Origin of the sequence: Robertmurraya siralis (genome assembly GCF_005502275.1) — a bacterium.
Lineage (GTDB): Bacteria > Bacillota > Bacilli > Bacillales > Cytobacillaceae > Robertmurraya > Robertmurraya siralis.
Genome location: NZ_SWLZ01000017.1, coordinates 57,672 through 106,853, shown reverse-complemented (window position 1 = coordinate 106,853; position 49,182 = coordinate 57,672). Strand labels below are relative to the sequence as shown.

The window sequence follows — 49,182 nt, the reverse complement described above, 5'->3', positions numbered from 1 at the left end:
GATAGGCTCATTCCCATATACATACCGTAAAACTATTTTTATTCTTTCTTCTGCAGTAAATTTGGACATAAAAAAACCCCCGTAAACGTCAGATTGTGTCTAACATTTACGGGGCAGTTCAAGATAGCTTCACTTGCTTTTTAGTTTGGAGCGTGTAATTGTTTTTTTATTTTCCTCGTACAAACAATAGATAAGCTCCGAAGCCAATGAATAGGATTGGCCAATAATTTAGTACAGATGTGATGCCATTTTCAAAAAAACCTAGCCAGTCGATAATTTTCTCATAAAAAAGGAGCATGATTGCCAATACTAGGAATAATAGACCTTGGAATAGACCGGATCCGACTTTTTGATAACGGAGGAGAAAGCCGAGAGCAATAATTAAGATAAAGGCCCCGGTTGAGTTCGGCCAAATCGTAAGATGTTTAATAACATGGAAATGCAGACCGAATCCAGCGAGGATGACCCCTGGCAAAATTGCATCATAATCCTTTGCTAAGTAGCCTTGAAATAGGAAAGCTAGGCCTACAATGATTAAGAGAGTCGGCCATGTGTGAAGGCCGTCGAAAAGGGTAATATTTGCTTGTTCTAAAAAGAAGTATCCCCCAAATCCTAAAAGAATGATTCCAGGGAAAATTCGTTGATTTTTCATTTTTACACTTCCAACGTAAATTTGTTCAATTTCTATTTAATCATATCTTGATTTGATGAAAAGAAGAAGTGTTATTTTAAAAATTATTTATCGTAAACCATATTAATATGAGAAAAAACTGGCCCTTTTCTCTGTCTATAGATTTATTCACGAAATTGTTGATTTTGGCAAATACAATGTGAATCGACTCACTTGAATAGTCCTATCTTTTTTGTTAAGGTACTAGAGGAAGAACTTTGTCGGAATAAGAAGAAACAGGCTCTATCAACATATTTCAACTTTTATAAATTATCCATTTTCATGATATGTTCACATTTCTTTAGTTATTAGAAATCTTATCATGTTATAATAATTATTAAGTGGAACGATTTCTCTTCGTTTAAAATTGGTTCACGCATTTACGAACATTTTTGGGGGTACGAAACAATCATGCATATTCTAACTGTTGGTCTAAATTATAAAACAGCCCCAGTTGAAATTCGAGAGCGTTTAACGTTTGACCCTTCTCAGTTAGGGGAAGCAATGAGTAGGCTGAGCGGGAAAAAGAGTATCCTTGAGAACGTTATTCTATCAACATGCAATCGCACAGAAATATATGCCGTCGTAGATCAGATTCATACCGGACGTTATTATATCAAGGAATTTTTATCAGAATGGTTTAACATTCCACAGCAAGAGTTTTCACCATTCTTATTTGTGTATGAACAGGATGGCGCGATTGATCACTTGTTTAATGTTGCTTGCGGTTTGAATTCTATGGTTTTGGGGGAAACGCAAATCCTTGGACAGGTGCGCTCTAGTTTTAAGGAGGCGCAAGCAAAGGAAACAACTGGTACGGTTTTTAACCAGTTATTTAAACAGGCGATTACATTGGCAAAACGGGCTCACTCTGAAACAGATATTGGTGCTAATGCAGTCTCTGTTAGCTATGCCGCGGTTGAATTAGCGAAAAAAATATTCGGTTCATTAAACGGAAAGCATGTCCTTATTTTAGGGGCGGGTAAGATGGGCGAGCTAGCGATTCAAAACCTTCATGGCAATGGTGTGAGCCAAGTGACGGTTATTAATCGAACATTTGAAAAGGCAAAAAACCTTGCTGAGCGTTTTTCAGGTCAAGCAAAATCATTAAACGAACTTCAATGTGCATTAATGGAAGCCGATATCCTGATTAGTTCCACTGGAGCAAAGGATTTTGTCATCACGAAGGATATGATGGAATGCGTAGAAAGATTGCGAAAAGGGAAGCCGTTATTTATGGTTGATATCGCAGTGCCGCGTGACTTAGATCCAAAGCTTACGGAATTGGATAACGTTTTCTTATATGATATTGATGATTTAGAAGGAATTGTTGAGGCAAACTTACAAGAGCGTCAAAAAGCAGCGGCAAAAATTTCGCTCATGATTGAAGCTGAAATCGTTGAGTTCAAGCAATGGTTAAATATGCTGGGAGTTGTACCTGTTATTTCAGCGCTGCGTGTTAAAGCGTTGAAAATTCAGGCTGAGACGATGGACAGTATCGAAAGAAAACTGCCACATCTTTCTGACCGGGAAATAAAGGTGCTGAATAAGCATACGAAAAGTATTATTAACCAAATGTTAAAGGATCCGATTTTACAGGCGAAAGAACTTGCCGGCCAAAATAATGCTGACGAAGCATTGGAATTATTTATGAAAATATTCAATATTGAAGATCTTGTAAAAGAACAGCAAGATTCGAAAGTTGCCGATTTAAAGAGAGCTGTTGTTGCAACACCACAAGCTTCCTTTCAATCATAAAAGGGGTTCTAACTATGATTGAGGTTTACATGACTCGGCTACATGAATTCACAATCATTCTTTATGCCTTGAGTATTTTATTATATTTTATTGATTTTCTTTACAGTAGCCGGAAAGCAAACCAAGTTGCCTTCTGGTTACTTGCGTTTGTATGGCTTTTGCAATCGGCTTTTTTGTGTATTTACATGGTGAATACAGGCAGATTTCCAGTGCTGACAATCTTTGAAGGTCTTTATTTTTATGTCTGGGTTTTAATTACTTTGTCGCTTGGGATTAATCGGTTATTAAAAGTTGATTTCATCGTTTTTTTTACGAATGTCATTGGATTTGCGATCATGGTCATTCACACATTTGCTCCGATTCAATATGAATCTGAAATTATGGTTCAACAACTTTCATCTGAATTACTTTTTATACATATAACAATGGCTATTCTTTCATACGGAGCATTTTCGATTTCAGCAGTTTTTTCCCTCCTTTATTTATTGCAATACAATCTTTTGAAACGCAAAAAATGGGGAGCACGTCTTATTCGAATATCCGATTTGTCGAAGCTTGAGCATATGTCCCATATTTTAAATGTCATTGGCGTTCCTATGCTTTTACTATCCCTTATATTAGGACTGCAATGGGCTTATATTAAATTGCCGGAGATGATTTGGTACGATGCGAAAGTAATCGGTTCCTTTATTGTTCTTGTCGTGTATGGTATTTCTTTATACCTACGAGTCGGAAAGGAATTTCAAGGAAAGAGCTTAGCACTGTGGAATTTGGCTTCTTTTTTAATTATATTAATCAATTTTTTTCTGTTTGGTCAGTTATCCTCTTTCCATCTATGGTACACATAGAAGATATACCCCATCCAGAGAAAATTTGCCTTTCCGAATGATTAGCCATTTCTAATCGCATGGCTAGTTCCGTATCATGAAAATATAGAAAATCGTTCTAACATTAACAAATAATCCTTTCAGGAGGCAATCATGAGAAAATTTATTGTTGGTTCAAGACGAAGTAAACTGGCTTTAACACAAACAAATTGGGTCATCGAGCAGTTAAAAAAAATTGACCCTAATTACGATTTTGAAGTGAAAGAAATCGTCACAAAGGGAGATAAAATTTTGGATGTAACCCTTTCTAAAGTCGGGGGGAAAGGGCTATTTGTGAAGGAGATTGAACAGGCAATGCTCAATGGCGAAATTGATCTTGCCATTCACAGCATGAAAGATATGCCGGCTGTTCTTCCTGATGGTTTAGTCATTGGTTGTATTCCTGAAAGAGAAGATCACCGTGATGCACTAATCTCTAAAGGGCATATTCCGTTAAAAGATTTGCAGCCTGGCTCTGTTATTGGAACAAGCAGCTTACGACGAGGAGCGCAATTATTAGCGGCACGGCCAGATCTTGAGATTAAATGGATTAGAGGAAATATTGATACGCGTCTTGCGAAGCTTGAAACGGAAGAGTACGATGCGATCATTTTAGCAGCTGCTGGACTTTCACGCATGGGCTGGGCTTCTGATGTTGTAACGGAATTTCTTGAGCCGGAAATATGTCTTCCGGCCGTTGGGCAAGGTGCCTTATCGATTGAATGTAGAAGTGACGACACGGAGCTTCTAGAGCTTTTAAGCAAATTCACTTGTCAGGAAACGGATATCACCGTTAGATCTGAGCGTGCATTCCTTCATAAGATGGAGGGAGGATGTCAAGTTCCGGTGGCAGGATATGCCTATATGAATGAAGATGGTAAAATCGTATTGACGGCTCTTGTCGCTTCGCCTGATGGGAAAACAATTTATAAAGAAATGTTGCAAGGAACAGATCCTGAACAACTGGGTGTCGCTGCTGCTGATTACTTGATAGACAGGGGAGCAAAGACTTTAATTGAGGCAGTGAAAAAGGAGTTAGAAGGAGAATGAATTCCCGAGCATTGGCAGGGAAAAGAGTACTTGTTCCCCGCGGAAAAAAAAATGCTTCAGCTTTTTCTGCTATCGTAGAGGAATTTGGAGGGATTCCAGTAGAGGTCCCTCTTCTTGAATTTCGTCCAGTTGAAAATAGGAGCGATATTGATCCAATTTTAACTTCCTTGTATACATATGATTGGCTCATTTTTACGAGTGATGTAACTGTTGAGACTTTTTTTGCCATGGTGGATATGAATTTGGACAAGTCTCGTGCGAAGATCGCTGTGATAGGTGAAAAAACGGAAGAAGCTTTATTAAAGAGGGGAATTTCCGTTGACTTCAAGCCTGAACATTATGTTGCGGAGAGCTTTGTGAAGGAGTTTTCTCCTTATGTAAATGAAGGAGAAAGACTGTTAATTCCGAAGGGCAACTTGGCGCGGGATTATATTGCTCAGTTTTTCAAAGAAAAGGGACACGTTGTTGATGAAATTATCATTTATGAAACGTATTTTCCTGAAGACAGTAGGAAAAAGCTCCTATATTTATTGCGAAATCGCAAGCTGGATATACTCCCTTTTACAAGCCCTTCAACAATTGAACATTTTATGTCAATCGTTACCACTTATGATCTATTTGAACAAATAAAAGAATGTATTGTGGCGACGATCGGTCCAGTGTCAAAGCGAAAGTGTGAACAATTGGGATTAACGGTGCACGTCTGCCCTAAAATATATACATCTTATGAAATGATGAGCGCAATTGCACAATACATGATGAAAAAGGAAAAAATAGGAGGATAAAAAATGAATTTTAATCGCCACCGCCGTTTGAGACAATCTGCAGCTATGCGTTCAATGGTTCGAGAAAATCAGCTCCATGTTGAGGATCTCGTATATCCGCTGTTTGTAGCTGAAGGAGAGAATATTCGGAAAGAAATCTCCTCCATGCCGAATGTTTACCAACTATCCCTTGATCTATTAATGGAGGAAATTGATGAGGTTGTATCTTTAGGAATTAAATCTGTTCTTTTATTTGGAATCCCACTTGAGAAAGATGAGTGTGGGCAAGGTGCATTCCATGATCATGGGATTGTGCAGGAAGCAACTCGTTTAATTAAGCAGCATTATCCAGAATTAATTGTTATTGCTGATACATGTTTATGTGAATATACAAGCCATGGGCATTGTGGAATCGTTGAGAATGGAAAAGTCTTAAATGATCCGTCATTGAAATTGTTGGTTGATACGGCTGTTAGCCAAGCAAAAGCCGGTGCTGATATTATCGCTCCGTCAAATATGATGGATGGCTTTGTTACTGCTATCCGTGCAGGCCTAGATGAAGCAGGTTTTGAAGATACACCAATCATGTCTTATGCAGTTAAGTATTCCTCTGCCTTTTACGGACCGTTTAGAGATGCAGCGGAAAGTACTCCGCAATTTGGTGATCGCAAAACCTATCAAATGGATCCGGCAAATCGCTTGGAGGCTTTTCGAGAAGCGGAATCCGATGTCGCAGAAGGAGCCGATTTTCTTATCGTTAAGCCGGGAATGCCTTATTTAGACATCGTTCGTGACGTGAAAAATAATTTCACTTTGCCGGTTGTCATTTACAATGTGAGTGGAGAATATTCAATGGTGAAAGCAGCCGCTCAAAACGGTTGGATCGACGAAAAATCCGTTGTCATGGAAATGCTTGTTGGGATGAAGCGTGCTGGAGCTGATATCATTATTACTTACCATGCCAAAGATGCGGCAAAATGGCTGAAAGAAAATTAAAAATGAACCATTTAAATATGTGAGAAATGAGGGAAGAAGATGCGTTCTTATGATAAATCAATTGCTGCCTTTCAAGAAGCAAAGGAATTAATGCCTGGAGGGGTGAACAGTCCTGTCCGTGCTTTTAAATCGGTCAATATGGATCCGATTTTTATGGAAAGGGGAAAAGGCTCTAAAATCTATGATATTGATGGGAATGAATACATTGATTATGTATTGTCATGGGGTCCGTTAATTCTTGGTCATACAAATGACCGTGTCGTTGAAGCATTGAAAAAGGTGGCGGAATTGGGTACAAGTTTTGGTGCCCCAACAATAATGGAAAATGAATTAGCCAAGCTTGTGATAGAACGTGTCCCTTCTATTGAGGTTGTCCGGATGGTATCCTCTGGTACTGAAGCAACGATGAGTGCTCTCCGCCTTGCCCGCGGATATACAGGGCGAAATAAAATATTGAAGTTTGAAGGCTGCTACCACGGACATGGGGATTCTCTCTTGATCAAAGCAGGATCGGGTGTTGCCACGTTAGGCTTGCCAGACAGCCCAGGTGTCCCAGAAGGGATTGCCAAAAATACCATAACCGTTCCATATAACGATCTTGACAGTGTAAAGTTTGCTTTCGAACAATTTGGAGATGATTTGGCTGGGGTTATTGTGGAGCCTGTTGCAGGAAATATGGGGGTTGTTCCACCACAGCCTGGTTTTTTAGAAGGGCTTCGTGAAATTACGAAGGAAAATGGCACCCTGCTTATTTTTGATGAAGTGATGACTGGCTTCCGTGTCGGCTATAATTGTGCACAGGGCTACTTTAATGTGACACCAGATTTAACTTGTTTAGGTAAAGTAATTGGTGGAGGACTACCAGTTGGTGCGTATGGTGGACGCGCTGATATTATGGAGCAAATTGCTCCAAGTGGGCCGATCTATCAAGCTGGAACGCTATCAGGAAATCCTCTGGCGATGACAGCAGGGTTTGAAACATTAAGTCAGTTAACGCCGGAAAGCTACCGAGAGTTTGAACATAAAGCAGATATTCTTGAAGCGGGATTAAAGGCAGCAGCTGATAAATACGGGGTTCCAATTACAGTTAATCGAGCAGGTTCGATGATTGGTTTCTTTTTTACAAAAGAAGCTGTCATCAACTATGAAACAGCCAAAACGTCTAATTTGGATTTTTTTGCTTCTTATTATCAAGAAATGGCTAATCAAGGAGTTTTCTTGCCTCCTTCCCAGTTTGAAGGTCTCTTCCTTTCAACTGCACATAGTGACGAAGACATTGCTAAAACGATTGCCGCTGCAGAAGTAGCGTTTTCCAAACTTAAATAAGTTCCCGAAAGGTCTGTATTCTAGCTTTTTTCTGCTAGAGTTCAGGCTTTTTTTTCATTATTCTTCCATAAAGGTTTTCAGTAAATGACTCTCTACATCTTCTCTAAGTCCTTCTTAGTTTTCCTATCTCGAAATAGCTTGGATGGTGATGAACACAAAAGAAGATCCTAGCAGGAACGATAATGGCTTCGAATGCGCCTTGCGCTTTTGTTCTTTTCTCTGGATTTTTATCATAAAAAGATTTCCTGCCTCATAAATTGTTAATGACATGGTGATTGATGAGAGGAAATGAAAGGAGGAGTCGCTTTGTCTGAAGGAAATGAATCTTTCTTACGGTTTTCCTTGGAAGAATCTGTTTGGTTTCAAAAAGGACAGGAAGTAGCGGAGCTTATCACGATTTCGCTTGATCCAAATATAACCATTCATGAAAATGACGATTATGTAACCATTGAAGGGGAATTACAACTTAGCGGGGAATATAAACGGAAAGAAACAGAATCTGAAGTGGAGGAAGAGATACCATTATCACCTAAATTCGTCCAAGAAGTTGAGAACAGAGACGAAGGAATTACTCAGTTTTCTCACCGCTTCCCAGTTGATATTACCATTCCTGTTCACCGTATTGCTAGTATTAACGATCTGGATGTGGAAATTGAATCCTTTGATTATCTTTTCCCTGAACAAAGCTGTATGAAATTAACAGCAGACTTAACGATAACAGGGTTAAAAAGCGATGAACCAGGGGTTCAACCGGAATCTCCAGAGCTTGAGCTTGCATACCGAGATGAAGAGCCGCCGATACAGGAAGTGAAACTTGAGGAAGTCGAAGAAGCGGAAGTAGCGGAAGAGACTGTTCCTCCTGCAAATGAACTGTTTGCGCCATTTGTAGCAGAAGCGCGAAAAACTCCTGAGGACGATACGATTGAAACAGAGCCAGCTCCTTCATCATTAGAACTTGATAAGGCGCCAACTCTGGAAGTGTATGAACAAGAATCTGAGGCAATCAGTACTATTCCAGACGTTTCATTTGCCCCACAAAGACATGAATTTACTCCAAATGAGCCAGCAACAGATCAATTAAAAGCAGTGGAACAGGCAGAGCATGAGTATGAGAGTTCAAATGATGAAGAATCCTCTTCTTCATCATCTGAAGAAGTTGCTAAAAAGAATAAGAAGAAATCAAAGAAACAAGGCATTTCGATTACCGAATTTTTAGCAAGAAAAGAAGATGAAGAAGCCATTGCCCGCTTGAAAGTATGCATTGTTCAAAGTGGAGATACGCTCGATGTCATCGCAGAACGTTATGAAATTTCGATACAGCAGCTTTTAAAGTTCAATCATCTAGAAGTGAATCAAGATGTGTTCGAGGGGCAGGTTCTTTACATCCCTGCTACTGTCACGCATAATTAATTATTTTATCAAACAAAAACAGGCTGGGTGGGTTGGTCGGTGGAAACCTGCTCGTCCTGTTTTATCTATGTTGAAAGAGAAAATGTTTCGGATATGAAAGCAAAAACACGCTAACATAAACGACACTGCTTCAAGAAAGTTTTATTGCACTGGCTTAGTTATTAGCCTATGGAAAGAAGTGAGTTCGTATGAGTGAAACGAATCATTTGCAGGAAGTTGAACCGATTTTAAGCCATTATGGAATACAGCCCCATTTTGTAGAAGGCTTTCAAAAGGTAAAAAGAATTTATTCAAATAAAGGGATATTTGCTTTAAAAAAAATAACTCCTCAACAAGGAACCGATTTTATTAAGCATATTCAATTTCTCTATCAAAAAGGCTTCAATCGCATTATTCCTATTTATCCGACTCTTGATGGAAGATATGCGGTGATTCATGGGAAAAACTTGTACTATTTAATGCCTTGGCTTCCCAATGAAATAAAAGAGGATCGCAATGAGCTCCATCAGCAAATGTTTCGAGAGCTTGCGCGGCTTCATACATTATCAGTTCGCGAGGTCACGATTGATAAAGAAGAGAAAAACGTGCATTATGAGAATACGGTTCGTGAGTGGGATAAAGAGAATGAATTTCTTGACGGGTTTTTAGCGCAATGTGAGGGAAAGTGGTATATGTCGCCGTTTGAGCTCCTGTTTTGTCTCTATTATCATGATATCAGTCAAGCATTGCGCTTTTCCACAAATAAATTTAAGGAATGGTATGAAAAAACAAAAGATGACAATAAGGCAAGAGTTGTTTTAGCGCATGGCAAGCTTTCAACTGAGCATTTCCTTTATGACGACAAAGGCTATGGTTATTTTACAAACTTTGAAAACAGCAAGCAAAGTTCACCGATGCATGACCTTTTGCCATTTTTATCAAGAACGTTAAAAACGTACCCGAAGTCACATGAAGATTGTGTTGATTGGATTTACACTTATTTCAAATATTTTCCTTTAAGGGATGACGAATTAAATCTCTTTTTAAGTTATTTTTCCCATCCCCATGGATTTTTAGCTGTTGTGGAAGAATATTATAAATCGCGAAATAGGGATGAGCGAAAATATGTTCAAAAATTACAAAGACATTATTGGCATCTTAAAAACACAGAATATATCGTTATGCGTATTGATGAGATTGAAAGACAAAAACGGCTTGAAAAGGAAGCTCAAGCCGAAGCGCAATCTCAAGGTAATACTTAAAGACTATAGTATTTTCGCACTCTTATAAATCGCTCCGAGGAACAATCTTTATGAAAGGTTGTTCCGCTGTTATAATAACTCAATTTTAAGGGCTACTGTTATTAGGACAAGAGCAATTAAAAACAGTACATCGAAAGCAGTTGGAAATAAAATCGTACGTATCCCTTGAAATATGCAAAATGGAATGGCAAATTGATGCAGGACGTCTCGAGATTTTTTCAACCACGGTGGAAGCGCATATGGATTATATTTTCTCCTCACAATCTCTTCCCCCTTTTCCCCAATGGGTATTTTCCTTATTACTTAATCTATGTCCCTTGCTTTGGGATTGTGCGAAAAACGTTGTTGAGGCTCTGTTAGTCCGATAGGAGTCGAGTTCCGGAATTATTGGTGGAATTTCCGGAATTACGTCATGAATTTCCGGAATTACCCCAAAAAATTCCGGAAATTCATCTGACATAGTCGATTTTTCACGTACAATTCCTCTCAATGAAGTTTCATTTTCTGAAAAACTGTATATACTAAAAAAAAATCAGTTATCCTTATTGACGTCAGTCTTTGTTTTTATGTAGTATATTGATTATACAAATAGAGTTATATTGCTATGATAGGGAAGAGTACGGTGGTTCCTTGCTTTAAGAGAGGAAAACCATGAGCTGAAAGGTTTTCTAAGCAACACCAGTGGAAGTCGCCCTTGAGCATCTTTTGCGAACGAACGACTTTCAAGTAGTAAAAGACGGGGAATCCGTTATCTAGTTAAGTGCCAATCGATATGGGAAATATGGATTGGAAAAAAGGTGGTACCGCGAAGCAAACTCCATTCGTCCTTTTGATGACGAATGGAGTTTTTTCATTAGGAAATTAAAGTTTTCGCAATGGTAGATAACTTTTATATTAAGTGTATCTACGACTAGCTCCAGCGCTTATCGCTTAGCAAACTTCAGTCGATAAGTCAATTGAAGGTGCTTGCGCCGCAAATTTGTTATGCACGGCGAAGAGCAAGGCGCCCCGCGCTTTTGATTTTGGAATGAAAGAGGAAGAAGAAAGGAAGAGTGAAATGGAAACAAATGAGCTATCGATGCCAACGAAATATGATCCGAATACAATTGAAAAGGGTCGTTATGATTGGTGGGTGAAAGGAAAGTTTTTTGAAGCACAAAATGATGAGAAAAAAGAACCGTATACAATCGTTATTCCTCCACCAAATGTTACAGGAAAGCTTCATTTAGGACATGCATGGGATACGACATTGCAAGATATATTAACGCGTATGAAAAGAATGCAAGGCTATGACGTATTGTGGCTGCCAGGAATGGACCATGCGGGAATAGCGACACAAGCAAAGGTTGAGGAGAAGCTCCGTCAAGAAGGAGTAAGCCGGTATGATTTAGGCAGAGATAAATTTGTTGAAGAAACATGGAAGTGGAAGGAAGAGTATGCAGCTCATATTCGAGCACAATGGGCGAAGCTAGGGCTCGGTTTAGACTATAGCCGAGAGCGTTTTACTCTTGATGAAGGGCTGTCGAAAGCGGTCCGCGAAGTGTTTGTCTCCTTATATAAAAAGGGACTTATTTATCGCGGTGAATACATTATTAACTGGGACCCGTCCACCAAAACAGCATTATCTGATATCGAGGTTATTTATAAGGATGTTCAAGGTGCTTTTTATCATATGAACTATCCTCTTGCAGATGGCTCAGGTTCGATTGAAGTAGCGACTACTCGTCCCGAAACAATGCTTGGTGATACGGCGGTTGCTGTTCATCCAGAAGATGAGCGCTACAAGCATTTAATCGGCAAAAAAGTGATTCTTCCAATTGTTGGCCGTGAAATTCCAATTGTAGCTGATGACTATGTAGATATGGAGTTTGGTTCAGGCGCAGTAAAAATAACACCAGCCCATGATCCGAATGACTTTGAATTAGGAAATCGCCATAATCTTGAACGGGTTCTTGTGATGAATGAAGACGGTACAATGAATGAAAAAGCAGGGAAGTATAAAGGGATGGATCGCTTTGAGTGCCGCAAGCAAATTGTGAAAGATTTGCAAGAACAAGGAGTTCTTTTCAAAATTGAGGAGCATATGCACTCTGTTGGCCATTCAGAACGTAGTGGCGCTGTTGTCGAGCCATATTTATCAACGCAATGGTTTGTCAAAATGCAGCCGCTCGCTGATGAGGCGATTGCCCTTCAACAGAAGGAAGAAAAAGTGCATTTTGTTCCAGACCGTTTTGAAAAGACATATTTGCACTGGATGGAAAATATTCGCGATTGGTGTATTTCTCGCCAGCTTTGGTGGGGGCATCGCATTCCTGCCTGGTATCACAAGGAAACGGGTGAGGTTTATGTCGAGCATGAACCACCTGCTGATATTGAAAACTGGGAGCAGGATAACGACGTTTTAGACACGTGGTTCAGTTCCGCATTATGGCCGTTTTCGACGATGGGCTGGCCGGATACAGAATCTGCTGATTATAAGCGTTACTATTCAACGGCAGCACTTGTAACAGGTTATGATATCATTTTCTTCTGGGTATCAAGAATGATTTTCCAAGGACTCGAATTTACAGGAGAACGTCCATTCAAAGATGTTCTTATACATGGTTTGGTTCGGGATGCACAAGGTCGAAAAATGAGCAAATCATTAGGCAATGGTGTCGATCCAATGGATGTTATTGCACAATATGGCGCTGACTCTTTACGCTACTTCCTTTCAACTGGAAGTTCACCTGGTCAAGATTTACGTTTTAGCATGGAAAAGGTCGAAGCGACTTGGAATTTTGCTAATAAAATTTGGAACGCATCACACTTCGCTTTAATGAATATGAATGGATTGAAGTATGATGAAATTGATCTAAGCGGTGAGAAGTCGGTAGCAGACAAATGGATTCTCACCCGTTTAAATGAGACCATTGATACAGTAACAAGACTATCTGAACGTTATGAATTTGGTGAGGTTGGCCGAATTCTTTATAATTTCATTTGGGATGATTTTTGTGATTGGTATATTGAAATGGCAAAGTTGCCGTTATACGGGGATGATGAAGCTGCGAAAAAGACGACGCGCTCAATTTTAGCATATGTGCTGGATAATACAATGCGTCTGCTTCATCCGTTCATGCCGTTCATTACTGAAGAAATTTGGCAAAATCTCCCGCATGAAGGTGAGTCGATTACAACTGCGAAATGGCCTGAAGTGAACGAAGAACTTTCTGACAGTGAAGCATCTGCGGAAATGAAATTGTTGGTGGAAATCATTCGTTCAGTCCGAAATATTCGTGCTGAAGTAAACACACCGATGAGCAAGAAAATCAACATCCTTGTCAAAGTAAAGGATGACCATATTCTGCAAGTATTGGATAAAAATCGTTCCTATTTAGAACGGTTCTGTAATCCAGAGGAGCTTGAAATTGGCAAGAATATTCTGATTCCTGATAAAGCGATGACGGCAGTGGTTACTGGGGCAGAAATTATTTTACCACTTGAAGGTTTAATTAACATAGCTGAAGAAATTGCTCGTCTTGAAAAAGAGCTTGATAAATGGAATAAAGAAGTGGAAAGAGTTCAAAAGAAACTAAGGAATGAAGGCTTTGTGAAGAAAGCTCCAGAAAAAGTGATTGCCGAGGAAAGAGTGAAGGAAGCGGATTACCTAGAGAAAAGAGCAGCTGTGGAGCTCCGTATTAAAGAGTTAAAGGGTCAATGAGCAGTTGTGAAGACGAATCCGTTTGGCGGATTCGTCTTCACTGTCTGAAAGGATATTGGTTAATATCATATGTTCTAGCATAATGGAAAAAGGTGAAAATGATATGTTTCAGTCTTATGAAGAAGCGTTGAATTGGATTCATTCACGCTTGAGATTAGGGGTTAAGCCAGGATTAAAAAGAATGGAATGGATGATGGACAAGCTAGATCATCCTGAGAAAAAAATTCCGACCATACATATTGGAGGAACGAATGGAAAAGGCTCAACGGTGACGTATTTACGCTCGATTTTGCAAGCGTCAGGTTTAAAGGTTGGAACGTTCACCTCTCCTTATTTCGAACATTTTAATGAGCGAATTTCCATTAATGGCCATTCGATTAGTGAGGAAGATTTGGTCAAGATTACAAATGTGATTAAACCACTAAGTGATGAACTAGAGCAGACGGAGCTTGGCTCCCCTACTGAATTTGAAGTGATTACCGCCATGAGTTTTTACTATTTTGCTGAGGTCGCTCCTGTCGATCTTGCCATTTATGAGGTTGGACTTGGTGGCAGGTTTGACTCCACCAATATCATCACGCCGCAAATATCAATTATAACAAGCATCGGCCTTGATCACATCAATATTTTAGGGAATAGCTATGAGCAAATCGCCTTTGAAAAAGCGGGAATTATAAAGCCAGGCATCCCAATTTTAACAGCCGTTAAGCAGCCTGAAGCATTTAATGTCATTAGAGAAAAAGCAGCGCAAATGGATGCGGCTATACATCGTCTTGGCGAGCATTTTTTTATTGATCATCATGTTTCACTCGAGAATGGTGAACGTTTCTCCCTGCAAACGTCAAAAAGTTATTTAGAGAATTTAGAAATTAGAATGCTCGGACAGCATCAAACGGAAAATGCCGCTTTGGCAGTTGAAGCAGCCATCCTTTTAGCAGCTTCTTACAAAATTGCAGAAGAGGATATTCGCCAAGGGTTGAAAAAAGCATACTGGCCTGGAAGATTTGAAATCGTTTCTTCTTCCCCATTAATCGTCCTGGATGGGGCCCATAATGAAGAGGGGATTGAAACGCTAGTTGTGGAATTAAAACGCCGTTTTCCTGGGCGAAAAAAAAGGTTGATTTTTGCTGCGCTCGGCGATAAAAAAGTAGATAACATGATCAAAAAGCTAGACTCGGTCTCCCAGATGATTACATTCGTGAGCTTTGACTTTCCTCGAGCGGCAAATGCAGAGGAGCTCTATCAGTTTAGTAGCCTGGCCCATAAACGAGCGGAAAGCGATTGGCAAAAAGCAATTTCAGAAGAGTTGCGAGCGCTGGAAAGCAATGAAATGCTAATTATTACGGGTTCTCTCTATTTTTTATCTGAAGTAAAACCATATATAAATACATTCATTTAGTACGTTATAATACGTAAAATGTATGACAAAAGTTAGAAAATTTGTTAAACTAATGAGTGCAATTGTGAAAAAATTCCTAAAAATTGTTAATGAAATATTTTTAATAGTGTAAAAAGAATCAAGTGAAATAAATTTGCGTCAAAAATGGGAAGAGAGGGGGATAATGTTGCTCAGGCCACATGTAAAGAGGATTATATGGATTTTATGGCTTCTTATTGTACCCGCTGGTAGCTGGCTCGTATATTATTTTTTCCCTCCTCTCGTATCTTCAATAAGTTTCGAACTTTTAGGGTTTTTGTTATTAACATGCTTTGTTGCTGGTACACCAATGATTATCAACAACACGCCAATTTTTTATATTCAATGGGTCTCGCTTACAGTCTTTCTCATATTCGGCCTCTTCGTTGAAGTTATCTTTATGCAGATCGCCATTGTTGTCCTCCTCTTAAGAATACGGGCTCCGAGGGAACAGCTGCACCGCTATCCATTAAATTGGTTAATGTTTTTTATGACTTCTGTCGGCAGTGGGGTTGTGTATTATGCTCTCGGTGGAACCCATGGGATAGATATTTTGAGCAGCCCGCACAATCTCTTATTAGCCTTTGCATACGCCTGCACCTATTTTCTTTTAAATCATTTTCTTCTAATGTTTATCGCTTATATTGTTCAGGGGAAAAAAAGAGCTCTATTTGATAAAGATTTCATTTGGGAGGCGTTATCGACCGCTATTACATTGCCAATCGGAATGATTTTATATATTTTATATCAAGAAGTAGGAGCAATCGCTGTTATTTTTGTCGGTATTCCATTTGCAAGTCTATCGATCATATTAAATTTGTACTATTCTAGTGACAAGGTGAACCAAAATTTACAGAAAGCCACTGAAATTGGACATGAGTTAGCTGAGAGATTACATGTAGAAGAAGTACTTGATTTGTTTATCCAAAGATTAACTGAAATGTTTCCGGTTGATTATGCTTATATTTTGGATATCGTTGACGATGAATTAAAATTGCTGAAAAGCGTTGAAAAAAATGTGAAGCAATCATTGAAAATTCCTTCACAATTTAAAAGTCAAGGAATAAGTGGGCATGTTTGGTCGACTGGAAAGGCTGTTTTATACAATTCAAAAAGAGAGTGGAAAGACATTGTGCATGGATATATGCCTGCGTCTGCAGAAAGCATTATATGTGTGCCAATTGTCCGCAGCAATGAGGTAGTCGGCATCCTTCTTCTAGCATCGGAACAAAAAAGAGCCTATGAAAAAGCACAGCTTATGATCGTTGATATTCTTAGTTCGTATTTCGCTGTTGCGATTGAAAATGCCAAGCACTATGAAAGAACAAAAGAAGATAGTGAGCGTTGTGCACTCACAAAGCTTTATAATTATCGATATATGGAGCGTGCTTTAGAAGCGGAGTATCTTCTATTAACAAAGGGCAAAAGAGACCATCTTTCTGTTATTTTATTGGATATCGATCATTTTAAAAATGTCAACGATCGCTATGGTCATCAGAGTGGTAATGAAATTCTCTACCAGCTTGCGCAACGGCTTTCTGCGCTGATTGATATGAAAACAGGAATTGTAGCCAGGTTTGGCGGCGAGGAATTTGTTATTATTCTTCCTGATGTTGATAAGAAAGCAGCGTTGAATATTGCTGAATTTGTGAGGCAGACGATTGCCAATCGTCCATTTATCCTCTCTCAACATATTGAAGATATAAAAACTGAGATTTCTGTTCACCTGACAGCGTCCATTGGAGTGGCTTCAGCTCCGGATGATGCGGATGATGCCATGTCCATAATTCGCCATGCAGATAGAGCCCTTTATGTAGGAGCGAAGCGGAATGGACGGAATAAGGTAGCAGAATATGTAAAATAAGAGTAAAAAACCAGAAAAAGGGGATTGACTCTTATTTTTTTTGCCGCTCTTCGAGAGCTTAAAGGGTTCCTTTAAGTAAGTTTCATTTATATGAAATTAGAAGAATTTAGAGAGCTCTCTACAAATATTTAACAATTCCCCTATTGATTATAACTAATAATTGGTATAATAGTAGTAATAAAGACTCAGAACGTATGACGTAATCAAGGGAGGGGAATTTATGAGAAATAGGTTCAAGAGCGTTTCGATTGGTATTATTATTCTATTTTTACTTTCATCTGTGTTTTTACAGCCTCTACCCATAGAAGCAGCAAGTCAACCAGATGTTCATTTTTCTGTATCGCCGTCATCAGCAAAGCTTACTTTAAATGCCGATAGCATGGCTGAGGGGGCGCTTAATATTGATTTAGTTCCTACTGGGACTGTTGATCAGAAGCAGAGAGAGCCAATTGACGTCGCATTTGTATATGATACATCAGGATCGATGGATGACTTTTTTGAGAATAAGAGGAAATCTACGAGTGCAAAGAATGCTCTAGCGAGTGCCCTTACATATTTTGGCGCTAAAGATAATCAAGTATCTGGAGATCGCTTTTTCTTTATTCCGTTCAACGATAATGTCCGTACGAGTGGACAGGTAAAAGTAGTAGAAGGCTTAAAAAATATCGAAGGCTTGCTCGGCAAGCTTGAATCGAATAACATAGGCGGTACCAATTATACACAAACTCTTGAGTACGCAAGGAACAAGTTAATGCAAAGCAGTAATAAAAATAAATATATTGTCTTTCTTACAGATGGGGAACCGACCGTTTTAAATTACGGAAATTACAAGTACATATTATATACAAACGGAACAGCTTTATACAATGGAGTAACTTCAAGAGGAAACTATTCAAAAACAAGAGAATTGATTCATCGCATTGCTAAGGAAACGAGCAGACAGTTAGCAGCAGATAATATTACGATGTATAGCATCGGTTTTGCTAGAGAGGATGAGATCGATTTTCAATTATTGGAAAGCATGTCATCGATTACCGGTGCTGCAGCGGTCCGAGCAACCCCTACCAATTTGACCAATATATTTCAAGAGATTTCCAAGAAAATCGATAATTATACAATTAGTGGTGAAGTGTCGGTCGATTTACGGAAATTTAACGGAGACGTTACTGTTGCTCCTGATGCGGACGCGATAGTAGATAATAATCAAGTGGCGCATATCCCGTTTAGGTTTACGTTTCCAGTTGGCGCTGAGCCAGATCCTAGTAATATAGCAACATCGTTGCCACTAATCTTTCATAAAGCAGGCACCTATTCTTTCGAGCATATCGAACTACATTATGATGGACTGACGACGGCAAAGAGGCATGCTCCTGTTATCATAAAAGTAAATCAGGATATGAATTCAATTCCAGGGGCAAGCTTTACCGTAAAACCATCTTCGGAGGAATTTGTCAAACCGCCTCATGACAATGCAAAAGGAAACATCGATATTACGATTACCGGGAAGGGAATGGCACCTAAGGACGAAAGATTGCCGATTGATGTCGTTTTTGTACATGACACATCGGGCTCGATGGCTGAACCATTTGATGGTGCACGACGGGATACAACGGCCAAACATGCTTTGCAATCAGCCATTCATTATTTCGAAATGAATTCAAAAGCCGAAGATAAGTTTTACTTTGTTCCCTTTGACAGCGAAGTCAGTAGAAAAACAAAAGCAGCCACCAATTGTTTTCTCGGACACTGTTGGGGTGAGAAAAGAATCAATATCGTCTCGCTTGAAGGTTTACATAATATTAAAAATGCGATTGGTGATTTAGATTCAGGTGGTGTTTCAACCGGGGGCACAAACTACAATGCTGCATTGACTGAAGCAATGAGGAAATTTATCCAAGGAAGCAATAGAAGCAAATATATTATCTTTTTAACAGATGGGGAGCCAACTGTCCTTACGCACCATAATGATCGTTATGAAATATTTACGAATCAAACAGCGAGGAAAAATGGTGTCAACGCTCCATTGGCAGAAGTAAAAAAAATTATAAGAGAACAGGCGCTAAATATTTCTGATACTCTTGGAAGTAATGGAATCACAATGTACAGCATTGGCTTCGCCCAGGAAGGTGAAGTGGATTTCGAACTATTAAGAAATATGTCCGTTAAGACGGGAGGATATGCTGTACAAGGAAAGTCTAATAATTTAACAGCGATATTTGATGATATTTCAAGAAAAGTAAATTCTTCTAATATTTCAGGAAGTGTCATGATCGATTTAAGCCCTTTTAATGGAGACGTTATCGTTGATTCAAGTTCTAATTTCAAGGCAAACGATGAACAGATTGTGCAAATCCCTTTTAACATCACATTTCCGGCAGGAGAAAAGCCAGATCCACATGTGATTCAACAATCTTTGCCGTTGCAATTTCAGAAGGCAGGGAGCTATGAATTCCGCAATAATGTGACGCTGACTTACACGGATATTAACGGTACACGGCAGACTTTTGAACACGAACCGTTTACAGTTATCGTCAATGAAGAGAGGGCCCCATATTTTTTAAATGAAGTGAATATTTTAGGAAATCAATTTTATTCTCCTGATAACTTAATAAAGATTGGCAATCATGATTCAGAAAGAAATGAATTTTTCGTTGAGTACAAGCTTAGACCTGAAACAGTATTCACTGAAATTACGAGAGGAATAATCAATGATATAAAAATTACGCAACCGCTATTTGAGGGAATCTCTTTAGCGACGCACGAGCAAATTTCACTATTAAAAGATGGTAAACCTGTGGAAGGGATCACGGTTCAACCAATAGATAATGGACGAGCGCTCGAAATTCATCTGCAAAATAATGATATCATTTATGAATCTGGAGATTTTTCTGTTGCAGAATATGTGATTAAAGTAAGGTTAAAGGCAGACTGGGCATTACCATATAGACAAATGCCGCAAGCACAGTTATATTTTCATGATTCCCGTTTCAAGGAGCAAACTCAGTCTTTAAATATTGATGAACAGCGAATTTCCATGAGGGTTCAATTAAATGAAACGAACTATAATTACTCTGGGGATTACAAAGGATTAATTGAAAAAATCAGTCGTCAAGATGGGGCGACGATAGCAGATACCATCCTGACTCAAGACAATATATTGATCGAAAAAGCTGTAAAAGGAATGGGGTTAATCAATCAGGGAACGGCTATTGAAATCACGTATTATGACGATACGAAAGCGATTCTCTACTTAAAAACAAATTTTCAGCTTAAGAACGTATCCTTAAGCAAAAATCTTCAATCTGGAGATACAACAAAGGGACGCGTTGCTTTCAAAATCACGGACTTTGTCGCAGGTGACGGGGCAATCTATGAATATCAATTAAATGTAGACGGTGCTGATACGGAGTGGCATGAGTTTGATCCAATGGCAATGATTGAATTGCCTAAAGACTTAGAGGGGTACATTGAGATTCGCGTGAGAACAAAAGGCGGTTTTAGTGTTAATGATAATCCAATTGTTAAAACGTTAACGATTGTAAAGGAAGGTTTGTCTGTTGAACCGAATCCAATTGAGATTGATGTCGGCGAATCACTCGCTGTTGAGATTAAAATAACACCGGATGATGAAACGGATAGAGACTTTGACGTTACCATTTTGGAACCAACGATTGCTATGTTTGAAAATGGAAAAGTAACAGGCTTAGAACCAGGTGAGACCCATCTCCAAGTCATCACGACTGATATTGCTGGAAATGAAATTAAAGAGTTAATCCCGTTGATGGTTAATTCAATCTTAATTGAGAAAATTACTGTTACACCAAATCCGCTCCATATTGGAAAGCTGCTTGAATATCATGATTTTCATGTTGAGATAGAGCCGAAAAATGCTTCTAATCAAAAGCTAGCTTGGAAATCCTTACATCCTTCTATTGTTGAAATTATAGAGTCAGGTCGGATCTATGGGAAGATGACGGGAACTGCTGAAATCGAAATTAAGGCTGAGGATGGCAGCAATGTTGCCACTACGATTATTGTTCATGTCGGTTCTCCATTAACAGGCATAGAGGTCGATAATGAGCTTGTAATTGAAAAAGGGGCAACAGATAAAAATGTTCATCAACATTTTAGATATTTACCTTCGGATGCCACTAATATTAAAGGGAAGCCTTCCTTTGCTTCAACCAATGAAAAGATATTGGAGGTTGAGCCGAATGGGGAGCTTATTCCGAAGAGGATTGGTGATGCAGGTGTGAAAATCACCGTCCGAGATGAGGATGACAATACATTTACAGCAGAGTTAAAAGTGAAAGTGGTTGAAAAAGGTTCAAATGGTAGGGATAACGGGGATAAATATTAACTTAAGGAAGAAATGCCGATTGAGCATATGCTCAATCGGCATTTCTTATTCTTTTCTCATTAAATCGGTCATTACTTCTAATCGATCAATTTTAGGCAATCCCTGTGCTTGATTTAAAAAAAGTCTTTTATCATTTTTGATAACAAGTCTTGATTCGGCAGGTTTATTTTCTAATCCCTTCCCGAATTCAATTGCATGGCCATTTTCTTTTGCCTTGCCGCGGTACGCGTTAATTTCGAGGTTTCCGTGTGCAAAGATTCCTCCTTCAACACGCAGATAGGAACCTACCGCATACAATTCTGCATCCTCGTGCGTATATAAATAAGCATGAATGGTGTTGACTTGATCGAGAAATTTATTGATCCGCGCGATTTCCAGTTGCCCCTTTGTCATCAAGATCAGTTCACTTTTATTGAAGCCTCTAATGTCCACATTGTTGATTGTCGTATTACCGAGAACATAAATGGTAGAATCGAAGGCGATATCTCCTCTTATCGTTAAATCACCTGTGATGAGAATATTTGCTGAAATTTCCATCACATCATTGCCAACACTTTCGATTATTCCGCTGCCGTCAATGACAATCCATTTCGATTTATCATCGATAACGAGACGATTTGTGTCGATATAGACCTCTTTCTCATCCTCGCCAAGGTGTAAATAGCTTTTGATCGTTGGTGATTGATTGAGATTTTCAAAAGACGAAACGACTTCAACGGCTGGAGAATTTAGACCTTCCGCAATAATCTCATTAATTTCCAATGGGAATGGATCAATATGATTGCTCAAAAATCCTGCTGTTTTGAGCTTTTCTTTAAACGTTTTTTCAATATCGACACCTACATATTCACTCTCTTCTTTGGAAACAGTGGGAGCAGTAGGATAAAATGCTCTTTCTATTTGTTCCCCAGGAAGAGGATGGAAGGAACTTGTAATGGTTTCTTCAGCACTGTAGCAGTTATTTGGGCAGTATTCAATGTCATTCCCTTCAATAAACAATTGATGCTCATTTTCTTCATTAACTGATGGAAACGTTGTCGGTTCAATGCCATGAACCCCCTTATAAATGTATTTAGCTTGATTGCTTATCACGAGTTTTTCCTTTGCGTATATATTCCCTTTTTCAACATAAGTAGAGCCATTTAAAGTTAGGATTTCTCTTGAACCGATTGCGTATTTTAAGAAGCTTGGCATTCCTGTTATGTAAACGATTTGCTCATATTTTCCGCTCGAGACCTTCAAAACTCTTGTGTAGTCTTCATCTTCTTTAATGTTGTACTCACGATCGTCACTAATATTTTCTATTCGATAACCGTATGGGTTATGAATGAGTTTGGCCTCAATAATATTGTGATGATAAGTACTGACCGACATATCAGGGTTGCCGAAAGGGAGGTTAAACTCTGTATCAATTGTTTTCTTTATGTAGGCAACAGCCTCGCCTAGGGCACGAATTGAATCCAAATCGTCCGTTACTTGATCCTCTCTTATTTCGGTTCTTTTCGCACCACCGATACTCGTAGAAAGAATGGATAAGCCTAACACTGTAAATACTAAAATCATGAGCATCACGACAACAAGGGTAGAGCCACGTTCATTCTTGACCAATATGTTCACCTCATTAAAAACCAAAAGTACTTTCCAAAATTAACGGCTCAATTTTGAATAAATTTGAAAACCGCTCTTTATCTTCGCCAATGATAAGATTCAAATGAATAATGCCATGTGGACAACGCTCACTTAATTCTGGATTGCTGCAAGAAAACGTGATCTCAGAGCTTTGCTCATCGATGGAGGTGAACCTTGAGCTGTCGGTGGAAATTTGCGCAATCGTCGCACTGTTTTCATTGGCATCGTCCGTTACCGTCTCAATGAAGAATCGCTCATCTTTGAAATAAATGAATAAACGGCGCTCAATTTCAATATCTCCTTCTTCGTTATATCGATGATCGACGATATAACGTTCTACTTCTTTTGCGGCATACCTTACAAGTTCTATCCCCTGTGCCCCGTCCTGTTCATATTTCTTAATGTAGTCTGGCGGCGCCTCATACATTTTATTAAGAATCATGGTTGCAACATAGTCGGCGTCATCCCGTAATTGGGCTTCAATCCCGATTTTTTGATACAGCTTCAAACCTGTTGTGAAAACACTATAAATGATTCCAGATACAATTGCCATAATGACGAGTGTCACCAAAACTTCAACTAATGTAAACCCGTTTTCTGTTCTGATTAGCTTCTTCATTTTTGGATCAAACCCCTTACGGAAGCGGTTTGGCTATTCCACATAACCGTCACTTCCACACCTATTAATTGCTCTTGCAAATCGGGCTTATCCTCTTCTGGAATTTCATCATTCTCGATTCCCCTTGTAAATATTACTTTCGATTCGTAATCAACATTATTAATTTTCGTTGAAAAAAAACTTTTACAAACACTTGGATCATCAAAAACGATTTCGGTCTTCTCACCAATTAAGACGTCATTGCAATTTACAGGATTAATTTCTTTTTCTGTGATTTCATCATTTTCTTTAAAATAAGCCTGATAAATTTTCTCGAAATCCTGCTGTTCGAAATAATAAAGGATGTTTCGCGCAACATTGATCCCTACGGTTTTATTTTCGTTTTTTTTCGTGTACGAGTAGGCATGATTAAAGAAGGACAGAAAAGTAGTCATAATAATGCCCAATATTGTTATAGAAACAAGGATTTCAACTAATGTAAGTCCCTTTGCATTATGTACTAATTTCAAACGCTTCACCTTCCTTTGTCCTATTTTTTGTGAACTAGTTGTGAGAAAAGGATTTTCTCTATCATATTTACTACTCGGCTTCTTTTAAAATAGTTAACTTTATTATACAATATTTAAGAGTCTATAATTGTAGAAAATATGCGAAAAACGTTGAGATTTCAATTGTTTTTGCAAGCAAGTGCTTTTCATTAATACGGGTATGTTATAAAAAATAATGTTGATCGAAATATTAAAATAGAACTAAAACTTTTATACTAAAAAGAGGTGAACAAATGGGAGAGCTGGTCGTCTCTGTCATATCCTTAATTATTCTCGTACCCATTATTTATTTTCTGCCATTGGGATTAACCAATAAGGGAAAAGGGCTGCTGATCATTATTGCTTTTATCTTTGCCAATGTAGGAATACTGGCAAAAGGTAATTTTCCAATTTGGCAAACGGCTCTTATCCTGTTATTATTAACGGTTCTTACGGTTTACATATTGGATAAAAGATTCCATCACTTATTATTTTTAAAGAAAAATGAAAAGCATTCTGAGCCTTTACTATATAATGAAGAGTTCATTACATATGAAGAAGAAAATAAAGAATCTGAGCAACCTTTTCTCGAACAATTTGAACAGCATAGTCTTTCATTCGTGCAGGAAGAGGAGCAAGCTAGTGAGGAACGTTTGTTGGAAATCGAGCAAATAGAAGATTTGGGGGAGGAAACGAACGAAGCAGATATGATAGAAAAAGATGTTGAAGAGATAGTTGAACCCCCATTTCTTACTGAAAAAAATGATGAAATCAGCAGGATCGAGAAATCGACATATATGACAGAAATCGAGATGCTGCTAGAAAGTGAGGAACTGGAAAACTTCCCAAATGACGCCGAGACTATCGACATAGTAGACAAGAATACCTTTTCCCCTCAAAGCGAGGTGGTGAATTTAGAAGAAAGTGATATAAAGGAGGAAGATGCGATTAGTGAATCGGGAAGAGAAGGGGCGAAAGAAACCTCTATTTTAGAGTCAATCTTTCTAGAAGAAGAAGCATCCTACCAGCTTGAACTTGCTCAAAAGGAAATTGCTGCAGGAAATGAAGGGGCTCTGAGTCTTTTACAAATTGAAAATTTTGATCACAATTCTCTGCACAAGATAGCAGAAGCAACTTCGCTCGCTGCGTTAGAAGAAAGTCCATACATAGGTAGTGATAGAGATGATGAGGATGAGAATTTACAGTTTGATATAAAAAATCAATCAACAATCGCTAAAGGTGAGCAAAGAACTAACCTTCAACAGCAAATGGTGCAAACGATGGTGTCACAAATTGAGCATGCTAGAAAACAAATGACTCCTCCTGAGTTTGAGAAGTACGTGAAGGAGCATTTACATCCCAAAATATCGGCACAAGACTATTATATTTTTGCCAGTATATTGATAGAGCATTATATCAGGCAGAAAGAATTGAGTAAATTGCAGGGATTGTTGGCTGATTTAAGGGGAAAATTTACAGATTATCCTGTTTTGGATATGGAGATTCAATATTTGTTTAAACAATATTGTGAAAAAATAAGCTGATTTACTAAATACATGTTAAAATAATGTAATATATGGATGAATTTTATACATACATGTCGAATGGCGTATGGATGAGATTGATTCGAAATAGTTTCGTGAACTTATAGATTAGGTGTGGTGAAAATTTTATGAAAACAAGTACTCAAATTAACAGTTTACCCATTATTAGCATCTTAGATGGCAATCAAGTAGGAAAGGTAAAATCTTTAGTGATCAATCCAGATAAAGGTTCAGTTGACTTTTTAATGATTGATCATGAAGAATTTCAAGTAAGTGTCAAGGCAATCCCGTTTAAAAAAGTAGTCGGAATAGGAGAGTATGCAGTAACGATTGATAGTGAGAATGCTGTCATTGATTTAAATGAGATTCCTATTGCCAATCAGCTTGTAAATAAGAAAATAAAAATTACAGGCACAAAGGTAATGACAAGAAAAGGTGAGTTAATAGGTGAAGCAATTGAGTACTTTATCGATCAAGAAACGGGCAATATTCTTGGCATGCAATTGAAGCTAACGGATAAAGAAGTGGCACTCCCGTCTGAATCCGTTGTTACATTTGGAAAGGATATCATTATTGTTAAAGAAGATGCGGCTTCTTATTTCCTAAATTCTGTTGAGGAACTAGAAGGAAAAAATGTGACAGATGAACTGGCGGAAGCATATTCGGACTCTAGTGCTGTGACAGTAGCAGAAGATGAGGAAATAACTTCTTTAAAGGAAAAGCAAATTGAACTTTTAATTGGTAAAAAACTTACGAAAGATATTTATGATAAAGAAGGAGTTCTTTTATTTAGTGAAGGGACTTATTTAACAGCAGAACAAATTCAAAAGGCACAAGCAGAAGGACCAAGTATTGTTGTTGAGCTGTCCATGAATGTGGAAGCGTAACGGAGGAGGCCGATTTTTGTGAGGAACCAGCACGGGATAAAGCTGTTTCTAGTCTTAATGATTTCTGTTGCCTATATTTTTAGTTTCTCACATTTCGGTACATTAGCTTACGGGGCCATTGTCAAAAACCATGATTTTTTTGCAGAAGGTACGAAAATTGGCTCCCTATCTGTAGCTGGCAAAACCGCGAATGAAGCACTTCAACTAACAGATGAAGAGCTAACAAAATGGCTGAATGAAACAACGATCACTTTAAAATACAAGGAAAATAATGAACAGCTAGATTTGCGTTATTTTACCTTTGATCTGACAGAGACGGTTCAAAAAGCGAAGAATGGCCAGAGTAATCCTGTTTCTGTTCAATTCAATTCGTTGGATGAAACGCTCTATTCTTTGTCTTCACGGCTTAATAAAGAGGATATTGCTCTTAAAGAACTAGAAGCCGAGATTATGCGCGCTGCCCAACTGCTAGAGATTGGCTCATATCAGATCCGCATCGAAGATTACTTATTGGATGGACAAAGCAACGAACCCCAGGTGATTTCTGAGTTTCAACTTGATTCAGCATTTGTCGAAAACGAGCTTGATCTATTTATAGGCAAGACAATTGAATTGAAGGCAACATCACAATTTTCATTGCTGGACTATGTTAAAGATGAAATTGGTACAGTTTCCGCTCTGACTTTAAGTAAAATTTCTACTTCCATTTATGAGGTGATCCTGCCAACCAATTTCGAAATGATTGAAAGGCATATTAGCTCCGAACTACCAGAGTATGCCGCTTTAGGATTTGAGGCAAAAGTTGATCCAGAGCTGAACTATGATTTAATCTTCGCTAATGGAAATGAATGGAGCTATTTCATAGAGTTTGAGAAAGTGGATGATGTTTTTATCACCTATTTAAAAGGGCCGACATTATTAAATCGATATATTCTTTTACAAGAGGATGAGGAAAGCTTTAAGCCAAAAACGATTCTTCAATTCAATTCAGAGCTCTCTCCAAGTGAATCTCGAGTAAAGGTTGCAGGCAAAGATGGACAGCTTATAAAAATTTATCGGGAGCATCGAGATGAAAATGGGGCAGTGCTGAAAAAGGAATTGATTTCTGAAGATTTCTATCCACCTATTCATCAAATCGAAATTACCGGTTTGATTGTCTCAACAGGTGATTCGACCGTAACTTCCGGGACAGAAAATGCTGAAGCAGATGGAGATCCTGAATCGCAAACTGGCGAGCCTGCTTCGATAGATGAGAATGGTGAGCAGGCACCGCCATCTGATCGCGATCATTTGGATAGTCCAAAGAACGATGAAAATTCCCTCTGGGGAAAAGAAAATGAAATACCAAAATAATCACCAAAAAGCGGGGAACTTAATATGAAACAGCAAACCCGAAAACGACTTGGAGATTTACTTGTTGAAGCTGGTCTTATTTCTGAGGATCAGCTTCAATCTACATTAAAGGAGAAAAGTTCCGGTCAAAAACTGGGCGATGCTCTTTTGCAAAGGGGTTATATTACAGAACAGCAGCTTATTGAAGTGTTGGAGTTCCAGCTGGGCATTCCACATATAAGCTTATATCGCTATCCGTTCGATACCACCCTTTTCAGCCTGATTTCGAAGGAGACAGCAAAAAGAAATCGCCTCATTCCATTGAAAAAGGATGGAGATAAGCTTTTTGTTGCAATGGCTGACCCTATGGATTACTTTGCTATTGACGATTTGCGACTTTCGACTGGTTTTCAAATTGAAACGGCTATTGCTACGAAGGACGACATTTTAAGAGCGATCAATAAATATTATGAAATTGATGAAGGCTTTGATGAATTAATAGGCGATCTGTCTGAGCATGAAGCGGGGCAAGAGGAGGAAATCAGCTCAGACGATTCCCCTGTCGTGCGCCTTGTCAATCAGCTAATGTCGAATGCCGTTGCGATGAAGGCAAGCGATATTCATATTGATCCTCAAGAAACAAAGGTACTTATCCGCTACCGAATTGACGGGATTTTAAGAACGGAAAGAGTATTGCCGAAGCATATGCAAAGCTTGCTGACAGCGAGAATTAAGATTATGGCGAACCTAGATATTACAGAACATCGAGTACCGCAAGATGGAAGAATTAAGGTGAATTTAGATTTTCATCCCATTGATCTTCGTGTATCAACATTGCCGACTGTGTTTGGAGAAAAAATTGTTTTGCGCATCCTTGACCTTAGTAGTTCTTTAAATGATGTTACTAAATTAGGCTTTAATAAGTTAAATTTGAAGCGGTTTATCGACATGATTGAAAAGCCAACGGGGATTGTGTTAATTACCGGACCAACGGGATCAGGAAAATCCTCGACTTTATATGCTGCCCTCAATCGACTCAATAGTGAGGAAGTGAATATTATTACGGTCGAGGATCCCGTCGAATATCAATTAGAAGGAGTTAATCAGATTCAAGTGAATGGGAATGTTGGGATGACCTTCGCCAAAGGGCTGCGCTCTATTTTACGTCAAGACCCAAATATCATTATGGTTGGGGAAATTCGCGATAAAGAGACTGTTGAAGTTGCTATTAGAGCTTCGTTAACAGGTCATCTTGTACTGAGTACGATCCATACGAATGACTCGCTTGGCACTGTTACTCGCCTTCTTGATATGGGAGTTGAGCCGTTTTTAGTGGCCTCCTCACTAAGCGGAATTGTTGCCCAGCGTCTAGTTCGTCGTGTATGCCGTGACTGCGCAGAAGAACAAGCTCCTTCAAAAAGAGAGTTGGAGATTTTTGCTAAACGCGGTATCAAAATTGAACGAATTGTACGCGGCAGAGGATGTTCATCATGTAATATGACTGGGTACAAGGGGCGCCTTGCGATCCATGAGGTCCTTGTTATAAATGATGAGATGAGAAGGGTTATTATGGATGGTGATTCTTTTACAAGATTAAGAGAATTGGCGATTAAAAGTAAAACTATTTTTCTCATTGACGATGGTTTACTCAAGGTTAAGCAAGGTGTGACGACAACGGAAGAAATTTTAAGAGTAGCAATTCCTGAATAGGGGTGCAAAATGTGAAAGAAATGATTGAGCATATTTTAAGAGCCGGTTTTGAATTAAAAGCATCTGATCTCCATTTAACAGTTGGAGTCCCCCCTATTATGAGACTGAACGGGGAATTAAAAAGATATGGAAAAGAGGCGTTAAAGCCGATTGATACAGAAGGAATGGCGAAGGCGATCATTCCTCCCCACATGTGGGAGCAGTTCAAGGAAAAGGGAGAACTTGATTTTTCTTACGGGATACCAGGTGTCTCCCGTTTTCGTGTTAACACTTATTTTCAGCGTTCCTGTGTAGCGATGGCCATACGAATTGTGCCGACGAAAGTTCCAACGATTGAGGATTTGCAATTGCCTTCCGTTTTGACGAAAATTGCCGGGCGCCCACAAGGTCTGATCCTCGTAACAGGTCCTACCGGAAGTGGAAAATCGACAACATTAGCTGCGCTTATACAATATATGAATCAACATATGCGCAAGCACATCATCACACTGGAAGATCCGATTGAGTATTTGCATAAGCATGGCAATTCGATTATTGACCAACGGGAAGTCGGCTTCGATACAAATAATTTTGCAAATGGATTACGTGCAGCATTAAGACAGGACCCAGATGTCATCCTCGTTGGGGAAATGCGTGATTTAGAAACGATTCAAACGGCGATAACGGCTGCAGAAACAGGACATCTTGTGCTAGGAACGTTACATACGTCAAGTGCGCCGGCAACCATTAACCGTATTATTGATGTTTTTCCACCATCCCAGCAGCCGCAAGTAAGAATTCAACTTGCCTCAGTTCTCGTGGCTGTTATTTCCCAGCGCTTGTTTCCAACAGCGGATCAAAAAAGACGAAGAGCTGCTACGGAAATTCTTATTAATAATGCAGCCGTGGCTAATTTGATTCGCAATGAGAAAATATACCAAATTGTCAATATTATTCAAACGTCACGTGCCTATGGCATGCATACGCTGGAATCAAGCATTAAAGAGCTTGTCCAATCCGGAATCGTTTCAAGGGACGCTGCTGAACCATTTTTACAGGAGAATCTAAAATAAGATGGCTAGATTTAAGTATGTTGGTAGAGATCGTAAAGGAAATAAACAGGGGTTTGTCAATGCTACTTCAAGAAGAGAAGCAATGCAAAAGCTAAAAATGGATGGGATACGCGTTTTGGAAATGACGGAAATATCAGAGTCAATATTGACGAAGGATATTTCAATCGGTTCACCGGTAAAGCTAGAGCATCTCGTTATTTATTTGCGACAGTTTTCAACACTTTTGAAGGCTGGGGTATCAGTTGTAGAATCAACCAATATTTTAGCTCACCAAACTGAAAGTAAGGCTTTAAAAAAAGCGCTCTTCGATATTGAGCAAGAACTGCGCGAAGGAAAACCGCTCTCAGATGCCACCGCCAAGCATAAAAAGATTTTTACTCCGATGTTTGTTAATATGATTCGTGCTGGTGAAGCAAGTGGAAGCATGGATGAAACTTTGGAGCGTTTAGCTGTTCATTTTGAAAAGCAGCACAATACAAGAGCAAAAATAAAATCAGCGCTTGCCTATCCGATGGTCGTCGGAATTTTAGCGATTGCAGTAGTTATATTTTTACTCGTTTCCGTTGTCCCGACGTTTGTGGACATGTTTGCTGATTTTGGCGGGGAGCTTCCAGCAATTACGCAATTTGTCTTAAACGCTAGTAAATTCATGCAGGCATTTTGGTGGCTGGTCGTATTGCTTATTCTTTTATTCGTTGGAGTGATTGCCCTTATTAGGCGCAATAAAAATACGAAGTATTATTTGGATTATTTTTTATTAAGATTACCGATTTTTGGCAAGATGTTTCAAAAAGCAGTGCTTGCACGGATGACGAGGACATTGAGTTCTTTGTTTACAAGTTCTGTTCCGATTCTGCAAGCTCTTTCGATTGTTGAAAATGTGGTTGAAAATGAAGTAATTGCTAAAGTTGTTCGTCAGTCAAGGGATGCTCTTGAACGCGGCCAATCATTGACAGGTCCGATGAAAAAACATTGGGCATTTCCACCGCTTGTCACGCAGATGATAGCCATCGGGGAAGAGACTGGATCATTAGATGCGATGCTGGGAAAAGTGGCAGACTTCTATGAAAAAGAAGTAGAAAACAGCACAGATAGAATTAAAGCATTAATTGAACCTCTTATGATTGTCATATTGGCGGGACTCGTCGGCACGATCGTTACGTCGATCATGGTTCCGATGTTTGAAATCTTCAATCAGGTCAGCTAATAAATAGATTAACAAATTTTTGCAAAATAATTACTCGATTAGCGTTTACAAGTTTACTATGTTGAAACTATAATAGTATTTAGTACTTATATACTAGAAAAAAGGGAGAGATTTACATGATAAAAAATGTAAAAAAACAAGTAAACAATCAACGCGGTTTAACGTTAGTCGAGTTATTGGCGGTTATCGTTATTTTAGGGATTATTGCGGCGATCGCGATTCCAAGTATTGGAAAAATCATCGAAAATACGAAAATTGATTCAGTTAAAGCAGATGCGATCCAAATTATTAATTCGGCAAAGATTTATTATTCGGAAACTGGAGATGATGCGATAACCTTGAAGGAATTAGAGAATCATATTGAGTTAAATTCTAAATTTTCAGATGATACAAATGTAAGTGTTAAAGAAGGTGAATTTAGAATTACAGGTAAAGGTGAAAAAGATAATATAGAAGTCGAATTTTCTAATGTAAGTATTAGTGATATAAACAATGCAAAAAAAGGTGATAAAGAAATAAAGAAAAGTCAGTAGGCTAAATATGAAGTGAAGGAAATAAGTACTTATGATAATTCTCGTGATATTCATTTATGGACTCATCTTAGGTTCTTTCTTTAATGTAGTGGGACTCCGAGTTCCAGTAAAAAAATCAATTATAGCACCGCGTTCAGCATGCCCGAACTGCAGCCATCAACTGCGGGCCTTTGAGTTAATTCCCGTGTTGTCTTACATAATACAAGGGGGAAAATGTCGTCAATGTCAGACGAGGATTTCCCCGCTTTACCCAATAGTGGAGCTTATGACAGGGCTGTTATTTGTCTCTGCTCCGCTTCTGTTAGGCTGGACGTTAGAACTTATCGTGGCTTGGACATTGATTTCTCTTTTCATGATTATTTTTGTTTCCGATATTACGTATATGCTAATCCCTGATAAGGTTTTACTCGTGTTTGCGGGGATTTTTTTGTTGGAGCGGCTCATACTTCCTCTCAGTCCGTGGTGGGACTCTCTTCTCGGCGGAGTGATTGCCTTCTTCCTTTTATTTCTCATCGCAATTGTGAGCAGAGGCGGCATGGGTGGTGGAGATATTAAACTGTTTGCTTTAGTTGGTTTCGTTGTAGGAACAAAGGTATTTTTACTCTCCTTCTTTTTAGCAACTTTATTTGGGGCATTCGTTGGTGGAATCGGGATTTTGTTTAAATTGACAGAACGGAAGAAGCCGATCCCGTTTGGACCTTTCATTGCAGTTGGTACATTAACGGCTTATTATTTTTACGAGCCGATTCTCTCATTTTATCTCTCATTTTTAGCAGGTGTTTAAGGGGTCGTTTCATATGCAATTCACATTATTTTCAAGAAAAAAGCGCGTTGTTAATCTCGTTATTAATGATCACTCCATTCGCTATGTAGAGCTGAAGCAGATCAATCCGCCAATTCCACTGCACTGGGAAGAACGCTTGCTGCCAACAGGAATCATTGCCAATGGAAAAATTGTTGACTATGAAACACTCAGTAATATATTGGAAGAATGTATAACCGATTGGAAGTTGAAAAATCGCCAAGTTCGCTTTCTTATTCCTGAATCTTTCGTCATTATTCGGAAAGTGTCTATTCCTGCCGAAGTAAAGGATGATGAAATGAAAGGATATCTTTACTTAGAATTGGGTTCCACTATCCATCTCCCCTTTGAAGAGCCGGTATTTGATGCAGTCGTTCTTTCAAGGGGTGAAGAGAAACAAGAAATTTTGCTTTTTGCTGCACCGGAAGAAAACGTTCAGGAATATATGGAGCTTTTAATGGAAGCAAAGCTTGATCCGGTTGCCGCTGAAGTTTCTCCATTGGCCATATACCGTCTCTATGCCCATCTGCAAAAGGAGCAAAAACAAGAAGCGTTGCTTGTCGTGCAATTCGGTTTAAGCGATGTAAATATATGTATTTTTGAAAATACGATTCCGTTTTTTATGCATCATCTTCCGCTTGAATTTAATGGTGAGGATTGGGATAAGAAACTTAATCGCTTTGGAGAATACGAATTAGCTTTTGTGGGAGAAAAAGAGCAGTTTTCTTTTCAAATGGAGGATTCTTATAAAGAGCTTAACCGCTTGATGGACTTTTATCGCTACTCATTGCATCAAGGGAAAAAGCAGGTATCTAAAATCTTGCTTAGTGGGGATCACCCGTTGCTTGAGCAAATAAAAGCTGAACTTGACAATCGCTTTGATGTTCCTGTGCAAATGATTGTTTTTGAACAAGGAGAAACAAAGCTGCCCCAAGCATTTCATTTAGCATTAGGGCTTGCTTTAAAAGGGGTGTAATCAATGCTAGTCGATATCAATCTATTACCTCAAAAAGAGGCGAAAAATAAATCCCTTTTAACGCTCATAGTCATTTCCTGTCTTCTTCTTTTAATTGGTGGAGCATTCGCTTTTTGGATGAATGCCACCTATACGAATAAATTAGAAAACATAGAGCAACAAATAGCCACAGCGGAACAGTTGGTTGCAAGTGAGCAACAAAAAATAATAGCCTATGAATCTTCGAACTCGATTACTGATTTGGAAAATGCGGTTAAATGGGTAAAAAGCTACCCAATCAAAACGGTCCCTATTTTAAAGAATTTAACGGCTCTGCTCCCTGAAAGAGGATTTATTCAGTCGATTAACTATGAAGAAACTGGATTTTTACAATTAACGATACAGTTTGAAATGAGCCGCGAAGCTGCTTATTACTTAAATTCTCTTTTAGAGTCGGACTGGGTTACCGATGCAAGACTTGTGACATTAGACGCCGTGACTGGATTTTATGATAAAAAATTCGGCGAGTCGGATGATGGGCTTGATGATCGTGCCATTAAAAATGAAAAATATATTCCCCGCTATTTAGGACTTTTTGAAATTGAGTTGAACCGTGAAGTATTAAAAGCAAATGGTGATAGCTCCCACGAGGAAGGGGGAGATGGTCTATGAAAATAAAGTTGTCCCGCAACGAAAAAATATTAATAATTGGGGTTAGCGCCGTCCTCATCCTCATATTTGCGAGTATTTATTTTTTTGTTTTGTATCCAAAAATAGAGCAAATTCCATTAAAGAAAATAGAATTGGCCTCTCAAGAACAATTATTGTCTACTTTACAAAGTAAAACGATTGATGCAAATGCCAATACCTTCCAAAATGCGGTTTCCTTGCAAAAAATGGTTCCTGTCAAGGAATTATCACAGCAATTAATCCTCGATATGGAAAAAGCAGAAGTGGTCTCTGGAAGTTTTGTTACAAATATGAATTTTGAAAATAGTGAAGTTTCGTTTGCCGCGGAAGAAACTGAACAATCAGAGCTAAATGAGGATGAAGAGCTTGAGGAAGAACGAGCAGCAGAAGAAGAAAATACACTTCCATTGCCGACTGGAGTAAAAAAAATTTCCGTAACGTTAAGCGTGGAGTCGCCAAGCTATTTTGAATTTGAAAAATTTATTAGCAATCTTGAAAATTCGGAGAGAATTACGGTTGTTGAAGCTATTGATTTTACTGCAGGTGAAGAAATCATTGAGCAGGAGCAGTCCGATAGACCATTAAGCTATCAAGTTAAAATCGCTGCCTTCTATATGCCGACGTTAGCAGATTTAATGGAACAGCTACCCAAATTGGAAACGCCCGAACCGGCAGACAAGAAGAATCCTTTACCAAAGTTCGGTGATCTATAGTTAGTCTAATGTATCGGCAAATCTCTTTACAGGGATCTCTGTTGATTGTTGCTATAACCATTTTAAAAAATTTGACGAAAATCTCTATAACAAGACGACAAAAGTCTTGTTATTTTTTTTTGCCTTTATGATATGTTTGATGCAAACCTGCATTCGACATGGAAGGAGGGCAATCATTGGACAAGTCAGGAAATTCAAAAACGATTACGATAAAAATTAACGGGAAAGATCGCTCCACTGAAAAAGAGAAACAAATAGGCGAACGGGAAGATAATCACGACCGAAAAAATAGCGCCTCCGCTCCATATAAAGAGCTGGAGAAGATTGCATCGCAAGAGCTGTCGGCTGCAGAACAGGTGAAAGAAGATGATGAATTTGACTGGATCTTGCCTGATGTAGAGGAGCAGGAACAACTACAGGAATACAAAATAATGAGCCAATCAAAGGGAAAGAGCGGTGGAAAAAAAAGCCATCATATTCGCGGTAAAGGGGTTGTGCCATCGATATTATTAATCGTTTTTTTAGCCGTTTTATCAGGGACAACCCTTGGCATTTTAATGTTAAATATGGTTATTTCTGATTCCATGACAGAAGCGGTATCTGGACCGGTGGAGGAAGCCTCCCCTGAAGAAGAAGCAAGCCCCACTGGAAAGGCTGTTGTAGAGCTCCCGGCACTGACAAGCTATTTAGTTCAAGGTGGTGTTTTTTCGACAGCTGACGCTGCTGATGTGGAAGCTGCAGCTATGACGGAAAAAGGACTACCCGCTAAAGTAATGGAGATAGATAAGCAATTTTTCTTATTTGTAGGTGTGGCAGATAATTTAGAAAATGCAAAGTCGCTCGGAAGCCATTTGCAAGAAAGCGGGATAGATACTTTTTCAAAGGAGATGGCCATTGGCGGGAGCTCAATTTCGCAATTGCAGGAATCAGAACGCAGTCTGTTAGAAGCCACTCCAAATTTATATAAGCTTCTTTTAGAAATTTGTACAACTGCACATCTATCCAATTCAATGGCGACAGAACAAATAAACGCGTTAGCTGCGCAAATAACGGAATGGAAGGAGTTTGAGAATATACAAAATGAGCAACTGCAGCAGCTCAAGGGGGAATTAGAGGAAGCAGCCAGCTTATTAAGCAATTATAGTGAAAATCATGAGCAAAAGACATTGGGGAAAGTACAGCAGCACCTCTTGAATTTCCTGGCTGCTTATCAAGCTTTATAGCCAATTGGTCCTGTGGACAACCCTAGCGCAAATCCCCTGCTTTTAAAAAAGTGTTGTAAATGATGGACAAACATTATCGGAGAAAATTAATTTTCTGGGAAATAATTTATAGGGAAAGGTTTTGATATAAAGGAGTCTGCGTAAAAAATTATTGCGCTGGCTCTTTTTTAAAACATAAAATTATGGAAATTGAAACTTCGGATAGGTGAAAAACGTCTTAATAAGAGGATTTAAAATAGAAGGGACTAGTTCGGAAGAAGTTTTTTCACTTGGAAATTGTTTCTAAGAAGAGAATTTGGTACGATAAGCTTGTATCATCCTTTTTTGAAACAATCTTAAGGTTAGGTGATTTAATGCAGACCCTCATTTTAGCCTCTTCTTCCCCACGGCGAAAAGAACTTCTAGAAAATTTACATTTAACATTTGAAGTATGCAGCAGTGATGTTGACGAGACCTACAATCCAGATCATACCCCTGAAGATATTGTGATGGAGCTAGCTAAACGAAAAGCGGAATTTGTTGCCCGAAGATATCCGACAGCTTTTGTGATCGGAAGTGATACAATTGTGGTAGCAAATGAGCAAGTGTTGGGAAAACCAAATGATGAGAACGAAGCTACAAAAATGCTTCAGCAATTGTCGGGAAGCCATCATTTTGTTTATACAGGTGTATCGATTTTTAGTCCAACGAAGCACGTCGAGTTTTTTGAAAAAACCGAGGTGGTATTTTGGGAGTTAACAGACGAGGAAATCTATAGCTATGTTAACACCGGAGAACCGATGGATAAGGCAGGAGCCTATGGAATACAAGGCTTTGGAAGGCTCCTCGTTAAAAAGATTAATGGAGATTATTTCTCAGTAGTAGGCCTGCCGCTATCAAAAACGATCAGAGAATTGCGCATGCTCGGATATGATTTGCCTTTCTAACTTCCATTTGCCATCAAGGTAAATAGGAGGAATCATGTTGCAAGATGAAACATTAATGATCCGAGATTTTCCTGAGGGGGAAAGACCGAGGGAAAGATTTGAACAAAGTGGCCCAGCAAGCCTTTCAAATCATGAATTGCTTGCGATTTTGTTAAGAACGGGAACAAAAGAGGAATCGGTTCTACAATTATCCAATCGCTTATTGACAAATTTTGAAGGCTTACGGCTTTTAAAAGATGCTACGTTAGATGAAATAACTGCTATAAAAGGTATAGGAAAAGCAAAAGCTATACAGGTACTTGCAGCAGTAGAAATAGGACGGCGAATTTCTAATTTATCCTATGACGACCGATATATCATTCGTTCCCCAGAAGATGGGGCGAATTATGTCATGAATGATATGCGCTTTCTGGCACAAGAGCATTTCGTTTGTTTGTATCTAAATACAAAGAACCAAGTATTGCATAAGAAAACTATTTTTATTGGGAGTTTGAATGCTTCTATCGTTCATCCAAGAGAGGTCTTCAAGGAAGCTCTCCGCCGCTCATCTGCCTCTGTCATTTGCCTTCATAATCATCCTTCCGGTGATCCTACGCCAAGCCGTGAAGATATTGAAGTGACGAAGCGTTTGGTCGAAGCAGGGAAAATTATTGGGATTGAAATATTAGATCATTTAATTATAGGGGAGAATAAATTTGTAAGCCTGAAGGAAAAAGGATACTTATAAGAAAGAGCATTTCCTTATTACTATGAATTTGTGCCCTATTTCATATATAATGAAATATGCCCTTATGGCACTATGATTTTGACATTTGTTGAGCTATAATAATGCTTGTGACTTTTGCACGATCACTCGTGCTTCAAAGTCAATTTTAGTTAATAAAAAAATGGATAAACACTTAATCAGGACACGAATAATGGTGTTAAACGATTTGTTTCAGAAAGGGAGATACAACAATGTTAGGTATTGGAACTAAAGACCTTGGGATAGATTTGGGTACAGCAAATACCCTTGTATATGTGAAAGGAAAAGGTGTTGTCGTACGCGAGCCTTCTGTTGTCGCTTTACAAACAGATACAAAGCAAATTGTCGCTGTTGGAAACGATGCGAAAAATATGATCGGAAGAACACCAGGTAATGTTGTTGCGCTACGACCAATGAAGGATGGCGTAATCGCTGACTATGAAACGACTGCAACAATGATGAAATATTATATTAAGCAAGCGACAAAAGCAAAGGGCTTATTTTCTGGGAAGCCATATATAATGGTGTGTGTTCCGTCAGGGATTACAGCAGTGGAGGAACGAGCCGTTATTGATGCGACTCGTCAAGCGGGTGCGAAGGATGCCTATACAATTGAAGAGCCTTTTGCTGCAGCAATTGGAGCCAATCTTCCTGTATGGGAACCAACAGGAAGCATGGTTGTTGATATCGGCGGAGGAACGACGGAAGTGGCGATTATTTCCCTTGGCGGAATCGTTACAAGTCAGTCCGTGCGTGTTGCTGGTGATGAAATGGACGATGCAATCGTGAGCTACATAAGAAAAACGTATAATTTAATGATTGGTGATCGGACTTCAGAGACGATTAAAGTGGAAATTGGTAGTGCTGGAGAGCCAGAAGGCATCGATAACATGGAAATTCGTGGTCGTGATTTATTAACGGGTTTGCCGAAAACAATCGAAATTACTCCTTTGGAAATTTCACACGCTCTTCGAGATACTGTGGAGGCTATTGTGGATGCTGTGAAAGTAACGCTTGAAAAAACGCCTCCAGAATTGGCGGCAGATATTATGGATCGCGGCATTGTATTAACTGGAGGCGGCGCTTTACTGCGCAATCTTGATCGGGTTATTAGTGAAGAAACGAATATGCCTGTATTAATTGCCGAAAATCCACTTGATTGTGTAGCGATTGGAACAGGAAAGGCGTTAGATAATATCAACTTATTTAAAAATCGGGCAAAGGAATCACGCTAGTCTATACCCATTTCTTTAGAGATCAATCGCAAGTGAATTCATTTGCGATTGATCATCATGTACTCGATTTATTATAAATAGCTCTATGAATATTGTAAAAAATGAGGTGTAGTATATGCCACAATTCTTTTTGAATAAACGCCTGATTTTTTTGCTTGTCAGCATTATTATTCTCGTGGCATTAATTGGATTTTCCTTAAGAGAACGAGAAGAATTAACTGTGCCAGAGCAATTTTTGAAGGATGCAACCGGATGGATACAAAATGTTTTTGCAAAGCCACAGGGCTACGTAACCGATTTCTTTGAAAATGTGAAAGATCTCCAAAATACATATTCAGAAAATAAGGAATTGAAATCTCGGTTAGATAAGCTTGCGAAGCTTGAGGCAGATGTACAACAACTAGAAAAGGAAAATGAAGAACTTCGGGAGATTTTAGGTGAAAAAGAAAGCCTTCGAGATTATGAGCCTATACAAGCAACGGTTATTGGGCGCAACCCAGATCGTTGGCATGAAATTATCATTATTAATAAGGGCGAAGTCAATGGAATCGAACAAAATATGGCAGTTGTTTCGTCCAATGGATACTTAATCGGGAAAGTGAAAAGTACACAACAATTTACGGCCACGATCCAATTATTAAGTGCAATGGATCCAACGAATCGAATCTCCGCTGAGATTAAAGGGAATGAAGAATATTTTGGGACGATCGAGGGCTATGACGTTGATCGGGAGCTGTTAAAGCTTAAGCGGATTCCTTATGATGCCAAAGTTGAAAAACAACAAAAGGTTGTTACATCCGGATTAGGTGGAATATTCCCTCAGAACTTGTCAATTGGAGAAGTAGTGGATGTTGAACCTGATGAATTTGGTCTTAATCAAACTGCATATGTGAAACCAGGAGCAAACTTTTATAATATTAGAAATGTTATGGTTGTAAAGAGAGTGATGGATCAGCCAAATTTAAGTGATATGGTCGATGATGAGGAGGAGGAGCTGTGAGAAAATTTCTTCTTCCTCTCTTATTCATTTTTTTCTTTATGTTGGAAAGTATCTTTGTTCAATCTCTTCCAGCTGAGATGTTTAATAGCGATCGCATTCTAGTTCCCCGTTTTTTGATGATTGCTATTATCTTTTTGACTCTTTATGGTAATCGAAATCACGGACTGATTTACGCTCTCGTTTTTGGACTATTGTTTGATGTCGTTTATACGGAAATAATTGGAGTTTACTTATTTTTATTCCCTTTCATTGCTTATTTGACTTCAAAAGTGATGCGACTACTGCAAGCGAACATTGTCGTTATTGCAGTTGTTTCGTTACTGGGGGTTGCCCTATTGGAGCTCTGTGTCTATGAATTAACGTTTTTAATCAACAAAACAGATATGGTTTTTTCCATGTTTGTCGATTTAAGATGGGTGCCAACATTAATATTAAATTTGGCGTTTATTATTATTTTTGCTTATCCGCTTAAACGGCACTTTGAGAAATATGCTCAATCATTAAAAGCAGAGTAACATAATTAGCCATACTTTTTTTTACAAAAATAGGTAAGTGTTACTAACGGGAGTTTTCGAAGAAACTATAATCTCTTTGAAAACAACGTATTTATTAAAGGAATATTTGTTGTATTTGTCGAATATCTGATACAGACCTTGTTTCTTAAAGATAATATGGCTGCTTTTTGCTCAGTTGTCTGTATATCTTTCTGCAGGCTTGACAGCGCGTTCTCCCTCCTTTTACCCGAGGCAGAACAATTATCAGATCAAAACAATCACGCTAATAAAGCCTAAAGATTTATGAACATCATCGATAAAAAAAGTATGTGATTAAACGATATGAATGTTATGCTTGATATATGCCAAGCTCAAGCACCTATATTTTGGCTCAAAGGGATAAAAAGAAGGTGTTGAAGCATGACTTGGAGAATTGTTCAGCGCAAGCTGTTTAGCCCCCTGCAAACTTTAAGCCCTTTCTATAAAAAGGTGAGTTCTTTGGCAGCAAAGGACTTCTAAAGGTTCTGCCAGTTTGTATGGCAATGTACAGGAGCTTACGCTTTTCTATGAGGTGAACATCTTGATATGAAGAAAACTCAGAATGTGCTAATAAAGGGAACGAAAGATGGACTAACATTACATTTAGACGACATGTGCTCCTATGAGGAATTAAAACGGGAGTTAAACGAGAAGCTGACAGAAAATCAAAGAGTGAATAACGAGCATCCTCTAATTTCTGTTAGTGTTAAAGCTGGAAATAGATACTTAACTGATGAGCAAAAGGAAGAAATTAAGACGTTGATTCGGCAAAAAAAGAATTTGGTTGTCGAGTCGATAGAGTCTAATGTCTTAACAAAGCTTGAAGCAAAACAAATTATGGAGGAGCATGAAATTGTTTCTGTTGCAAGAATCGTCCGCTCCGGTCAAGTTCTCGAAGTACCAGGAGATTTGTTGTTGATTGGAGATGTAAATCCTGGTGGCAAAGTCGTGGCGGGAGGTAATGTATTTGTAATGGGAGCATTAAAAGGAATTGCTCATGCTGGTGCAAATGGAAACTCGAACGCGATTATTTCTGCTTCGATCATGATGCCGACTCAGTTAAGAATTAATGAAGCGATCAGTCGCTCTCCTGATGTCCATGGAAACGAAGAAAGACGGGAAATGGAGTGCGCGTATATTGATGAAAATGAACAAATTATTATTGATAGATTACAAGTTTTGATGCATCTTAGACCAAATTTAACAAGATTGGAAGGAGGATTCTAAAGTGGGGGAAGCAATCGTTATAACATCGGGTAAAGGCGGGGTTGGTAAAACAACCACTTCGGCTAATATAGGTACAGCTTTGGCTCTTCAAGGAAAAAGAGTTTGTTTGGTAGATACAGATATTGGTTTGCGAAATTTGGACGTCGTTATGGGGCTGGAAAATCGAATTATCTATGACTTAGTGGATGTTATTCAAGGCCGTTGCAAAATTCATCAAGCCCTCGTCAAGGACAAGCGTTTTGAGGATCTTCTTTATTTGCTGCCAGCAGCACAAACAAGCGATAAAACAGCGGTTGAGCCAGAACAAATGAAAGTTCTGGTAGAATCTCTGAAACAGGATTATGACTATATTATCATTGACTGCCCAGCCGGAATTGAACAAGGCTACAAAAATGCAGTAGCAGGAGCAGATAAGGCGATCGTAGTTACCACTCCAGAAGTTTCGGCAGTTCGTGATGCAGATCGAATTATCGGACTTCTTGAAAAAGAAGAAAATGTAGAATCTCCTAAACTAGTGATTAATCGCATTCGTAACCATTTAATAAAAAATGGTGATATGCTGGATGTTGATGAAATTACAACCCATTTATCGATTGAATTAATTGGCATTGTTGCAGACGATGATGAGGTCATTAAGGCATCAAATCATGGTGAACCGATCGCTTTAAACCCCAATAGCAAGGCGTCAATTGCCTACCGGAATATTGCCCGGCGCATTTTAGGAGAATCCGTTCCTTTACAGCCATTAGGTGAAGAGGACAAGGGTGTTTTTTCTAAATTGAAGAAATTTTTTGGTGTGAAGTAAATATACATATGTAAGAACTGAGGTTAAGCTCGGTTCTTTTTTGATGCTCTGTTTTTAGCTTCATTAATGATTGGGAGGAGTGAGCTCTTTTTACTTCTGATTTTTCTTGTCATATATGACGTGGACAACTCATACACTTGTACAAACTAGATAAGGGATTGGTGGGGACATGTCTAGAGCGGATGATATTAGAAAAAGGATAGCGAAACGAAAACGTGAAAGGGAAAGAATGACGAAGCATGTAAATGAGCAATTTTTCGTTGTCGAAGAGGAAGAAAAATATGGATTTGAAAAATTCCCCTCTTATGAAAGTGATCCAGGAGAAAGTGGTCATCCACTATTTAATAAAGAATTTTTTTTGTTTAAAATATTGGCTTCGGCTTGTCTTGTGCTCATTGTCGCCATTATTTTCCGCAGTGGCGGAGAATCATTGCAGCCAGTAAAGAGCTTTGTCACAAAATCATTGGAGCATGATTTTCAATTTGCGGCGGTGGCAGATTGGTATGAAAATAAATTTGGCAAGCCGTTGGCTCTTTTGCCATTTGAGCGCAATGAAGAACCAGAATCCGACGGAATTCAGGAGTATGCTTTACCTGCGGCAGCACGAATATTAGAGGAATTTGCAGAGGACGGTCAAAAGGTTTCCATCGAAACGGAAAAAGGCGCTGCAGTTACAGCGATGAGTGAAGGAAGAGTCAGTTATGTAGGCCATGAGGAAGGCTTCGGTAAAACGGTCATTATTCAGCATGCCGATAAAAGCGAAACATGGTATGGCAACCTTGAATCGATTGATGTTACATTGTATGAATTTATAAAAAAAGGAACAAGTGTTGGCACGGCAGCAGATGCTGGAGATGGAGCGAAGGGCGTTTTTTATTTTGCCATTAAAAAAGGGGATGACTTTATTGACCCCATCCAGGTGATCCAATTTGACTAACTTTCTTTCCCTTTTTCGAAAAATATATATCCATCCATTATTATGGGGTGTTGTTGCGATAGCGGTTATGACAGCGCATTTTATTGAACTTTCTCTTTTACTCTTGATCATTTTCATCCATGAGCTGGGACATGCGGCTGCCGCTTCTTTTTTTTCGTGGCGCGTGAAAAAAATTTCAATTCTACCCTTCGGGGGAGTAGCGGAAATGGATGAGCACGGGAATCGCCCGCTTAAGGAAGAGGCCATTGTTACTTTAGCCGGCCCGATTCAGCATCTTTGGTTAATAGCAGCCGCTTTGCTTTTGAATAAGGCTGGAGTGATGTCTGAATTTATTTTTACCCACTTTATTCAATTTAATCTAATGATCTTAATGTTTAATTTGCTTCCTATTTGGCCGCTTGATGGGGGGAAATTTATTTTTTTATGGCTGTCATTAAGAGAATCCTTTCCAAAGGCCTTTAAGCTGACATTAATCATTTCGATTATCGTTGTATTTGTTTTTACCTGTTTTATGCTAATGATTGAACCAATCAATTTAAATTTATGGATCGTTGTTTCCTATATTATTTTTACTTTACGTTATGAGTGGAAGCAAAGTCGTTATATCTTTATTCGCTTTTTAATGGAAAGGTATTATGGGAAGAAAAATGAGTTACGTAAGCTTAAGCCGCTTATTGTTGAGGCTGATGAGCTTGTCATTCATGTGCTAGAACGTTTTCAACGGGGCTGTAAGCATCCGATTATCGTTGAGAAGGATGGCAATGAAACGGGTTCTCTAGATGAAAATGAACTTCTTCATGCTTATTTTGCAGAAAAGCAAATTACTGCTAAAATTGGTGATTTGCTGTACCCTTATTAAATTTGAGAAAATCGCTGGGCTATTGGATAATAAGGTGAATGAAGCAGGTAAGGAGTTTTTTTCGTGAATACTGTAGTCGTAAATGGAATGGGTAGAGAAAAAAGGTATGCATTCATTAAAGATCATAAATTGGAAAAACTTGTTGTTGAACAGCCACAGCACCGTTCAATTGTAGGTTCGATCTATTTAGGAATTGTTGAGAAGGTTTTGCCGGGCCTGAACGCTGCTTTTATTGATATCGGTCTTGAAAAGAAAGGCTTTTTACACCGGGATAAACTCCCGGCTTTTTTCGTGTCGAAAGAAGATAAAAATAAAAGCATCGCTGCTTATCTTCATCAAGGTGAAAAAATCCTTGTTCAGGTAGAAAAGGGTATGGCCAGAAGCAAGGGACCAAGGGTGACTGGAATCATTGAGCTTGGTGGGGATAGAATCGTTTATGCACCGCAAGGGAAATTTGTGGCCGTATCGAAGAAAATGGCTGATCAAACCATACGGGAAGAATGGCGTCAGCTTGGTAATGAGCTCAAGCAGAGGGATGAAGGACTTTTTTTTCGTACAGCTTGTTCAGAGTGTTTCAAGGAGGATGTAATTGTTGAATTGGAGCAACTGCGAACGATGTATGAAAAAATGGTGCAAACTTCGAAGCTGATGAAGAAACCAGGCTTAGTTATGAAGCGTGATTTCTTTTTAGAAGAGGTAAAAGCAGTCATTTCAACCTTAAATTCAGGCAGAGTTGTCGTTGACACGTTTGAGCTGAAACAGGAACTTGAAGCGGTTTGCCTTCATGTGGAGCTTATTTATCAACATCATCAGAGAGAAGATATTTTTTCAATTTATCGATTGGACCATGAGATTGAGAACGCTTTAAGAAAAGTAGTGTGGTTGGAAAACGGAGCTTATTTAGTGTTTGATGAGACTGAGGCGTTAACAGTAATTGATGTAAATACCGGTCAGTTTTCCGGAAAGCATAATCCTCAAGACACAGTTACCATGACGAATCTTGTGGCAGCGGATGAGATTGCCCGACAAATTCGCCTTCGAAATTTAGCAGGGATGATTCTTGTTGACTTTATTGATATGAAAACAGAAGAGGCACGAACACAAGTAAGAAAAAGGTTGGAGACTGCTCTCGGTCGGGATGAGAGAAGAACGAGAGTCGTCGGCTTCACACCATTAGGGATTTTGCAGATGACGAGAATGAAAACGCGGATTCCCCTTAAGGAAACACTGCTTAGCCCCTGTCAAGTGTGCGAAGGAAACGGGCAGGTACTCAGTGCAGAAACAGTCGCCTTTCGTTTGGAACGGGAGCTATTACAGTTCAGAGGAAAGGATATAGAGGCGGTGTTAATCGAAGCTACTGAGGATGTTAGAAGCATTTTTGCCGGAGAAAATGGAAGTGAGCAGAAACTTTTAGAGAACGCTTGCGGGATTGAGCTTTATTTTACAATTGAAGAAGGACCGAAGCCATATTATCGTATTAAACAGATTGGCGAGAAAAAGAATATTGCGATTACCGGCTAAGCAACGGTGCATTTTTCGTGTTGACACTTACAGTCGGACTATGATAATATTTTCATGTTATGTTTGTAGCGCACCCGTGCTACAACCGCACAGATCAGGTTATAAAGATTACTCATTTATATCAAGCTGTGATTGCCATAAGTCAATCCATCGACAGTCGGGGATCGTCTTATAAAATGGCCTTTATCGCTTTTCGAGTCACCTGTGATGGCGAGTCTGAGTCTAAGAGGAGGTGCAGTTCATGTACGCAATTATCGAAACTGGTGGTAAGCAAATCAAAGTAGAAGAAGGTCAAGCCATCTACATTGAAAAGCTAAACGCTGAAGCAGGCGAAACAGTTACATTTGATAAAGTTTTATTCGTTGGTGGCGAAAACGTTAAAGTTGGTAGCCCAGTTGTTGAAGGTGCAACAGTTACAGCTAAAGTTGAAAAGCAAGGTCGCGCTAAGAAGATCATTGTTTTCAAATACAAAGCGAAGAAAAACTATCACAAAAAGCAAGGTCATCGTCAGCCATACACAAAAGTTGTAATTGAAAAAATCAACGCGTAAGGCGGTTTATGATGATTCAAACAACGATTTATCGTACTGAATCTGGACGAGTACAATCGTTTACGATTAGTGGTCATGCCCTCTTTGCCAACAAAGGAAATGACATTGTTTGTGCAGGAGCTTCTGCTGTTTCTATCGGAGCGATTAATTCCATTATCGCATTAACTGGAGTAGAACCAGAAATCGAGCAAGGTGAGTCAGGCTTTCTCCGCTGCGTCATTCCAGATAATCTCACGAAAGACGTACAAGAGAAGGTACAGCTATTGCTTGAAGGGATGATTGTGAGTTTACAGACGATTGAAAGAGATTATGGAAAGCATATAAAAATAACCTTCAAAAAGTAGGAGGTGGAACAAAATGTTAAGATTAGATCTTCAGTTTTTCGCTTCTAAAAAGGGAGTAGGTTCTACAAAGAACGGTCGTGACTCAATCGCAAAGCGCCTTGGTGCTAAGCGTGCAGATGGTCAGTTCGTAACTGGTGGTTCAATCCTTTATCGTCAACGTGGAACAAAGATTTATCCAGGTGTTAACGTTGGTAAAGGTGGAGACGACACTCTATTCGCGAAAGTGGATGGCGTTGTTAAGTTTGAACGCGTAGGACGTGACCGCAAGCAAGTGAGCGTGTACCCAGTAGCTCAAGAAGCTTAATTCTTTTAAAAAAACTCTAACCGTTTTTGGTTGGAGTTTTTTTGAGTTTTAACGAGAAGTGGAAGCAAAGATCATTTTGACCGATAAATTCGATTTTTGACCGATAAAAAAATTTTAAGACCGATAAATATGCACGAAGACTGATATATTTAATTTAAGACCGATATTTTTACATAACGACCGATAAATCAAATTTTCATCCATATTTGTCCCCACATACTGGTTATTTTGATATACTAGCAAGAAGAAGGTTTCAGTTCGTTTGTTTAGGAGTGCTTTTATGAAAAAAGAGTGGGATACGATTGAGCTTTTGCGACATGCAAGGCATGATTGGCTTAATAAAATTCAATTAATTAAAGGGAATTTGTCTTTAAACAAAATGGATCGTGTGAAAGAAATTATTGATGAAATTGTCGTCGAAACAAGACAAGAATCAATTCTATCCAACCTGAACATTCCTCAATTTGCCACACTGCTCCTTACATATAATTGGGAAAGTCATTCAATTCACTTAGAGTATGAAATTGTCGGGGAACCAAATTTATCATCAGGTCATCTCGTTAAGGATGATGTATTGACCAATTGGACAAACACTTTTTTAGAGGAATTGGATCAAGTCATTAAGGCATTCCATGAAAATCATTTATCAGTAACAATTGAAAGACAAGAAACAGGGATCGGTTTCTTTTTTGATTTTCGAGGAATAATAACAAATATTGAACATATAGAGCGTTTTCTTCAACAGCAATCAATCGTTGCAAAAACAGTGCACGAGCTTTCAGAGCACGAACTCTCTATTGAAGTATATATGCCATATCAATAATATAAAAATTTGCTAAAGTGATGACGGCTGCATCTCGCCGAATCACTTTACATAAGGACACATCTACTGCAGATGGGAGGACAAAAATGTTTGTAGATCAAGTTAAGATATATGTAAAAGGCGGAGACGGAGGCAACGGAATGGTTGCCTTTCGCCGTGAGAAATATGTGCCGAAGGGCGGCCCAGCGGGGGGAGACGGAGGTAAAGGCGCGGACGTTATTTTTGAAGTGGAAGAAGGACTTAGAACGCTCATGGACTTCCGTTATAAGCGTCATTTTAAGGCACCTCGTGGCGAACATGGGATGTCAAAAAATCAGCATGGCCGCAATGCAAAAGATATGATTGTCAAAGTTCCACCAGGTACAGTTGTGACCGATGCGGAGACGATGGAAGTGATCGCTGACTTGACGGAGCATGGCCAAAGAGCGGTGATTGCTCACGGTGGTCGAGGCGGGCGTGGCAATACTAGGTTTGCAACACCGGCTAACCCGGCACCAGAGCTGTCTGAACATGGGGAACCAGGCA

44 protein-coding genes and 2 other annotated features (1 of these 46 cut by a window edge) are annotated in these 49,182 nt (G+C 39.0%); of the genes, 39 read left to right on the top strand and 5 right to left on the bottom strand.

Features of this window, described 5'->3' with window-relative positions; translation table 11 throughout:
- Positions 1 to 166 precede the first annotated feature (166 nt).
- The gene (locus FCJ93_RS17470; protein WP_095307541.1) at positions 167 to 652 is read right to left on the bottom strand and encodes a LiaI-LiaF-like domain-containing protein; all 486 of its coding nucleotides are present in this window, start codon (positions 650 to 652) and stop codon (positions 167 to 169) included.
- Positions 653 to 1,081: 429 nt separating this feature from the next.
- Between FCJ93_RS17470 and hemA the strand changes: the two genes are divergently transcribed.
- The 8 genes from hemA (at position 1,082) to ysxE (ending at position 10,081) form a co-directional block, all read left to right on the top strand.
- Positions 1,082 to 2,428, top strand: coding sequence for a glutamyl-tRNA reductase (gene hemA / locus FCJ93_RS17465; RefSeq protein ID WP_137744282.1), 1,347 nt, complete (start codon positions 1,082 to 1,084; stop codon positions 2,426 to 2,428).
- A 14-nt stretch (positions 2,429 to 2,442) separates the two neighbouring features.
- The gene (locus tag FCJ93_RS17460) at positions 2,443 to 3,276 is read left to right on the top strand and encodes a cytochrome c biogenesis protein (protein WP_095307522.1); all 834 of its coding nucleotides are present in this window, start codon (positions 2,443 to 2,445) and stop codon (positions 3,274 to 3,276) included.
- A 132-nt stretch (positions 3,277 to 3,408) separates the two neighbouring features.
- Positions 3,409 to 4,344, top strand: coding sequence for a hydroxymethylbilane synthase (gene hemC, locus FCJ93_RS17455; protein WP_137744281.1), 936 nt, complete (start codon positions 3,409 to 3,411; stop codon positions 4,342 to 4,344).
- Positions 4,341 to 5,129, top strand: a complete 789-nt coding sequence (locus FCJ93_RS17450; protein WP_137744280.1) for a uroporphyrinogen-III synthase — start codon at positions 4,341 to 4,343, stop codon at positions 5,127 to 5,129. Before hemC ends, FCJ93_RS17450 begins: the two co-directional genes overlap by 4 nt.
- A gap of 3 nt (positions 5,130 to 5,132) precedes the next feature.
- Positions 5,133 to 6,104 (top strand): porphobilinogen synthase, encoded by a 972-nt coding sequence (hemB, locus tag FCJ93_RS17445; RefSeq protein ID WP_095307493.1) that lies wholly within the window; start codon positions 5,133 to 5,135, stop codon positions 6,102 to 6,104.
- 39 nt (positions 6,105 to 6,143) lie between these two features.
- The gene (gene hemL / locus FCJ93_RS17440; protein ID WP_095307479.1) at positions 6,144 to 7,430 is read left to right on the top strand and encodes a glutamate-1-semialdehyde 2,1-aminomutase; all 1,287 of its coding nucleotides are present in this window, start codon (positions 6,144 to 6,146) and stop codon (positions 7,428 to 7,430) included.
- Positions 7,431 to 7,736: 306 nt separating this feature from the next.
- Positions 7,737 to 8,840 carry a stage VI sporulation protein D gene (gene spoVID, locus FCJ93_RS17435; RefSeq protein ID WP_137744279.1) on the top strand — a complete coding sequence of 368 codons (1,104 nt, stop codon included), beginning with the start codon at positions 7,737 to 7,739 and terminating at the stop codon, positions 8,838 to 8,840.
- A 188-nt stretch (positions 8,841 to 9,028) separates the two neighbouring features.
- On the top strand, positions 9,029 to 10,081 hold the full coding sequence (gene ysxE, locus FCJ93_RS17430; RefSeq protein WP_095307452.1) for a spore coat protein YsxE: 1,053 nt from the start codon (positions 9,029 to 9,031) through the stop codon (positions 10,079 to 10,081).
- A 69-nt stretch (positions 10,082 to 10,150) separates the two neighbouring features.
- Here ysxE and FCJ93_RS17425 read toward each other — a convergent pair whose 3' ends face one another.
- Positions 10,151 to 10,342, bottom strand: coding sequence for a hypothetical protein (locus FCJ93_RS17425; RefSeq protein WP_095307440.1), 192 nt, complete (start codon positions 10,340 to 10,342; stop codon positions 10,151 to 10,153).
- 334 nt (positions 10,343 to 10,676) lie between these two features.
- Positions 10,677 to 10,913 (top strand) — a binding site (T-box leader).
- 225 nt (positions 10,914 to 11,138) lie between these two features.
- On the opposite strand from FCJ93_RS17425, the gene FCJ93_RS17420 reads away from it, so the two are divergent.
- The 4 genes from FCJ93_RS17420 (at position 11,139) to FCJ93_RS17405 (ending at position 21,425) form a co-directional block, all read left to right on the top strand.
- Positions 11,139 to 13,784 carry a valine--tRNA ligase gene (locus FCJ93_RS17420; protein WP_137744278.1) on the top strand — a complete coding sequence of 882 codons (2,646 nt, stop codon included), beginning with the start codon at positions 11,139 to 11,141 and terminating at the stop codon, positions 13,782 to 13,784.
- Positions 13,785 to 13,887: 103 nt separating this feature from the next.
- Positions 13,888 to 15,183, top strand: a complete 1,296-nt coding sequence (locus FCJ93_RS17415; RefSeq protein ID WP_137744277.1) for a bifunctional folylpolyglutamate synthase/dihydrofolate synthase — start codon at positions 13,888 to 13,890, stop codon at positions 15,181 to 15,183.
- Between the two features lie 163 nt (positions 15,184 to 15,346).
- Entirely contained in the window at positions 15,347 to 17,065 is a 1,719-nt protein-coding gene (locus FCJ93_RS17410; RefSeq protein WP_095307420.1) for a sensor domain-containing diguanylate cyclase, read from the top strand.
- A 220-nt stretch (positions 17,066 to 17,285) separates the two neighbouring features.
- Complete coding sequence (locus FCJ93_RS17405; RefSeq protein WP_137744276.1) at positions 17,286 to 21,425, top strand: VWA domain-containing protein; 4,140 nt, start codon at positions 17,286 to 17,288, stop codon at positions 21,423 to 21,425.
- A gap of 45 nt (positions 21,426 to 21,470) precedes the next feature.
- On the opposite strand, the gene FCJ93_RS17400 is transcribed toward FCJ93_RS17405, so the two are convergent.
- Genes FCJ93_RS17400 through FCJ93_RS17390 form a run of 3 tightly spaced genes read right to left on the bottom strand, consistent with a single transcriptional unit; the run spans position 21,471 to position 24,182 of the window.
- Positions 21,471 to 23,033: a hypothetical protein gene (locus tag FCJ93_RS17400; RefSeq protein WP_137744275.1), complete on the bottom strand. Its 1,563-nt coding sequence runs from the start codon at positions 23,031 to 23,033 to the stop codon at positions 21,471 to 21,473.
- A gap of 13 nt (positions 23,034 to 23,046) precedes the next feature.
- Positions 23,047 to 23,673, bottom strand: coding sequence for a PulJ/GspJ family protein (locus tag FCJ93_RS17395; RefSeq protein WP_137744274.1), 627 nt, complete (start codon positions 23,671 to 23,673; stop codon positions 23,047 to 23,049).
- Positions 23,670 to 24,182, bottom strand: a complete 513-nt coding sequence (locus tag FCJ93_RS17390) for a type IV pilus modification PilV family protein (protein ID WP_170211344.1) — start codon at positions 24,180 to 24,182, stop codon at positions 23,670 to 23,672. Before FCJ93_RS17390 ends, FCJ93_RS17395 begins: the two co-directional genes overlap by 4 nt.
- Positions 24,183 to 24,454: 272 nt before the next feature.
- On the opposite strand from FCJ93_RS17390, the gene FCJ93_RS17385 reads away from it, so the two are divergent.
- From FCJ93_RS17385 to obgE, 27 genes are all read left to right on the top strand, one after another.
- A complete protein-coding gene (locus tag FCJ93_RS17385) occupies positions 24,455 to 25,744 on the top strand; it encodes a hypothetical protein (RefSeq protein ID WP_137744273.1) in 1,290 nt (429 codons plus the stop codon).
- A 128-nt stretch (positions 25,745 to 25,872) separates the two neighbouring features.
- Positions 25,873 to 26,631, top strand: a complete 759-nt coding sequence (locus FCJ93_RS17380) for a PRC-barrel domain-containing protein (RefSeq protein ID WP_137744272.1) — start codon at positions 25,873 to 25,875, stop codon at positions 26,629 to 26,631.
- Positions 26,632 to 26,649: 18 nt separating this feature from the next.
- Entirely contained in the window at positions 26,650 to 27,984 is a 1,335-nt protein-coding gene (locus tag FCJ93_RS17375) for a G5 domain-containing protein (protein ID WP_137744271.1), read from the top strand.
- A gap of 24 nt (positions 27,985 to 28,008) precedes the next feature.
- On the top strand, positions 28,009 to 29,673 hold the full coding sequence (locus FCJ93_RS17370) for a GspE/PulE family protein (protein ID WP_137744270.1): 1,665 nt from the start codon (positions 28,009 to 28,011) through the stop codon (positions 29,671 to 29,673).
- A gap of 11 nt (positions 29,674 to 29,684) precedes the next feature.
- On the top strand, positions 29,685 to 30,725 hold the full coding sequence (locus tag FCJ93_RS17365) for a type IV pilus twitching motility protein PilT (RefSeq protein ID WP_137744269.1): 1,041 nt from the start codon (positions 29,685 to 29,687) through the stop codon (positions 30,723 to 30,725).
- A gap of 1 nt (position 30,726) precedes the next feature.
- Positions 30,727 to 31,932, top strand: coding sequence for a type II secretion system F family protein (locus FCJ93_RS17360; RefSeq protein WP_095307350.1), 1,206 nt, complete (start codon positions 30,727 to 30,729; stop codon positions 31,930 to 31,932).
- A 116-nt stretch (positions 31,933 to 32,048) separates the two neighbouring features.
- A complete protein-coding gene (locus FCJ93_RS17355) occupies positions 32,049 to 32,465 on the top strand; it encodes a prepilin-type N-terminal cleavage/methylation domain-containing protein (RefSeq protein ID WP_137744268.1) in 417 nt (138 codons plus the stop codon).
- Between the two features lie 31 nt (positions 32,466 to 32,496).
- Entirely contained in the window at positions 32,497 to 33,249 is a 753-nt protein-coding gene (locus FCJ93_RS17350; protein WP_211344133.1) for a prepilin peptidase, read from the top strand.
- A 13-nt stretch (positions 33,250 to 33,262) separates the two neighbouring features.
- Entirely contained in the window at positions 33,263 to 34,243 is a 981-nt protein-coding gene (gene pilM / locus FCJ93_RS17345) for a type IV pilus biogenesis protein PilM (RefSeq protein WP_137744267.1), read from the top strand.
- A gap of 3 nt (positions 34,244 to 34,246) precedes the next feature.
- Positions 34,247 to 34,894, top strand: a complete 648-nt coding sequence (locus FCJ93_RS17340) for a PilN domain-containing protein (protein WP_095307331.1) — start codon at positions 34,247 to 34,249, stop codon at positions 34,892 to 34,894.
- Entirely contained in the window at positions 34,891 to 35,625 is a 735-nt protein-coding gene (locus FCJ93_RS17335) for a hypothetical protein (RefSeq protein WP_137744266.1), read from the top strand. Before FCJ93_RS17340 ends, FCJ93_RS17335 begins: the two co-directional genes overlap by 4 nt.
- A gap of 176 nt (positions 35,626 to 35,801) precedes the next feature.
- A complete protein-coding gene (locus FCJ93_RS17330) occupies positions 35,802 to 36,848 on the top strand; it encodes a hypothetical protein (protein WP_095307320.1) in 1,047 nt (348 codons plus the stop codon).
- 353 nt (positions 36,849 to 37,201) lie between these two features.
- Positions 37,202 to 37,774 (top strand): Maf family protein, encoded by a 573-nt coding sequence (locus tag FCJ93_RS17325; RefSeq protein ID WP_095307754.1) that lies wholly within the window; start codon positions 37,202 to 37,204, stop codon positions 37,772 to 37,774.
- 34 nt (positions 37,775 to 37,808) lie between these two features.
- On the top strand, positions 37,809 to 38,501 hold the full coding sequence (gene radC, locus FCJ93_RS17320) for a RadC family protein (RefSeq protein WP_235879533.1): 693 nt from the start codon (positions 37,809 to 37,811) through the stop codon (positions 38,499 to 38,501).
- Positions 38,502 to 38,731: 230 nt separating this feature from the next.
- Positions 38,732 to 39,754 carry a rod shape-determining protein gene (locus FCJ93_RS17315; protein WP_095307309.1) on the top strand — a complete coding sequence of 341 codons (1,023 nt, stop codon included), beginning with the start codon at positions 38,732 to 38,734 and terminating at the stop codon, positions 39,752 to 39,754.
- Between the two features lie 115 nt (positions 39,755 to 39,869).
- Complete coding sequence (gene mreC, locus FCJ93_RS17310) at positions 39,870 to 40,754, top strand: rod shape-determining protein MreC (protein ID WP_095307304.1); 885 nt, start codon at positions 39,870 to 39,872, stop codon at positions 40,752 to 40,754.
- Positions 40,751 to 41,269 (top strand): rod shape-determining protein MreD, encoded by a 519-nt coding sequence (gene mreD / locus FCJ93_RS17305; RefSeq protein ID WP_095307299.1) that lies wholly within the window; start codon positions 40,751 to 40,753, stop codon positions 41,267 to 41,269. The genes mreC and mreD overlap by 4 nt, the downstream gene beginning before the upstream one ends.
- Positions 41,270 to 41,833: 564 nt before the next feature.
- Positions 41,834 to 42,514 (top strand): septum site-determining protein MinC, encoded by a 681-nt coding sequence (minC, locus tag FCJ93_RS17300; protein WP_095307294.1) that lies wholly within the window; start codon positions 41,834 to 41,836, stop codon positions 42,512 to 42,514.
- Between the two features lies 1 nt (position 42,515).
- The gene (gene minD, locus FCJ93_RS17295) at positions 42,516 to 43,319 is read left to right on the top strand and encodes a septum site-determining protein MinD (protein WP_095307289.1); all 804 of its coding nucleotides are present in this window, start codon (positions 42,516 to 42,518) and stop codon (positions 43,317 to 43,319) included.
- Between the two features lie 169 nt (positions 43,320 to 43,488).
- The gene (locus FCJ93_RS17290) at positions 43,489 to 44,256 is read left to right on the top strand and encodes a M23 family metallopeptidase (protein WP_095307285.1); all 768 of its coding nucleotides are present in this window, start codon (positions 43,489 to 43,491) and stop codon (positions 44,254 to 44,256) included.
- Positions 44,249 to 45,115: a M50 family metallopeptidase gene (locus FCJ93_RS17285; protein ID WP_095307281.1), complete on the top strand. Its 867-nt coding sequence runs from the start codon at positions 44,249 to 44,251 to the stop codon at positions 45,113 to 45,115. Before FCJ93_RS17290 ends, FCJ93_RS17285 begins: the two co-directional genes overlap by 8 nt.
- A gap of 63 nt (positions 45,116 to 45,178) precedes the next feature.
- On the top strand, positions 45,179 to 46,636 hold the full coding sequence (locus FCJ93_RS17280; RefSeq protein ID WP_137744265.1) for an Rne/Rng family ribonuclease: 1,458 nt from the start codon (positions 45,179 to 45,181) through the stop codon (positions 46,634 to 46,636).
- Between the two features lie 73 nt (positions 46,637 to 46,709).
- Positions 46,710 to 46,864 (top strand) — a sequence feature (ribosomal protein L21 leader region).
- A 13-nt stretch (positions 46,865 to 46,877) separates the two neighbouring features.
- The gene (rplU, locus tag FCJ93_RS17275; protein ID WP_095307271.1) at positions 46,878 to 47,186 is read left to right on the top strand and encodes a 50S ribosomal protein L21; all 309 of its coding nucleotides are present in this window, start codon (positions 46,878 to 46,880) and stop codon (positions 47,184 to 47,186) included.
- Positions 47,187 to 47,197: 11 nt separating this feature from the next.
- Positions 47,198 to 47,530: a ribosomal-processing cysteine protease Prp gene (locus tag FCJ93_RS17270; RefSeq protein WP_095307267.1), complete on the top strand. Its 333-nt coding sequence runs from the start codon at positions 47,198 to 47,200 to the stop codon at positions 47,528 to 47,530.
- 13 nt (positions 47,531 to 47,543) lie between these two features.
- Positions 47,544 to 47,834 carry a 50S ribosomal protein L27 gene (gene rpmA / locus FCJ93_RS17265; RefSeq protein WP_095307263.1) on the top strand — a complete coding sequence of 97 codons (291 nt, stop codon included), beginning with the start codon at positions 47,544 to 47,546 and terminating at the stop codon, positions 47,832 to 47,834.
- 280 nt (positions 47,835 to 48,114) lie between these two features.
- A complete protein-coding gene (locus FCJ93_RS17260; protein ID WP_137744264.1) occupies positions 48,115 to 48,657 on the top strand; it encodes a sporulation initiation phosphotransferase B in 543 nt (180 codons plus the stop codon).
- 86 nt (positions 48,658 to 48,743) lie between these two features.
- Positions 48,744 to 49,182 carry the start of a GTPase ObgE gene (gene obgE / locus FCJ93_RS17255; protein ID WP_137744263.1) on the top strand. It continues 848 nt past the right edge of the window, so only the first 439 of its 1,287 coding nucleotides appear in the window; the start codon lies at positions 48,744 to 48,746; its stop codon lies beyond the right edge, outside the window.

What these genes read in the sequence shown, in the direction of transcription:
- FCJ93_RS17470 (WP_095307541.1), bottom strand. Translation starts at nt 652, where the DNA reads ATGAAAAATCAACGAATTTTCCCTGGAATCATTCTTTTAGGATTTGGG.
- hemA (WP_137744282.1), top strand. Translation starts at nt 1,082, where the DNA reads ATGCATATTCTAACTGTTGGTCTAAATTATAAAACAGCCCCAGTTGAA.
- FCJ93_RS17460 (WP_095307522.1), top strand. Translation starts at nt 2,443, where the DNA reads ATGATTGAGGTTTACATGACTCGGCTACATGAATTCACAATCATTCTT.
- hemC (WP_137744281.1), top strand. Translation starts at nt 3,409, where the DNA reads ATGAGAAAATTTATTGTTGGTTCAAGACGAAGTAAACTGGCTTTAACA.
- FCJ93_RS17450 (WP_137744280.1), top strand. Translation starts at nt 4,341, where the DNA reads ATGAATTCCCGAGCATTGGCAGGGAAAAGAGTACTTGTTCCCCGCGGA.
- hemB (WP_095307493.1), top strand. Translation starts at nt 5,133, where the DNA reads ATGAATTTTAATCGCCACCGCCGTTTGAGACAATCTGCAGCTATGCGT.
- hemL (WP_095307479.1), top strand. Translation starts at nt 6,144, where the DNA reads ATGCGTTCTTATGATAAATCAATTGCTGCCTTTCAAGAAGCAAAGGAA.
- ysxE (WP_095307452.1), top strand. Translation starts at nt 9,029, where the DNA reads ATGAGTGAAACGAATCATTTGCAGGAAGTTGAACCGATTTTAAGCCAT.
- FCJ93_RS17420 (WP_137744278.1), top strand. Translation starts at nt 11,139, where the DNA reads ATGGAAACAAATGAGCTATCGATGCCAACGAAATATGATCCGAATACA.
- FCJ93_RS17415 (WP_137744277.1), top strand. Translation starts at nt 13,888, where the DNA reads ATGTTTCAGTCTTATGAAGAAGCGTTGAATTGGATTCATTCACGCTTG.
- FCJ93_RS17410 (WP_095307420.1), top strand. Translation starts at nt 15,347, where the DNA reads ATGTTGCTCAGGCCACATGTAAAGAGGATTATATGGATTTTATGGCTT.
- FCJ93_RS17405 (WP_137744276.1), top strand. Translation starts at nt 17,286, where the DNA reads ATGAGAAATAGGTTCAAGAGCGTTTCGATTGGTATTATTATTCTATTT.
- FCJ93_RS17395 (WP_137744274.1), bottom strand. Translation starts at nt 23,673, where the DNA reads ATGAAGAAGCTAATCAGAACAGAAAACGGGTTTACATTAGTTGAAGTT.
- FCJ93_RS17385 (WP_137744273.1), top strand. Translation starts at nt 24,455, where the DNA reads ATGGGAGAGCTGGTCGTCTCTGTCATATCCTTAATTATTCTCGTACCC.
- FCJ93_RS17380 (WP_137744272.1), top strand. Translation starts at nt 25,873, where the DNA reads ATGAAAACAAGTACTCAAATTAACAGTTTACCCATTATTAGCATCTTA.
- FCJ93_RS17370 (WP_137744270.1), top strand. Translation starts at nt 28,009, where the DNA reads ATGAAACAGCAAACCCGAAAACGACTTGGAGATTTACTTGTTGAAGCT.
- FCJ93_RS17360 (WP_095307350.1), top strand. Translation starts at nt 30,727, where the DNA reads ATGGCTAGATTTAAGTATGTTGGTAGAGATCGTAAAGGAAATAAACAG.
- FCJ93_RS17355 (WP_137744268.1), top strand. Translation starts at nt 32,049, where the DNA reads ATGATAAAAAATGTAAAAAAACAAGTAAACAATCAACGCGGTTTAACG.
- FCJ93_RS17350 (WP_211344133.1), top strand. Translation starts at nt 32,497, where the DNA reads ATGATAATTCTCGTGATATTCATTTATGGACTCATCTTAGGTTCTTTC.
- pilM (WP_137744267.1), top strand. Translation starts at nt 33,263, where the DNA reads ATGCAATTCACATTATTTTCAAGAAAAAAGCGCGTTGTTAATCTCGTT.
- FCJ93_RS17340 (WP_095307331.1), top strand. Translation starts at nt 34,247, where the DNA reads ATGCTAGTCGATATCAATCTATTACCTCAAAAAGAGGCGAAAAATAAA.
- FCJ93_RS17335 (WP_137744266.1), top strand. Translation starts at nt 34,891, where the DNA reads ATGAAAATAAAGTTGTCCCGCAACGAAAAAATATTAATAATTGGGGTT.
- FCJ93_RS17325 (WP_095307754.1), top strand. Translation starts at nt 37,202, where the DNA reads ATGCAGACCCTCATTTTAGCCTCTTCTTCCCCACGGCGAAAAGAACTT.
- radC (WP_235879533.1), top strand. Translation starts at nt 37,809, where the DNA reads ATGTTGCAAGATGAAACATTAATGATCCGAGATTTTCCTGAGGGGGAA.
- FCJ93_RS17315 (WP_095307309.1), top strand. Translation starts at nt 38,732, where the DNA reads ATGTTAGGTATTGGAACTAAAGACCTTGGGATAGATTTGGGTACAGCA.
- mreC (WP_095307304.1), top strand. Translation starts at nt 39,870, where the DNA reads ATGCCACAATTCTTTTTGAATAAACGCCTGATTTTTTTGCTTGTCAGC.
- minC (WP_095307294.1), top strand. Translation starts at nt 41,834, where the DNA reads ATGAAGAAAACTCAGAATGTGCTAATAAAGGGAACGAAAGATGGACTA.
- FCJ93_RS17290 (WP_095307285.1), top strand. Translation starts at nt 43,489, where the DNA reads ATGTCTAGAGCGGATGATATTAGAAAAAGGATAGCGAAACGAAAACGT.
- rplU (WP_095307271.1), top strand. Translation starts at nt 46,878, where the DNA reads ATGTACGCAATTATCGAAACTGGTGGTAAGCAAATCAAAGTAGAAGAA.
- FCJ93_RS17270 (WP_095307267.1), top strand. Translation starts at nt 47,198, where the DNA reads ATGATTCAAACAACGATTTATCGTACTGAATCTGGACGAGTACAATCG.
- rpmA (WP_095307263.1), top strand. Translation starts at nt 47,544, where the DNA reads ATGTTAAGATTAGATCTTCAGTTTTTCGCTTCTAAAAAGGGAGTAGGT.
- FCJ93_RS17260 (WP_137744264.1), top strand. Translation starts at nt 48,115, where the DNA reads ATGAAAAAAGAGTGGGATACGATTGAGCTTTTGCGACATGCAAGGCAT.